This window comes from Ralstonia sp. TCR112 (genome assembly GCF_007997035.1).
GTDB lineage: Bacteria > Pseudomonadota > Gammaproteobacteria > Burkholderiales > Burkholderiaceae > Ralstonia > Ralstonia edaphi.
The window spans coordinates 56,817-112,062 of sequence record NZ_VOSS01000005.1; the positions used below are offsets into that span (position 1 = coordinate 56,817).

Genomic DNA, 55,246 nt, shown 5'->3' on the forward strand with positions numbered 1-55,246 from the left:
CGCTGGCACCCCAGTATCACGAGGTTGTGCGCGCATCCTTGAAGGATGCCGGGCTGCTCTCCTGATTGTTTCAAGGCGCTTCTCAGGCCCTTAAGCCATCGTTCTCATCTGAAGGATCGCAAGTCAATGAAACTGCACCAAACCCGTCGCGGGGCTGTGGCGACGTCCGCTCAACTGTTGCTGGCCGCGCTGTCGGTTGCCCTGATTTCCGGTTGCGATACCGTCAATGAGGTGATGCAGCCGGACCGCATCGATTACAAATCGCAGGCCAAGAAGGGCCCGACGCTCGAGATCCCGCCCGACTTGACCGGCATCCAGGCTGACCGCCGCTATGCCGCACCGGACACGGGTACGACGACGCTGTCGGCATACACGTCGACGGCGCCCAAGGTCACGACGCCGGGCTCGGGTACCGACAACGTGCTGCCTGCCGTGTCCGACATGCGCATCGAGCGTGATGGCAATCAGCGCTGGCTGGTCGTGAAGACCACGCCGGATGCCCTGTGGCCGCAATTGCGCACCTTCTGGCAGGAACTTGGCTTCCTGCTGGTGATCGACTCGCCCGAGACCGGCATCATGGAAACCGACTGGGCCGAGAACCGCGCGAAGATTCCGCAGGACATCATTCGCCGCACCGTCGGCAAGGTGTTCGACGGTCTGTACTCGACGTCTGAGCGCGACAAGTTCCGCACCCGCATCGAGAAGGGCCCGAACGGCACGGTCGAGGTCTACATCTCGCACCGCGGCGCGCAGGAACAACTGGTCGGTTCGTCCAAGGACCAAACCGTGTGGACGCCGCGTCCGGCCGATCCGGAGCTCGAAGCCGAATTCCTCTCGCGCCTGATGCAGCGCCTGGGCGCCAGCAAGGAGGCTGCACAGCAGAAGCTCGCGCAAACGCAGGCTGCGCACCCGGTGCAAGACGGCACGAAAGCCGAGCCGGCCCCGCGTACCGGCCCGTCGTTGCTGACGCAGTCGAATGGCCAGCCGGTCCTGCAGGTACCGGAGCCCTTTGATCGTGCTTGGCGTACCGTGGGTCTGGCACTGGACCGCGTGAACTTTACCGTGGATGACCGTGACCGTTCGCAGGGCGTGTACTTCGTCCGTTACGCTGATACGCGCGCCGAAGCGAACGCACCGGGCTTCTTCTCGCGCCTGTTCTCGGGCACGAAGATCGAAGATCTCAAGCGCGCCAAGCGTTACCGCGTGGTGGTGAAGGATGCCGGCACGTCGTCGACCGTGCTGGTCCAGAACGACGATGGCTCCGCGCAGACCGGCGACATCGGCAAGCGCATCCTGTCGCTGCTCGACGAGCAACTTCGGTAATCGGCATCATGCAGTACAGCTGCCTGGGTGGGCGATGACACTGAGATTCGCCAGCCTTGGCAGCGGCAGTGAAGGGAATGCGCTGCTCGTCGAATCCGCGAGCGGCGCGACATGCACGCGCATCCTGCTTGATTGCGGCTTCGGAATCCGGGAGACCGTTCGGCGGCTTGAACGCCTGGGCTGCACACCGGAATCTCTGAACGCCATCCTCGTCACGCACGAGCATAGCGATCACGTTGGCAGCGCCTATGCGGTTGCCGCCAAATTCAATATCCCCGTCTGGACCAGCCACGGCACATATCGGGCGACCGAAAACCTACGCGGCGCCGACCGTGCAGCCGTGCGTTTCTGCCGCGCCGACGATGTGTTCTCCGTCGGCGATCTGCAAATCTTGCCTTACACCGTGCCGCACGACGCGCGCGAGCCGCTGCAGTTCGTCTTCAACGACGGTGCGCGGCGCCTGGGTGTGCTGACCGATGCCGGGATGTCGACGGAATACCTTTGCACGCATCTGGCCGGCATGCACGCCCTCGTGCTCGAATGCAATCACGACCGTGAGATGCTGGCCAATTCAGCCTATCCGTGGTCATTGAAACGTCGCATCGGCGGGGATTTTGGCCACTTGGCCAACGACATAGCAGCTGCGATCCTCGCGCGTGTGCGCCACGATGGGCTGCATACGGTTGTGGCTGCGCATCTATCCAAGCAGAACAACACGCCGCAATTGGCAGCCGAGGCCATCGCCATGCCGCTGGGTGCTCGCGTAGACGACGTGCCGATCGCGGATCAGGAAGAGGGCCTGCTTTGGCGCACCGTTTGAGTGCGATAGCCTTCGCCGGAGGCTGCTTGTAAGATTCAGAAACAACTTTGAATGGCGGATGGGCGTCGTCGTTACTGTCCGGACGTTGCAGCCCACTCGCCCATGAAAAAAGCCGACCCGAAGGTCGGCTTTTTCGTCTCGCGAGAAACGCGATTACTGCTTAGCAGCCGGAGCCGATGCAGCAGCGTCCGAAGCAGCCGGAGCAGCAGCGGCGTCCGAAGCGGCCGGGGCAGCCGGAGCAGCAGCGGCGTCCGAAGCAGCCGGAGCAGCCGGAGCGGCAGCAGCCGGAGCCGAAGCTTCAGGAGCGGCGGCCGGAGCAGCAGCTTCTTCCTTCTTACCGCAAGCAGCCAGAGCCACAGCAGCCATCAGCGAGGCGATCAGGAGAGACTTTTTCATTTTTTCGATCCTTAAACTGAATATGGAAAGCGGACAACAAAAAGGGCGATGAATAATTACCGGTAATTATCGCTCAGGTACTACACCTTCTTCTCTGCTGGCAGCCAAGCCGCACGAGGGCTGCTCGACCTGCAAGCTAGCGTCGGATTATAGCGACCTTTACCTACCATGTGTAGCCGAGTCGGGGCTGACGCACGTGCGATTCACACCGTTTTGTAACGATCTGTTTCAATGCGGAATCATCGCCGCGCGGGACCAGCGAGCCTTAGCCAGCCCTCTTCGTACCAAGCGTGCAACGTATCCATCAGATCCGGCAAGCCGGCTGCGGCATCCACGGAAGCTGCGGTCGCACAACGCGCGTCGGCCAACGCGGAAAGCCACGCAAGCAGCGTTCCCGACGGTTCAAACGTATCGCCGTTGATCCAGAAGCGTTGCGCGTCATACAGCGCTTGCGTGCGCGCGTCTAGCACGATGCCTTCCTTGCGCGCACGAGCCGTGAAACGGGCAAGGGGCAGGCGGGGTTGCGTGACAAAGTCGACGTGATCCTTCGGTTCGGAAAGGTACGCGCCGAGGAACTCCCCAACAAGTTCTGGCGTCCAGCGCAACGCGTTGAGCTTCTGGGCAAGTGCCTTGACCATGGCTGCTGGCAGCTCGGCGGGGCGGCCGGTAGGTTTTTGCTCGGGGTCGGCGTAACGGCCCTCGAAGTTGGGGTCGTCTTCCAGCGTTTGGGACAGGAAGCCCAGGAAGTGACCAGCCAGTTCCCGGTACGACGGTGAGCGGAAACCAATTGAGTACGTCATGCAATCGCCTTCGGCCACGCCGTCGTGCGCGTAGTGGGGCGGCAGATACAGCATGTCGCCAGGCTCGAGCACAAATTCTTCTTCGGGCTGGAAATTGGCGAGGATTTTGAGGGGCAGATCGGGGATGAGCGTGAGGTCATCCTGTGCGGAGATGCGCCAGCGGCGCTTGCCGTGGGCCTGCAGCAGGAACACATCGTACGAATCGAAGTGCGGGCCGACGCCGCCGCCGTCGGTTGCGAAGCTGATCATCACGTCGTCGAGCCGCGCGTCCGGAATGAACCGGAAGCGCTGCATGAGCGCCTCGACCGCCGGCTCGACGAGGTTCACGCCTTGAACGAGTACCGACCAGTTGCGCGTCTTGCGCGAGGGCAACGGGCGTTCGTCGAAGGGGCCGTGGTTGAACGACCAGCGCCCGCGCGATTGCGCGATCAGGCGGGACTCGACATCGGCGCGCTCGGCCAGGGCAAGGAGCCGCTCCGGCGATAGCGGAAAGTGCAGCGCGCGCATCTCTTCGGGCGACAGCGCCTGCCGGATCAGCAAAGGTTTTTTTTGCCAGTGCGTGCGCATGAAATCGCGCGGTGACAGCCCGCCGAGGAGTTGCGCGGGGCGCTCCGCTGGAAGAGCGGGTTGGACGCCGCCATCGGCAGCGTATAATGGGACTTCGTTCATGGAGTGCGCAATTGAAAATCGCGAAGAATACGGTGGTGTCGGTGGCTTACAAACTGTCCGACGCGCAGGGCAACGTCATCGAGGAATCCGATGAGCCGATGGTGTATTTGCACGGCGGCTATGATGGCACGTTCCCCAAGATCGAGGAAGCGCTGGACGGCCAGGAGCAAGGCTTCGAGACCAAACTGCAGCTCGAACCGGACGATGCGTTCGGTGACTACGATCAGGAGCTGATCAAGATCGAGCCGCGCGATCGCTTTCCGGAACCGCTCGAAGTTGGGATGCAGTTCGAAGGCGTGCCCGAGGATGGCGACGAAGAAGACGCCATTGTCTACACGGTCACCGACGTGGCGGAAGACAAGGTGGTGCTGGACGGCAACCACCCGCTGGCCGGCATGGCGCTGCGCTTCGAGCTGAAGGTCACTGAAGTGCGTGAAGCCACGGCGGAGGAAATCGAGCACGGCCACGTGCACGGTGAGAACGGCCTTGAAGTGGTGGACGAGGACGAAGACGACGACAAGCCGCACACGCTGCACTGATCGGCACGTCCATCGAGATACGAAAACGGGAGCTTCGGCTCCCGTTTTTTATTGCGCCGACGCTGGCACGATCTCCGGCGCCGGGGCGGGCGTGTTGTCGAGGCGGCGGCTACGGATATGGAAGAGCGGCGTGCGGCCCGGCGTGACAGACACCTCCAGCCAGCGATCGAGCACCGGCGACCCATAGGTGCGCGCGCGCATGACGTGCGGATCCGGGCGGCCGTCTTCGTCCTTGAGCGGACGATCCAGCATGAAGGTCTGGCTGGCCCCGTGGATGAGGAGAACGGCACCGTCGTAATCGCGCGTGAGTGCTCGCAGCTGACGCTTGAGTGCCAGGTAGCCGTCATGCGAGCGGCGGCGCAACAAACCGTCGAGCAGGGTCGGTGCGCGGCGCCGCTCCCACCCGTCTTCAAAGAGCGGATCGGCCTGCATCATGACGACCACGCCCGCCATCCTGCGCTGGCGTGCGACGGCAAAGGCGCGGGCGAGCCATTGGCGGTTGGCTTCGAGACGGTCTTCGTATTCGCCGTTGCGCCCGCCCGCCGTCTTGTAGTTGTTGTTGTCGCCGGGCACGTTGAGCGTGACGAACAGCACGTCGTTCATCGTCCAGCGCGTGTTCTCGCGGTAGCTGCGGAACTTGGCCTGATCGGACTGGCGCATGACCGTCATGGTCCGCTGGCCGAGGGTGTTGTCGTCGGGGTAGAACAGCTCGCGCAGGCGCAACAGGCGCTCCACCGGGTCGAAGCTGCCCGCCGCGGGGCGCTGGCAATCGCTCCAGTCGTGGTCGCCCGGGATGTAGATGACGGGCGCGATCAGGCTGTCGAGCAGATCGTGGCGCGCTTCGAGCAGCGTGTCGGAGCACGACTCATCGCGGCCCTTGAGGTTGCCTAGATGAACGACGAAGGCCGGGTGTTCGGCGTCGATGGCGTCCAGCAGTGCGCGCGCCGGGGCGACATCTTCAGCGCGCTCGGGCACGTTGCCGATCACCGTGAAGGTGAACGCAGCCGGCGTGCCAGTTGCAGGCTTTGCGCCCTCGGATGCCGCCGGCACAGCCACCGGCAGCAGCATCGCCAGCGTCATGGCGATGCATTGGAGCGTGCGGGAAGCTGTGCCGGCGCGAGTCATGGAGTCAGGCGGATGGGTTCGCCAGTGCCTTGAGCCGGTACAGCGCATCGAGCGCTTCGCGCGGCGTCATGTCGTCGGGGTCGATTCCGGCGAGTGCTTCCGTCAGCGCGCTGTCGGGTGCTTCGGCGTCGGCATCGTCTTCGTCGTCGGTGGGCGAGTCTGCGGCGAGAGCGAACAGGTCAAGCTGGGGCGTGGCGCCGGTGTCTGCGGAATGCTGCTCCAGCCAGGCCAGCCGCTTGCGCGCGGCACGAATGACCGGCTGCGGCACGCCCGCCAGCTGCGCGACCTGCAGGCCGTAACTCTGGCTGGCCGGACCTTCTTGCACGGCATGCAGGAACACGATGCCATCACCGTGTTCGACGGCGGAGAGATGCACGTTGGCGGCCTGTGCAAACTCCTGTGGCAGTTGCGTCAACTCGAAATAGTGCGTGGCGAAGAGCGTGTGGCTGCGGTTGTGCGACAGCAAGTGGCGCGCAATCGCCCAGGCCAGCGCAAGGCCGTCGAACGTGCTCGTGCCGCGGCCGATTTCGTCCATCAACACCAGGCTGTTGGGTGTGGCCCGGTGCAGGATGGCAGCGGCCTCCGTCATTTCGACCATGAAGGTCGAACGACCGCCCGCCAGATCATCGGCGGCGCCGATGCGGGTGAAGATGCGGTCGATCGGCCCGATGACAGCCGCTTCCGCCGGGACAAATGCGCCGACGTAGGCAAGCAGCACGACGAGCGCGGTTTGGCGCATGAAGGTCGATTTACCACCCATGTTCGGGCCGGTGATCAGCAGCAGCTTGCGCGCTTCCTGCAGCATGCAGTCGTTGGCGACGAACTGTTCGACTTGCTGTTCGACCACGGGATGGCGTGCGCGCGTCAGCTCAATGCCCGGGGCATCGGTCAGCGTGGGGCGCGACCACGACAGCGCATGCGCGCGCTCGGCGAGCGTTGCCAGCACATCGGCCTGCGCCAGCGCGGCGGCGATGCGCTTGAACTCGGCCAGATGCGGCAGCAGTTTCTGCAGCAACTCTTCGTAGAGGACTTTCTCGCGCGACAGGGCACGGTCCTGCGCGGACAACGCTTTGTCTTCGAACGCCTTCAGCTCGGGCGTGATGTAGCGCTCGGCGTTCTTCAGCGTCTGGCGGCGGCGGTAATCGTCCGGCACCTTGGCGGCCTGGCCGTTGGTGACTTCAATGTAGAAGCCGTGCACGCGGTTGTATTCGACGCGCAGATTGGCGATGCCGGTGCGCTCGCGCTCCCGGGTTTCCAGATCGACGAGGAACTGGCCGCAGTTTTCGGAGATGTCGCGTAGCTCGTCGAGGTCGGCATCGTAGCCGCGAGCGATGACGCCGCCGTCGCGCACCATGGCTGCCGGCTCGGCCATCACGGCACGCTGCAGCAGGGCGTGAGCGTCTTCCGGCAAGCTGAGCGCGGCGTACAGCTCGGTCAGCAGCGGAGCCGCGTCACTCCGCGGCAGTCCTTCGCGAATCTCGGGCAGGCGCGCCAGCGTGTCACGCAACGACGACAGATCGCGCGGCCGCGCCGACAGCAGCGCCAGCCGCCCGGTAATGCGCTCCACATCCGACAGCGTGCGCAGCGTCGCACGCAACGTTTGCCAATCGCTGCCGAGCAGCACTTCAATCGCTTGCTGACGCGCTTGAGGCACGGCGCGATCCCGCAGCGGATGATGCAGCCAGTGGCGCAGCAGGCGGCTGCCCATGCTGGTCGCGCAGGTGTCGAGAAGCGAGAACAGCGTCGGCGATTCCTGCCCGCGCAGTGTCTCGGTCAGCTCCAGGTTGCGGCGCGTGGCGGTGTCCAGGCCGATGAATTCGCTTTCGTGCTCGACGGTCAGGCCGATCACGTGACGCAGCGATTGCCCTTGCGTGGCTGCCGCGTAGTTCAACAGTGCGCCGGCGGCCGCCAGTGCGGCCGTCAACGTTTCGGCGCCAAACGCGACGAGGCTCGCTACGCCGAGTTGTTCACGCAGGCGGCGCGTGCCGGCTTCCACGTCGAAATGCCAATCGGGCAGGCGCGTGCGGGCGACATCAAGCTGGATTGTGTTGAGCGTCGCATCGTCGGCCAGCACTTCGGCGGGGCGGATGCGTTCGAGTTCGCGGTCGAGCTGGTCGGGGCTGCATTCCATCACGCGCAATTCGCCGCCGACGAGGTTGAGCCACGCCAGGCCCATCAGCGGCGCCGTGCCGCGCTTGCCGGGCAGGTGCGCGATGGCCAGCAGATGGTTGTTGACCTTGTCGGAGAGCAGTGCTGCGTCCGTCAACGTGCCCGGCGTGACGACGCGCACGACCTTGCGCTCGACCGGTCCCTTGGTCGTCGCCGGGTCTCCGATCTGCTCGCAGATGGCGACGGATTCGCCCAGCTTGACCAGCTTGGCGAGGTATTGCTCCGCAGCGTGGAACGGGATGCCCGCCATGCGGATCGGATGCCCGTTGGAACTGCCGCGTGCGGTGAGCGTGATATCGAGCAGGCGGGAGGCTTTTTCGGCGTCTTCAAAGAAGAGCTCGTAGAAGTCGCCCATGCGATAGAAGACAAGCGTGTTTGGATGCCCAGCCTTCAAGCGAAGGTACTGTTGCATCATCGGGGTGTGCTTGCTTAAGTCCTGCTCCGCAAAGTCTTGAGTTTTCTGGCTCACAGCCTGAGAACCCTTGCTGTACATGGGTTCTTGGGCGGTGCCCGAGTTTTCTTGGATAACGTCTACACTCATCTTCGCTCGCCTACACTTGGCGTTTCAGCGTAGCTTTTTCACGTATCATGCCTCGATTCCTACGCCGACCCTTCGGGGTGGTGTAGCGGCAAAACCTACGCTAAAAAAAGCTACGCCATGTATTTCGATGCACGTGCCGCCAAGGCCTTGAAACCTGGGCAGCATCTGACTCTCGACACGCAGCCTGGGCTGCGCCTTGTCTGCAGCGCTACGCGGCGGACCTGGATCTACCGATACAAATCTCCCGTTGATGCGCGCATGCGCCAAGTAAAGATTGGCGAATGGCCGGCCATGTCTCCGGCAGCTGCGATCGTCGAATGGGAAAAGCTACGCCAGGCGCGCGATAGCGGCCGCGACATTGCAAACGAACGGCGCAATAGCCGCACAACGGCGCGGGCGGTCTCAAACGGCGAAATTGTACCGGACCATATTCCTTACACGGTCCGGCGCATGTGTGACGACTACCTGGTCGGGCACGTGGAGCGCCATCGCGCGCTCAAGGGTGCGAAAGAGATCCGGCGGATGTTCGACACGATGCTCGAGCCGATTGCCCACATGCTGCCCGAGCAGGTAACCCGGTCAGTGGCATTTGACCTGATCAATTCGTACGCCCACATCCCCACGCAGGCAAGCAGGCTCCGGACGGAGTTGGGGGCGGTGTGGACGTACGGCCATGACTCTGGACGGCTGGGCGAGCGAGTGCCCAACTGGTGGCGCGAGGTGATGCGTGGTCGCCTGCGCAGTGTCGGTCGACGTATTCAGGGCAAGACAATGGGCACGGCGAAGCGCGTGCTCACCGATGCCGAGGTGGGCGAACTGATTCGGTGGTTGCCCAATTTCCCAGCGCTGATCGACGACGTCTGCACGCTCTACCTCTGGACGTGCGCGCGGGGCGCCGAGATTGTCAGCATGGAGGCAGAGGAGATTTCGGAGGAAGCGGACGGCCTGTGGTGGACTGTGCCGCACGGCAAGACCAAGAACGTTAAGAACGAGGGTGCTACTGATCTGCGGGTGCCGCTGGTTGGTCGGGCAGAGACGGTCGTGCGGAGGCGCTTGGCTGTGGCGGGCCGAGGTTACCTCTTCCCGTCACAGTCGGGTGGCCACACAGAGCAAAAGGTGATCAGCCACGGAGTGTGGCATCGCATGTCCTACTGCAAATCACACCCGCAGCGGGAGCGTGCACGGCTGCCAGTGGAGTACTGGGCTCCCCATGATCTGCGACGGACAGGGCGGACGATGTTGGCAGCGCTCGGCTGCCCGATGGAAGTTGGCGAATCAATTCTTGGGCATATGCTCCCGGGCGTCGAAGGTGTGTACAACCGGCACACCTACGACAGGGAGCGGCGTGAGTGGCTGCTGAAGCTTTCCGCGCATTTGGAGAGGTGCGCGGCGCTGCCAAGCCGCTAGCCGCGCCGGCTGGTGTTCTTTGGGGGCAGCAGGTCGGAGACCGGGCGGCCCTCCGCCCACTCCTGCACCTCACGCAAGAGCCATCCAACGCGACGCGCGGAGATCTTGCGCGGCTTGGGAAAGGAATCTTCGCGCACCAGTTGCTGGACGCTTGTCTCGGAGAGCGATATCGCGGCCGCAACTGACTGAAGATCAAGATAGATGATGGGCCTCATAATTCGCCGCCCTCGGCTTGCACGAGGGCGGTCTGCTGCTGAACCATTTCGTCGACGTCAACAGAATGGTCGGTAACAACCGGCTCAGCGTTCGCAGTCGGGTCTTCTGCAGGGATAGGGTTGGCTTGCAGCAGGGCGGTCGCCACTCCGTCTACGCTACGCTGTGCGCGCGTGTTCCATGCAGAAATGGCCTCTGCAACCGTCTTGGCACCGGCACCACTAGCGCCGCAATCGCACTCCACGTAGTGCATTCCTGGGCCTTGCGTGAAGCCGTCGCGCGCCGGGACAAAGTTGCTCATGTCGTCGCCGCAGAATGGGCACTCCTTAAGGGTTTCACTCACTGCAATGCTCGAGGGTCTTCGTGCAAGTGCGGACGCGATCTGCAGCAATGCCGTTCGGTACCGCCCCATCGTTTGGAACGTGGCAGCAAAGCCATCATCTGCTATCAGTCCACGCAGCTTTTCGAGCTCCGTTGAGCCGGCCGGGGGATTGAGCGTGCTTTCCTTTGGGACTTCCGTGGCCGACATCACAACGCCCCCCGCTTCGGCCGAACAGCGCCGTTGATCTTCTGCATACCCATCCGCCGGCCGCCACGGCGCGTGGCCTGCATGACTTCCTGACACGAGCGGTGCGTTTTGACGGCGCCGTCGAGATCTCGTGCGCAGGGGATGCTGATGCTCTCCCACACGACAATGCCGTCGACGCGCAGGGTGTAGCTGCAATGCAGCGAGCCGGGCACGGGGCGACGTTGCACGTCGTGCTTGCCGATGCGAAGGGTGGCGGGGGTACGGTTCACTATGCGATGCATGGTTGGTCTCCGTTGCGGCTGGTCAGTCGTCGAAGTCGCCTGCAGCCAGTTTCTTGAGGTCGACCCACACGCGGCGGGTCGTTCGAATGCGCGGATGGGTGCGTGCGTGCGCGGACGCCTCGATGGCGGTGCGGATGGGGCCCGCGGCCAGGGCCTGCGCGTCGGTGCAGATGAGGCGCAGCTTGTTGCGCTCGGCGAGCACGGCCGCGTCTGTAATAGGGCGCGGAGGCATGTCAGCCCCCGAGCACCATTGCGGCTTCGGGCGCGATGGCGCCGGCGAGGCCGAACGCGAAAAGCACTACGGCGAGGCCGAGGGCAGGGTGGTGGCTGAAGTAGCCGGACGCGAGGCGGTGGAGGGTGGTGCGGCGCATCGTGTCCTCCTTATGCCTGGCGCTGGGCGACGCGCGTGGGCTCTGTCTCGGATGATTCGTCGAGATGGAGGGCGTATGCGTGGAAGGCTAGGACTAGGCAAAGGGCGGCCAAGTAGCTCAGGACGGCTGCCCATTTAATAGAGATTTTCACGCGGTGCTCCGAGGTCGTTGATGCACCGACGATAGTAAAAACTATCTACATAAACAATAGTTGAAGTGTGAAGATGTGTTGGTGGTAGGCCGGTAGCGTTTCCTTGCCCTTGGAGCGCAACGCTTGTGTACACACACCAATCGAGCGGGCCACGCGTTTTGGTTAGTGGGGGCTATTGCCAGTCTAAGTGCCTCTAGACAGGAAACCCGATTAATCGGGGAAAGCGTGGCAGGGACCAGGAAAGAAGTAGAACTTTCGGTTATGCGTCAGTCACCACCTTGCAAATCCAGACCGGGGCGGGCACATCGCTGTATTCTGGTCTCGCCGGGTATCGACATTACGGGGACTATTCGAAGCCGTTCGCGGAGACCCACTCAGTCAGTGTAGTAAAGTATCAAAATACGGGCGGCCAGATAGCGCCGAGATCGACGCAATGGTGACTACTCAGCTATGAAAATCGGGGGCTGTAACGTGTTGATGGGGGAGCGACTTTCTGATGAGTAACATATCAGTCCGAGAAGGCCACGAAATACTGTCTGAATTTGATGCGAGTAGGCATCTCTACGAAGGCTTTGGCGTCAAACTAAAAGCGCTAGTGGAAGATCTTCTAACGGCGGCGGCAGTTCCATTTCATTCGGTATCCTTCCGATGCAAAGATAGAAAGAGCTTGGAGCGGAAATTATATAAACCGGGTGCCAGATATGCCTCGTTGAATCAGATTACTGATCTTTGCGGGCTTCGGGTTATTACGTATTTCGAAGACGATGTGAGAAAGGTTTCTGATATATTCGAATCAGAATTTATCATCGACAGCGAGAATTCTGTCGACAAGGCGAGAGCGCTTGATCCGGATAGGTTTGGTTATCTTTCGGTGCACTATGTTGTGTCCAATGCAGCTAACCGCGCAACGCTTTCGGAATATAAGAAATTCCAAGGCCTAAAAGCCGAGATCCAAGTACGTTCGATTTTGCAGCACGCATGGGCAGAGATAGAGCATGATCTCGGCTACAAGACGAGCAACGCTATTCCCCGCGAAGTTCGACGCCAATTCTCGCGCTTGGCTGGCCTTTTGGAGCTGGCGGATGAAGAATTTAATACAATCCGAGGCTATCTGAAAGATTATTCCAGCACGGTCAAAGGAAAGATAGAAAGTTCTCCTGCTGAAGTTGAGTTAAATGCCGCCTCGCTCAAAGCAATTGTCGAAGGAAGTAAGGAGATAATTGATATCAATCGCGCGATATCAAGAGCGGGTAGGCGCGGTTTGGAAAACGAGATGGACATCGAGGACGCCGGGCGTGAGGTCGACAGATTGAGGTTTTTCGGTATTAATACAGCCGAAAAATTGATGAAGGCGGTACGGGAGCACGGAAAGATGGTGGAGCGGTTCGCGCAAGTTTGGCTTCACGACCGCCTTAGTCCAGAGGACGATGAATTTCAGAGTTTTTCGGTTGCTATTGGGGTCTTCTATCTTGCCTACATTCTTGCCGTATCAGATCCACGCCAGAATACATTGGATAGGTATCTCGATGAGTTCCATATCGGTGGCGGGGAGGAGTCTCCGGCGATGATTGCAAGGGATGTTCGGGCTACATATGCACTAGCGAAGTAGGGCTCAGTTAAGCAGATGCTTGCACCTTCTGCTAATTCAGTATGGGGCTCTGGTGGTTAAAAAAAATATTGGTGAGCCGGTCATAATAACTTGCGTTTAGTATTCGGCAGCCAGGGAGGGGAAAAATGCGTTGGGTATCTGCGCTAAATCTTCAGCAATGGTCTGAGACAATTCAGGCTAAGAATCGGCTTCCGGGTGTCGTGGCAGATTTAATCCGTGCAGTCGCCACGGATATCTCGGATATTCGGTTTCCAAAGGACGATAAAGGGCAAGTGCGCGGATTCGATGGCGTGCTGGATGCGGTGGGCGTGCCGCCTTACGTACCCGGGGGAAAATCGATTTGGGAGTTCGGTGCGTCCAAAGACATCGAAACTAAGGCCAATAGCGATTACGATAAACGCACGGAAGAGATCGATCCAGAGGTGCGCAAAGAAATCACTTTTGTTTTTGTTACCCCCCACACTTGGGATAAACCCAAGAAAGAGCTTTCCACATGGCTGGAGGAGAAGCGGAGCAGGAAAGAGTGGCTATCCGTTGAGCTAATAGATGGACCAAAACTGGAAGACTGGTTCGCATTGTGCCCCGCTGTGGCGGCGAGGTTTGCCAAATACGACCTTCAGCTATTGCCTGCAACTGGCGTACGCAGTACTGACGAATTCTGGGAGGAATTTGTTACTCGCTTTGAGCCTCCTCTTATTGAAGACGTCTTGCTTGCAGGAAGGGAGGGTCAAGCGAATGACCTACTCAGAGGGTTGAAGCAGCCTCGTGATCGGGTCGCATTCGCGGCAGATACACCGGATGAAGTGGTTGCTTTTGCGATCGCGGCGATTCGGAAGGCAGACTTAGAAGTCAGAAAGTTTCTCGAAGCAAAAACGCTTGTGCTTGATACCGCCGAGGCGGCGAGGGCTATGTCTGCGCGTTCAGGGCACGTGTTTTTGCCACGGGGCGAAGCAAGATCATTTGTGGGGCTATTGTCACGCAGCGGGGCGACAGTTGTCAGTGCAGGTGCTGATGAAAAACGTGGAAGTCATACCTTGCTTAATCGCCCACATAGTTCCGTGCTGGGCCATGCATTTGTGGGGATGGGCTTCTCTGAGCAAGAGGGATATGACATTGCCCGTCGTTGTGGACGCAGTCTTGCCGTGCTTGCGCGGCAAAGGCCGAGCGGCACCGCAGAGACCCCTGAATGGGTTAAGGACGCGGAAGTTCTCGTTCCCGCTCTTCTCGCCGGCGCCTGGCAGTCAACAAGAAAATTTGACAAGGAGGCACTTTGCCTGCTTGCTGACCGGGTTCCATACGAACAAGTTGAAGCACCTCTTCGTGGTCTGACCAAGCTGCGTGACTCCCCCATTGACCATGTTGGAGATATATGGTCGATGAGAGCTTCAGTGGACGCTTTCGTGTATTTGGGACACCTAATCGGCCAAGAGCACCTCGATCGCTTCACCAACGCACTGACAGCGGTCTTCTCGAAGGCTTTGTCAGCGCCAGTTGCAAGCGACGTCTATGTTTCACCTTCTGAGCGGGAAGACACGCATAGCAGGTGGCTGCGGGACGGGCTAATGAACACGCTATTGCATATGGCCGTGTTGCACGAGCAAGCTGACTTCAGCGTACAGGGCTCCACGCCGCAAGAATTCGTTGATCGGACTGTGAAAAGCTTGCTGGGGCTGACTTCCGATCATCGACTAATGGCAGCTTTGTCAGATAACTTGGCTCTCCTTGCGGAGGCGGCGCCTGTCCCTTTCCTTGATGCCCTCGAGCGTTTGCTTGAGGGCGACGCGACACTAATTCGACCGATTTTTGACGAGCGCGAAGAATTTTTTGCGCCTACCAGTCCTCACGTTGGACTGCTTTGGGCTTTGGAGACTCTCGCGTGGGATTCAAAACTCCTGCACCGGGTAGCACTGTGTTTAGCTCGCCTTGCGGTTGTAGACCCACAGGGTAGGCTTCAGAATCGGCCGCTAAGAAGCTTGAGATCTATTCTCCTTGCTTGGTCGCCGAGTACGAATGCAAGCCAGCCAGAACGGCAGGCAGTTCTTCGAGCCGTGATTTCAGAAGTCCACTCTATTGCATGGCCATTGCTTGAGGCTTTACTCCCACGAGCTTACGACACATCAGATTCAGCGGCACAGCCAAAATTTCGAGAGTTTGGCCCGCTGAAGAATGAGAGTTTGACGTACGGTGAAGTATGGGCAGACCAGACCTATGTGGTTCGGCTGGCGGTCGACTATGCAAGTGGTGCGCCCGATCGCTGGCAGATTCTGATCCGAGCGATGTCAGAGTTTCCCGCTCAGATCTTCACAGAGTTTTTTGTTGCGATTCGCACTGATTTGGGCGAGATGCAGGCGGACGCGCGTGCACAGGTTGTAGACGCTCTGCGCAAGGAGGTCAACCGACATCGGGCATATGCTGGCGCCGAATGGGCGTTGTCCGAGGAACTCCTTGCGCAGGCGGACGAGATCTGCAGGGAATTCAAGACCGACGATCCTTTAGAAGATATCACCTGGCTGTTTGACGATTGGATGCCGGATATACCCGGCAAGGGCATGGACCATGGAGACCCGATGGTCCCGGTTGAGGCTGCACGGTTAGCTGCAGTACGCGAGCTCTACGCATCTAGTGGAATTGGAGGACTAGCGCAGCTTGCAAACAGGGCGAAGATCAAGCAGTCAATAGTTGTCGCGCTAAGGTCATTAGAGCTTTCACAGCCCCCCCTTTTTCAATTGCTAGAGTCGCTCTTGGTCACGGGGTCCGAACTCGATGGCGTCGCCGGCGCCATTCTCAGCGAGGCTCTTGCGCGCTTTGGACAAGGGACGATCTTTGATTTCCAGGAGGCTGTGATTCGTCTGCAGATCCCTGCGAAACGCGTTGCCGTCCTCTTAATGCATCTCGATGACTGCCAGGCGACGTGGGCCATAGTGGATGGCTTTGGATCCGAAATAAGCGACGCCTATTGGTCGGAAAGGCATCCATTCTTCATCAAGGGAACGTTCGAAGAGTTGAATTTCGCTATCGAACGTTATGAGGCTCATGGCCGACCGTTTGAGGCAATTCAAGCATCAGGCATGCGGCTACGCGAGCTGCCGACTTCCACTCTGCATCGCCTTTTGAAGGCGACGATTGCGCAGATTAATCGCGCAGGCGCGGCAGTTGGGACGATGACAGCCCACTATATTGAGCAAGTGTTCGATGTGCTTGAGGAGCGTGACGATGTTGACCGTGGCGCACTAGCGCAACTGGAATTTGCCTATTTGCCGTTGCTTGACCATCGTGACAAGCAATTGACTCTGCATAGGATGCTCGTCGAAAGACCGGAGGTTTTTGTCGAGGTGATTTGTGCAGTGTTTAAGGGCGAAAATGAAGAGGCAAAAGAAATTAGCGAGGCGCAACAAAAGCTCGCGATGGCAGGGTATCGGTTGCTTGAGAGCCTTCGGATTCTGCCTGGGCAGCGGGAGCAGGAGATCGATAGTGATTTCTTGTTAACGTGGTGCATGCAGGTTCGCAGGCTTGGGGCAGAGGCAGGGCGTGGAGCGGTTACGGACGGGCGGATCGGCCATTTACTCGCGCATTCACCGGTCAGCCCTACCGACAACGCGTGGCCGCATGAAGCAGTTCGCCGTGCCATAGAAGCTATTTCTTCTGACCGGTTGGAGAGCGGAGTGGCAATCGCTCGATTCAACATGAGGGGCGTGTACAGCAAGGCAATCGGCGAAGGCGGGGACAGAGAGCGGGAACTTGCCCGTCAAGCCCGCGCTTGGGCAGACCGCATGCAGACGTCGCCTCGCACTGCTGGAATGTTGCGTCGCATCGGCGACGATTGGGATGCTCACGCTAGGGCAGAAGACATCAGAGCAGCGAAGGAGGCATTGAGAGAGTAGGTCTGGGTTACATGCCTGCAGATTTTGTGGGGCATACATCGCCCCCGATCCTCACGAGAGCCCGCTCGGCATCTGCCAGGAGCTTATCTCCTTCATGCAACATGTCTTCAGTGAGAGCCGCTGCATTTGCAGAAAAGTAAGCGGCTTCTTGACCCGCTGGAGGCATCCACGCTGATACCTGAGCTCTTGCGGTCCGGAAGAGTTGAATGGCGTTCACAGTATCGAGCTTCGCTTGAGGAGCCAACTGGCTCGGCTGGTGCACCAGTTCCCAAAGACAGTTTGCTACGGTTTCGATGTGCAGTTGAGTGATGGTGAGCAGAAGGGCCGTGGTTTCCGGCGACGCGCGCAGCTGCTTGCTGAACGCAAGGCGGAGCAATTGCTCGCAACGCTGATAGCGAGTGGTGGCATGGTTCCATTTTTCCTGCAGGGTAACTTGCATAGCTTGGTCTAGGGCATCTTGTTGGTGGTTTGATGAGTGCAGGGGACTGTTATGCGCGGGGGAGGGCTGTGGCTCAGAGCCCTGTTCTTTTGCTCGCAGCCTGATCGCAAGACGCAACTGCATCGCAGCGTCTGCAGCCTCGAGCAGCTTGTGCCTGTAGAGGCCCCCGACGACGAAGGCTGGCTTGTGGGATGGCAACTTCGGTTTCAGGATGAGAGCTACGCCGTCGTATGCATCGCTCTGAACGTGCTCGAGTAGTAGTGAAACTGCGCGATCAAGGTCGCGCCGATAAGCGGCAGCAAGGCGCACGTCTTGTGACCCGCTGCCGTTACACGGAGGTCTTCCAGGCGGTGTGCGCGTGGCTGGCTGAGGAAACTGAATGAGGATGCCCATTGTTGATTCGACTGACGGCCCGCGCGGGCAGTCATGTTGTTGGTGGGCGGCCAACAATAGAATAGGAATTCTCCTATTCGCGTCCGGCTAAACACGAAACAAAAAATCCCGCCGAAGCGGGATTTTCTAACTGGCGCGCTTGCGATGCGCCTTTGCCTTGGGAAGCGGCGGATAGCCGTAGTCGGCTGGCTCGGCAACCTCTGCGGGCGCATCCTCGAAGCGTCTTGATTTGCTTCCCGCCGGGTCCAATGCAAGTACTTCCGTGTCAACGAGCAGGCTGGCTGCTTCAGCCAGCAATTTCACTGCGCGGGCCTCGCGCGCACGACTCGCTGCCAACTGTTGCCGCAGTTCTGCAATAACCCGGTCACGCTCTGCAAGCTGCGTGTCACGGTCGGCCTCTCCAGCGTCGAATGTCCCGGCCGGTAGGCCGATAAGCTTCTCCATCTTCTCCACTGCTCGATCGCCGAAGGGCGCGGCGCCATTGAGCAGTTGCGAGACATAGGTCGGGTTGACGCCTTTGTGCAATCGAGCGAAGGCGGCGGGGCCGCCCGCGTCATTCACCATTTGGCGAAGCTTCTCAACTCTTCGCGCGCGCAAATCCATGGTGGTGCCCCTTTCCTAGCGATTGCAAAATTATGTGATTCTATTGTTTGACGCGATAGAAAAAGCTATCGTCATGGCCATGACACTAACCGAGTATGTCCGTGCTCGACGTGGCCGCATGACGGCACTCGCGCGCGCCATCGACATGTCGCCGATCTATTTGTCGCAAGTCGTGAACAAGGGTCTGCGGATCAACCCAGCGCGATACGTCGCAATTGAAGTCGCGACGCAGGGCGCTGTTCGACGTCCGGATCTTCGTCCCGACGACTGGCATTTGATCTGGCCCGAGCTTGTCTCTGCCCGCGTGCCATCCACACGGCTACACCAACGGCCAATGCGGCCCAAGCCTCGAATGATACCGGCTGCAGCATCTGCGGGCCGTCTTCGGCGCATTCAACGCGTGAGCCGGGCGAGCAGTGCTTGCTCGCCAACGAGGGCATTCAGACGTCAGCTTCTGGGCGCTGGACCTTGCCACTCCAACGATGAGGCAAGTGTACGCGCCCACCAAAACCGCCGGTAGTGCGACCCGCACAGCCCGCCCATGACAGCTTCTTTAGGAGAGACAACTTGAGCCACCACTATTCCGAGATCAACCAACACGACGCGCTCTACTGGGTGGCGCGTGGCTACCCGGGCGGCGTTGAAGGATTGGCCGCGCGCATGGACAAGTCCGCCGCGGTGCTGCGCAACAAGCTGCTGCCGCATGTGCAGACGAACTATGTGTCGTTTGAAGAGGTGTCGGTGATTGTGGAGCACGCGGAGGGCGCTGGCGTGCCGAACGCGAAGCTGCCGATTCAGGCGCTGTGCTGGCGTCACGGGATGGTGGCGATTCCGCTGCCCGAGGTGGCTCGCGAGGATCTGCCGAATACGGATCTGTATGAGGCGCTTTGCAACGTGCTGGCCGAGGTGGGCGATGTGAGCCGCGCGATGTCTGCGGCGCTGGCGGACAACCATCTCTCCGAGGGTGAGATGCGGAAGCTGGAGCGGGAGTTTGAAGAAGCGACCGCTTCGGTGATGGTGCTGCGTGAGCTGCTGCGCGTGCGTGCGCAGCGTGATGCGGAGCGGTTGCAGCGGGTGCGTGGCAAGGCGTGATGACTGTTTTTTGAAGCGCGAGAGCGCATAGGAGAAGTGATGCAAAGCTGTAAAGCGAATTGCGGTGGGGCGGCGAAGTTGTCGCAGGAAGAGTCCAAGCGGATCGCGAATGTTCTGTTTGGGATGGTGGAGGAAAGTCGGGTGAGCTTGACTGTGCCGTTGCCCGCGCGTCTTACGGAGGTTCGTGAAGCCATGACGCGCGAGCTGATGCTGCTAGCGGAGGTTACTGAGCCCGCACGAAAAGGTAAGCGGAATAAGCCTCGATGAACCGTTCGCAGAATTGGGCCGTCGCTTCGCCAGATTTTTCGTTCGCGTCTGGTCCATTCTGAAACAGGGTGGGCTGAGTTTTGAGGATCTTGTCGAGCAATTCTTCGGCCGCTTTGCGCGCCTCAAGGATGTCCAAGTGTGTCATGTGAAAGGTTGTGAGTGGTTTTCGTTGGGCGTGTGACCCGCGGAGCAGTGTTGCCGCCAGAGGTTGGGGGCGGCAACCAGTAGCACCGCGTTGTATCGATTTTTGACAGGGCTAGACCGCGCATGACACAAACGCAGGACAACACGCCACGCTTTTCACACGGCATGACGTGCTGCAAGGCGGGGCGTGTTGCTGTGGGTCTGTCGTGCGAGCGGGTGGACCAGATGTGTTGTGCGTGGCACCGCATTGCGGGGGCGTTCAAGCCTCGCGGGTTGCCGGTGCTGTCGAAGTTTGCGGAGCATCTTCTTGATGCTTGCGCGTGGCCGTTGGCGGATGTGTATTGGCCGTTCAATGCGGCTGGTGAGTCTTCTGCGCTGGCGTTGGCCTGCGCGTCGCGTTATCGCGCGATTTCAACTGAGGCGGAGCGCCTCGCTTTTCGATCCACTGTTGTTGCGTCGACATCGCCGGAGTTTGTGGCGGTGTTTGATGTGCTGTGTAGGGCCGCGCCTCTGCGGCTGTAAGGGCGATTCCATGGACATTCCTATCGAGGCCGTTGGCGCTGTTTGGGCCAAGGGCAGGGCGGCCGCATTGTCTGGCCGCGCGTTGGATGAGGCGAACGAGTATCCGGTTGGCAGCGCGCATCACATGGCGTGGTTGGCGGGGTATATGGGCGTGACGCGCACGCAGGGAGGCGAGGGTGTCGGCGTATCGCATCAATGATCTTGAGTTGAGCGCGCTGGCCGGGGCGGGTGCGGAGATCGCGCATCTGTACCTGGTAGCGCTGCGCCCGCGTATGGACTTCCGTACGGGCGTTGTGGGGCGCGTGGTGCGGATCTCGTATCAGGCGCTGCGTGAGTGGACGGAGCGCACTGCGCGCCGTGGCGTGCGCTACCTGGCGCATGACAAGTCGAAGCTGCAGCGGATGTTGGCGCAGCTGGAGAAGCTGGGGCTGTTGCGGCGGCTCGGCGGGCAGTACGAGCTTGTTTTTGCGTGCCCGTTGGCGGATACGGATTCCTGCGTCCAAAAGAAAGCCGGTCGAGGTTCGATACACCCGCAGGATGGCTACGAGTTCAATGCTGACGCGGGTTTTAAGGATGTGCCGGAGTCTGTGGATAACGCGAAAGCCGCCACACATCCGTATTCCGGTAACACCTATAAAACCAACCCCCCTAACCCCCCACGCCGGGGGCGTGAGAAGAAGGAGATTGAGTCCCCCACGCCTGCGGCGCGGGAGGATCGAAACGGCCCCCAACACCGTCGGGGCACGCGGCGGCACCGGCTCTCAGAGGAACGTGGTCAGAACGCGAGTGTGGTTGGGGATGGGCTTGCAGAGAGTGAGGATGGGCAGAGCGTGGCGTGGCAAGCAGACCTTGCCTGGCCGGTTGACCTGAGAGGGCCGGGGAGGGCGCGTGTCGCACGGATTGTGGCTCGTGCACCCGTGGCCATGAGGCAGGTGGTGATCGACGAATGGCGGGGCCGTATGGCGGCTGGTGGCGTGGACGATCCGTTTGCGATGTTGGCGTACCACGCGAAGCGGGCGAGCGATCCGGAATGGGTGCCGTCGTATGCGGCTGCTGTGCGGGAATCGCGAGAGCGGGCGAGGGCGCTGCGGCTTCAGCAGGAAGAGGCGTTGGCGCGGTTGCAGGCGCAGGCGGAGCAGGCGGTGGCTGGGCTGCCGTGGCATGCGGGGCGGTTGCGGTCGGCGAGCTTGCAGCGAGGTGTGGCATGACGGCGGAGGATGCGTTTAACGCGGCGGCGCTGGCGGCGTGCGGCAAAGGTGAGTGGCCGTCGCGAGCGGTGTTCTGGTCGGCGGTGCGGTTTGGGATGAAGGCCGTCGAGGCGGCGCGCTGGGCTGATGCGGAGGAGCGGTGGTCGTCGCTCTGGCGGGTGGCGGTGGTGGAGCATTTGCCGCCGATACCGGATGCGCCGTTGGTGGGGGCGCCGCCGTCTGTGGTGCAGGCAGAGCAGCAACTTGCGCGCATGCGCGAAATCGTCGGATCGAGGAGGCAGGATGTATTGCGTTAAGCCGCGTGAGGTGACGAGGCGATCTGCGTTGGTGACGAGCGAGGATCAGGCGCTCGATGATCTGCTGTTCGCGTGGTTCTGCTGGGAGGCGCAGTATTCGGGCGAGAAGTGGTATTCAAACCGGGATGCGACGTGCGGCGGGTCTGCGAGCTCGCGGCAGTGGATGTCGACGGATGACATTCACGAGGCGAGCGTGGATGCGTGGCAGATGCAGCAGGTGGCGGCGGCAATGGAGGCGATCTCTGGCGACCATGCGCTGGCGATTCGGGTGGAGTGCCGGAACAGGCGTGGGCCGGGTGTGTGGCGGAACCCGCGTGCGGGGTTGCGGCAGCCGTTGGCGTATGCAGCGGCGAAGGTGGCGATCCGGCCTTGGATTGTGAAATTCGGTGTCGAGTATTGATGGGGTGAGGGGGCGTCGCTTAAAGTTCGGTTCGTGGGGCGACGCACGCCTGTACGAAATGAAAAAGCCCGAGTGGAAATGCTCGGGCTTTTTTTTAGTCGATTGGCGACTATTCGACTTTTCATGGGCCGTTTCCTCGTGCCGCTTTGGCGTCGATCTGACGGCATTCCACAATGAGCTCCTTTATGGGGCATCCTGCTGGGCGCTCGTTCATGTCGTAGAAGTCGCGCTCAAAGAATGGAAGGACACCCGATGGCACTCCCATTACGCGGTTGAGCTCTAGGGAAAGCAAGATCACCGTTTGTACTGCTGGAACTGCCGACTGAACGATTTGAGACATTTGCTTGTCCCCAGCATCGATGACAGCTTGCAGTTGCTTCTGATCCGAAGCGTCCGTGAATCCCGGAAGTGACTTTGCGTGGACAAGCCGGTTCCGCGCGGGCACGAGGGAGCGCAGTCCATTGATGGCCGGACCGCCTAGCTCTAACGATTTGCCGCAGATTAGCCTCGGCACTACAAGCCATTTCGCAATGACGTCGAGTTTATCGAGCACTTTGGTCGCGTATTTGTCACCAAGGTGGATCGCTGCGAGATCGTAGATTCCAGCTTCACACGCCATGGCCGAAAAGACCGTGGTTTTGATCGCTTCAGCGAGAATCCGCCGTTCTTGGCGAAGGTGATCCGTAGGATCTTCGTCGAAACTTGGGGTCGGGATGGGGTTCTGCTCTTCCTTCTTGAGATCAAGGAAGGACGTCTGAGCAATATCGAAGTACAGCCTTGCTAGATTGTTGACGCGCGACCACGTCGTTTCGATTTTGAATTCGACTTTACGTGTCTTGCTCCAATTCCATCTAGCGATATCGTCGTTGAGGTCATTCATGGAAGTCACTCGGTTTGATCGCGACATTTTGCCAGCCCGCGCATCGGGGCGTCCGGCAACTGCTGGGGCCCCACGACACGCAGGGTACTGCGGGGGCGGGCACCCGCGATTCTTCGTTAGCGGCCAGTTTTCCAGCTTAGTGAAATTCACCTCCGACGAGGTGAAATGGTGAAATCATGAGTGAAACGACCCTCCTGACGCGCTCTGCGTTTGCGGCGCGCCAGAACTGGTCGCCCAGCTACGTCACCAAGCTCGGCAAAGAAGGGAAGCTGGTCACGACGCCCGACGGCAAGCTGGTCGACGTCGATGCCACGCTCGCGAAAATCAAGCGCGGCGCAGACCCAGCAAAGGAAGCCGTCCGCGCCCGCCACGAAGCCACACGCATCGACCGCGACGTCTACAGCGCCAGAGACACAACGCCCGACGCCGACCCATCCCTAGGCCACGACTTCCAAGCCGCCCGCGCCGAACGCGAGTACTACCAGGCGCAGCTAGCCCGCACCGAATACCAGTGGGTCTCCGGCCTACTGGTCAGCCGCATTGCCGTCGAAGATGCCGCGGAAAAGATCGGCGCCAACCTGCGCGATCGCATCATGGGCCTGCCGCGCCAGATCGCCCCCGAGCTCGCCTCGATGACCGACCCATGGTCCGTCGAGCGCCACCTAGAAGCCGCCTTGCGCAAGGTGCTCGACGACATGATCGCCCACGGCGCAAACGTGCTTTCTGAATCCATCAACGATCCCGACCGCGGCAAGTTGGCCGACCTGTCGCGCGCGGGGAAAGAGAGGTACGGCTCCATGGAGCCCATCGACACATCGTGAGCCATCCCGACGGAGCCGCACTGTTCGCCCGCGCCTTCCTGGCCGGCCTCAAGCCTGACCCCGAACTGTGGGTAGACCAGTGGTCCGAAGAGTTCATGGTGATTCCCGACGAGTCGGGCGCCGCCGAAACCGGACCGTACCGCTCCGCGCGCACGCCATACGCCGTCGAGCCCATGCAATGCCTGTCGCCCGCTCATCCGTGCTTGCGCGTGGTCGCCATGGTCGCATCGCAGTTGTTCAAAACGCAGATCGCGTTGAACTGGATCTCGGCGACGATCCATCGCGCCCCGGCCAACTTCCTCGCGCTGGAACCAACGCTCAGCCTCACGCGCCGGTTCTCCGCCCGTGTGGCAAAGACGCTCGATGCCGTGCCGGTCCTGCGCGAACGCGTTGCCTCCGCCCGCTCGCGCGATGCCGCCAACACCGCCGAGCGCAAAGACTTCCGCAAGGGCACGCTGTTCATCAACACAGCCGGCTCCGCGGCCAACCTGGCCGAGGTCTCCGCGCGCTACGTGTACGGCGACGAAATCGACCGCTGGGTGCGCGACCTCAACAACGAAGGCGATCCCATCGGCATCGCCGAAAAGCGCGCCAGCACCTTCGGGCGCAACGCCAAGTTTTACTACTCGAGTTCGCCCACCATCGACGGCGCCTCGCGCATCGCCGAGCTCTACGCCCAGAGCGACCAGCGCCGCTACTACGTGTCCTGCCCGCACTGCGGCCACGAGCACATCCTCGAGTTCGAGCAACTGCGCGCCAGTGACGATCTGAGCGACGTCTACTGCGAGTGCCCCGCGTGCTTCTACAAGATCCGCGAGCACGAAAAGCCTGCCCTCTACAAGACCGGCCGCTGGATCGCGCACGGGCAGGGCGATGGGGAAACGGTGGGCTTCCACCTGTCGACGATGTACGCGCCGCTTGGCTGGGTGTCCTGGCGTGCCCTCGTCAAAGAGCACCGCGAGGCGAAACTCGCGATGGAGAAGGGCGATCCCGGCCTGATGCAGGTGTTCTACAACACGCGCCTCGCGCGCCTGTGGGACAACGCCCAGCAGCGCACCAGCGCCGACGAGCTGCGCGACCGCGCCGAGGACTACCGCCTGCGCACCGTGCCCGCCGGCGCGTTGCTGCTGACCGCCGCCGTCGACACACAGGACGACCGCCTCGAACTGCTCATCATGGGTTGGGGCGAGGGCATGGAGCGTTGGACGATCGATCACCAGGTGTTCATGGGCGATCCGTCCGACGCCACGCTGTGGGCCACGCTGGACGAAGCCCTGCAGGCCACGTTCCTGCACGCCTCCGGCAAAGAGATGCAGATCCGCGCCGTAGCCATCGACTCCGGCGGCAGCCACACGCAAGACGTGTATCACTTCACGCGCCTGCGGCAGTGGCGCCACGTGCTGGCAGTGAAGGGCGCCAGCAAGCCCAACCGGCCGGTGATCGCGCAGCGCCCGTCGCGCGTCGACGTCACATGGCAAGGCACCACCGAAGTCGATGGCGCCGAACTGTGGATCGTCGGCACCGACACCGCCAAGGACTGGATCTACAACCGCTTCAAGCTGACCAGCGGCCCCGGCGCGCTGCACTTTTCGAACGATCTCCCCATGGAGTTCTACAAGCAGCTCACCGCCGAGAAGCAGATCGTGCGCTACGTGAAAGGCTTCCCGCGCACCGAGTGGGTGAAGGCGCGCGGAGACCGTAACGAGATCCTCGACCTGAACGTCTACAACCTCGCCGCCGCGTATTACCTCGGCGTGCACAAGTATCAGGAACCCGACTGGCGCCGGCTGCGGCTGCACTTTGATCAAGGCAGCCTGTTTGCCGCGGCGCCCGCCAACGACGAAACGCCAGCAGCGCCCATCGCACCACCGGCCATCGAGCCACCGCGCACCGCGCACACACGCCGCCGCGTGGCCGCATCGCGCTACCTCAAACGACGATAGAGAACCGCATGGCTTACACACAGCAAGATCTCCAGCGCATCGAGCGTGCGCTGGTGAAGGGCGAGCTCGAGGTTCAGTTTCAGGACCGGCGCGCCCGCTACCGCTCGGTGGACGAAATGCTGCGCATCCGCAGCGAGATCGTCCGCAACCTCGAAGACGCCGCACCGGCATCGCGCGTGATCCGGCTGCGCTCGGCGGGCAAGGGGGTCACATGACCCGTTTCCCTGCGCTGGGCCAGCTTGGTTTCGTCTTGCCGGCGGAGCGGGCGGTTCGGGCGCAGGCGTACGAGGCCGGCGGCACCACCGGCAGCCGCGGTCGCGCGTGGCGCAGCTCGAGCGCCGGGCCAAACGCCTCGGTCACGCAAAACCTCGGCACCATCCGCACCCGCGCCCGTGGCGCCGTCCGCAATGACCCGTGGGCAAAGAAGGCGATTGCAAGCTTGGTGACCAATGCTATTGGGACTGGCATCGTGCCGCATCCCGAGCATCCCGACCCCGACATGTGCGGCGCGCTCAAAGAGCTCTGGAGGGACTGGGTACCGGAAGCCGACGCCGATGGTCTGCTCGACTTCTACGGCCTGCAGACGCTGGCTGCGCGCTCTCTGTTCACTGATGGGGAGGTTCTGAACCGCACCCGGCCGCGACGCCCCGAACGTGGTTTGTGCGTGCCGCTGCAGGTGCAGCTTTTCGAAGCCGACCACCTGCCGGCCAACCTGAACCAGATGCTGCCCAACGGCGGCGAGATCGTCTCTGGTATCGAGTTCGACCGCGATGGCGACCGCGTTGCCTACCACCTGCACCGCCGGCACCCGGGCGAGGCAGGGCGGGCGACCACGCAGGCGGGAACGGTGCGCGTGCCGGCCGCCGAGATCCAGCACGTATTCGAGCCGGTGCGGCCGGGTGCCGTGCGGGGCTGCTCGGCCCTGGCGACGGTGCTCTTGCGCTTGCACACGCTCGACAGCTTCGACGACGCAGTGCTCGTCCGGCAGGAGGTGGCGAATCTCTTCGCAGGGTTCATCACCCGGCCAGCGCCCACCAGCGTGAAGCTGGATATGGTGACGGGCCATCCGGCCCAGTTCGACGGCGACGGCACAGTGCTCACATCGATGGAGCCCGGCTCCCTGCAGGAGCTGCTCCCCGGCGAGGAAGTGCAGTTTGCCGAACCGCCCGGCGCCGGCACCGACTACGGCCCCTTCATGCGCCAGCAGCTCATGGCCGCCGCCGCATCGGTCGGCCTGCCGTACGAAGTGCTCACCGGCGATCTGCGCGACGTCAGCGACCGCGCCCTGCGCGTGATCCTCGGCGAATTCCGGCGCCAGCTCGAGCAGCTGCAGTGGAACGTCTTCATCCACCAGTACTGCCGCCCCGTATGGGCCGCCTGGACGGATGCAGTCGCGCTGTCGGGCGTGCTGCCCATGCCCAACTACTACCGGGACCGGCGCCTCTATTTGCGCGTGCGCTGGGTGCCGCAAGGCTGGCCGTACATCAACCCGCTGCAAGACGTGCAGGCGCAGCGCATTGCGATCCGCGCGGGGCTGGCCAGCCGCTCGGCCACGATCCTCGCGCAGGGCGAAGACCCGGAAACCACCGACGCCGAGTACGCGGCCGACTTCGAACGCGCAGACCGGCTCGGCCTCGTTTTCGACTCTGATCCGCGCATGCGTGATAGCGCCGGCAACGTGACCGACACACAGGAACACACCAACGATGAAAGCTAAACAGAGGAAGTGGTACGACCTCAAGGCCGCGCGCAACGCCGCCGGCAAGACGGTCGCTGAACTGCGCATCTACGACGACATCGGCTTTTGGGGCACCACCGCCAAGGCGTTTGTCAACGAGCTGGACGCGGTAGCGAAAGACGCCGACGAGATCCTCGTCGCCGTCAATTCCGGCGGCGGCGATGTGTTCGACGGCTTCGCCATCTACAACGCACTGCGCCGCTACAGCGGCAAGGTCACGGCGCGCGTGGATGGCATTGCCGCCTCCGCCGCCTCGCTCGTCGTCATGGCCGGCGACACCATCGTCATGCCGGAAAACGCCATGATGATGATCCACAACGCCTGGACCATCGCCGCCGGCGACGCCGCGCAAATGCGCAAGACCGCCGATCTGCTCGACAAGACACGCGACGGTATCGTCGCCGCCTACCGCAATAAGTGCGGCCTGACCGACGACGAAATCGTCGCCATGATGGACGCCGAGACTTGGATGACCGCCAGCGAGGCGAAGGAACGCGGCTTCGCCGATCAGATCGAGGCACCCGTCAAGCTGCAGGCGTCTGTCCGCACCGAAGAGCTGCTCGCGCGGTTCGACCACACGCCTGAAGCGTTGCTCAAAGCGCTCGAGGCCCCGCCGGCGGAGCCCCCGAAAGCCGCGGCACCTGCAACGCCAGTCGCAGCACCGGTCGCCACCACGCCGCCGCCCGATCCTGGCGCGCTCGCGCAACACGCCTTCGCAGCGTGCCGCACCGCCGGCCTGCCACAACTGGCCGAGGCCGTCGTAGCGTCCAGCGCGCTTGCCAGCGCCGACGCCATCGATGCCGTTGTCGCCCGCGCCAAAGACATCGCCGGCCTCTGCACGGCAGCACACCTGCCCGAACTGGCCGCGCAATTCGTCGCTGACGGCCTGAACGCCGATCAGGTCCGCGCCCGGCTGTACGACCGCGTCATGGCCAGCAGCACGCCGGGCCTCTCCAACCGCCAGCCGGTGGCAGGGCAGGAAACCATCGAGCGCAAGACCGGCCCCCACGGCCCGAGCATCTACAGCGCCCGCCGCAAGAAAACCGCTTCGGCGTTCGCCTGAAGCCACCCATTGGAGTTACCCAGATGCAGATCCAGACACAAGGCGTGCAAACCGCCGAATTCCTGCTGACCGAAGCGCCGGGCAGTCTTTCGCGCGAGCAGATCGCCGTCGCCGCCGGCGATGCGCTGCCCGCAGGCCAACTGCTCGAGCAGGCAGCCGATGGCACCGGCTACGTCCCGTACGGCACCGCCGAAGACGGCAAGGCCGCCGCCATCCTCTACGCACCGCTGCGCGCCTCGGAAGCCGTCCGCCGCGCCACCGCCATCGTGCGCCTGGCCGAAGTGGCCGAAGCCCGCTTGACCGGCCTTGACGCCAAAGCCCGCACGGACCTGCTCGCGGCCTTCATCGCCGTTCGATAAGCACTCACCCGAATTCAGGAGAACCCCATGGCTGATATGGCCCTGTTCAATGACGACGCCTTTTCCATGACGTCGCTCACCGCCAGCATCAACGAGCTGGAAACCACGCCCTCGCGGCTGGCCGCCCTCGGCCTGTTCGAAGAAGAGGGCATGACCGTCACCACCGCGCAGATCGAGCGCGACGGTGAACAGCTGCAGCTCGTCGCCTCGGCAGAGCGCGGCTCGCCCGGGCAGGTTGTGGTCGGCAGCAAGCGTCAGGTGATTCCGTTCAACGCCGTGCACCTGCCGGAAATCGCCACCATCAAGGCGGATGAAGTGCAGAACCTGCGCGCCTTCGGCGAAGAAACCGAACTGGAAGCGCTGCAGAGCGTGGTCAGCAAGCGCCTGCAGAAAATGCGCCGCCAGCTCGATGCCACGCACGAGTTCCACCGCATCGGCGCCATCAAGGGCCAGATCCTCGACTCGGATGGCAAGTCCGTCCTGGTCGACCTGTTCGAGCGCTTCGGGCTGAAGCAACAGCAGCTGCCCATCCTCATCGGCGACGTGCGTTCCTCCACGCTGGAGCTGCTCGACATGATCGAGGATTCGCTCGGCGCCACGCCGCACACGGGCGTGCGCGCCTTATGCGGGCGCAACTTCTGGCGCCAGCTGATGACGTCCAAGGACATCCGGGAGACGTACCTCAACACTCAGATGGCCGCCGCACTGCGTGGCGACCCGCGCGACACGTTCGACTTCGGCGGCGTCACGTGGGAGCGCTATCGCGGCCGCGTCGGCAACATCGGCTACATCGGCGACGACGAAGCCTATGCCGTGCCCGAAGGCGTGCCCGAACTGTTCATCACCCGCTTCGCGCCGGCGGACTACATGGAAGCCGTCAACACCAACGGCCTGCCGTACTACGCCAAGCAGGAAGCCGGCAAGTTCGGCAAGGCCGTGGAACTGGAAGCGCAGTCCAACCCGCTGCACCTGTGCACGCGCCCGCGCGCCGTCATCAAGCTGTCGGCCTCGACAGGCAAGGCCGCCTGATATGCCGTTCCGGGACAACGTTGCTGACCTGGACGAGGCCGTGTTCGAGACGCTCTCGGACGCGGTCCAGATCGACGGGCGCCCCGATCCGGTGATGGGCATGTTCTATTCGCCGTGGTTGGACGTGGAAGCCATGCGCGGCCAGCGCACGGGCCTGCGTGAGCCGTTCGTGATCCTGCGCGATGCCGACGCGGCGGGCATCCGCCAGCGTGCGCGCTTGCAGGCATTGGGCGAGCACTTCAGCGTTGTCGACGTGCAGCCCGACGGCTCCGGCACCACGAAACTCGTACTGAGGCCCGAACCATGTCCGTCACGTTAAAGGCAGAGTTGGACATTGCCGCAGCGCTGGCCCCGCTCGCAAGCCTTGGCAAAGATGCCATGCGCAACGCCTGGCGCCGCGCCTTGAAGAAGAGCGCCAACTGGGTGAAAGGCCAGACCGCAAAGCACGTCTCGGCCGAGATGCACATCGCGCAGAAACTGGTTCGCCAGCGCTTGTACTTCTTCCTGCGCAGCGCCGACAAAGGCAAGGTCTGGCTCGGCCTCAACGCCGTCGAAGCACACCGGCTCGGCAACCCGCGTCAAACGCGGCGCGGCGTGTCCGTTGGCCGGCATCGGTTCGACAACGCGTGGATCTACCGAAGCAAGCGCGGCAGCAAGAACGACGGCAAGGTCTTCCGCCGCGTCGGCAAGGCCCGCATGCCCATCGAGGGCGTCAAGCTCGACTGGGCAGACAAAGGCGAAGCCGCCTTCCGCAAAGCCGCGGCTGAGATCGAAGCGCGCCTCATGGTCATTCTGGAGCAGGAAGTGAAATACGAAATCCTTAAGGCAACCGGCCATGCTCGCTGATCTGCAGCAACTGTTCGACGCCGTGGAATCGCAGCTCAAAGCGCAATTTCCCGACGTCCCCCTCATCGGCTGGGCACCGGAAATCGAAAACAGCATGCCGCTGCCCGCCATCCTGCTGTATGTCGGCGCGCTGCGCCCGGGTACCGACACCGGCACGGGCCAACCGCCCATCAACATCGTGATCGAGCTGCGCGTCGTTGGCGACCCGACCGAGCCCAACGCCGAGGCCGCCATGTGGGCGCTCGCCGCACGGCTCATCAAGGTTCTGCACCACCAGACGTGGGGCCTGCCCGTCACTATGGCCGAGCTGGAAAGCGATGGCTTCCACCCAGACGGCATGCGGCCGGATCTCGACGGGTACAGCGTCATCGCCGCTGAATGGAAACACGAGTTTGACCTCGGCCCGCCCGAATGGGCGTTTGAAGACACCAGCGGCACGACGATCGATTTCGACATCCAGCCGCGCCACACCAATGCCGACCATGAGCTACGAAGCGGGTGAAACCGACCGGCGCCTCGCCTGCATCGTGCAGGCCGGCGTCATCGCAGCGGTGGACGTCGCTGCCGCCCGCTGCACCGTCACCGTCGCTGACTGGACGTCTGACTGGTTGCCGTGGTGGTCACGTGCCGCCGGCGCCGTGCGCGAATGGCGCCCGCCGTCGCCAGGTGAACAAGCGTTGCTCGTCTCTCCGTCGGGCTGCCTGGAGGGCGGCTTTGTGCTGGCCGGCTTCTACACAGACCAGCACGGCGGAGCGAACGGCGATTCGGCAGACGTTACCGCCTCCGACTACCCGGACGGCGCCCGCGAGCACTACGACCACGCCGCGCACGAATACCGGCTCTCGGTACCGGCCGGCGGCCAAATCGTCCTGCAGGTCGGCGATACATCGCTCACGCTGCGCAGCGACGGCGCAGAGTTGAAAGCGCCGCAACTGCTGGCCGATGTGCCAGCGTCCACCTTCACGGGGAATGCCTTGGTGGAGAAGGCGCTGGCGTTCCTCGGCGGGCTGACCGGGCAGGGCGCCGCCGGCGGCACGGCTGTCGCCATTCAAGGCGGCATTCAGGCCACCGACGATGTCGTTGCCGGCGATATATCGCTGCGCGGTCACTCGCACATGGAGCAGGGCGACGGCGCCCCGGTGGGCGAGCCGTTCTAGGTTTCCCAATCATCAATCCCAAGGCGGCCATGTGCCGCCTTTTTTCGTTGGAGGCACTGTGGCCATCGTCGGCATGAACAGACGCACGGGCGCGCTGCTCTCGGGCATGGACCACCTGCTGCAAAGCCTGACCGACATCCTCAGCACACGCCGCGGCACGCGCCGCGAGCGGCCTGACTACGGCAGCGATCTGCCCGACCGGGTCGACCTGCCCATCACGCGCGGCTGGGTGGCCGCTGCGCAGGCAGAAGCCGCCCGCGCCATCACGCGTTGGGAGCCGCGTCTGCGTCTCTCCCGTGTGCGCGTGGAGGGCATCGAAGAGGGCAAAGTGGCTTGGCGTGTTGTAGGGCTCTACAACGAGCGGGCCGTCGATCTGAAGGTATTGTCATGAGCGTAATCGACCTTTCCGCACTGCCACCGCCCGACGTCGTTGAGCCACTCGACTTCGAGGCGGCCTACCAGCGGCACCTTGCGACCTTCAGGGCGCTGTGTCCGGAGTGGTCCGCCACCATGGAATCTGACCCCGTGGTCAAGCTGATCGAGCTGCTCGCGTACGTCGACGTCCAACAGCGCGCGCACGTGAACGACTCCGCACGGTCGACCATGCTCGGCTTTGCCGTCGGTGCGGATCTCGAACACCTCGCCGCCGGGCTGGACACTAAACGGCTTGTTGCCGTGCCGGGCGACCCGGAAGCGTTCCCGCCGGTCGCGCCCATCATGGAATCGGAAGCCAGCTTGCGCACACGTGCGCAGGGTGCATTCGAACGCCTGTCCGTCGCCGGCCCGCGCGCCGCGTATGAGTTACACGCACGCGCCGCAGACGGCCGCGTGGCAGACGCGCGCGCCATCTCACCGGCGCCGGCGGAAGTCATCGTTTCCGTGCTTAGCAACGAAGGCGACGGCACCGCGTCGGACGAGCTCATCGAGCGCGTGCGGCAGGCGCTGAGCGATGAAGACGTCCGCCCGCTGGCCGACCGGCTGACCGTGCAGGCGGCGCGCATCATCCGATACCCCCTGCGCGTCGTGCTGTACCACTACCCAGGCCCCGAGGCTGAGCCCATGGTGGCCGCCGCATGGGAGCGGCTCCAAGCCTACGCGCAAGAGCAGCGACGTATCGGCCGGGACGTCCGCCGCTCCGCCATCTTTGCAGCGGCGCACGTAGCAGGCGTACAGCGCGTGGAAGTGACCGAGCCAGCGGAAGACATCATTGTCGATCTGACAGAGGCGTCTTACTGCACCGGCATCGACGTCGTTGTCGGGGGCGCGGATGAGTGACAAAACGCTGCTGCCCGCAAACGCCACACCGCTCGAGCGGGCAGTGGCGCAAACCATCCTGACGCTGCTCGATACCCCCGTCCCGCTCAATCAGCTTTGGGATGTGGACACGTGCCCCGTGCCGCTGCTGCCCTACCTGGCAAGCGCCCGCTCGGTCGACCGCTGGAATGCCAACTGGCCCGAAGAGGTTAAGCGCCGCGTCGTGCGAGACGCGTTTGCCGTGCACCAGCGCAAGGGCACGGCAGGCGCGCTGCGTCGCGCGCTCGAGCCGCTGGGCTACCGGCTGACCGTTCGGGAGTGGTGGCAAACGCAGCCACCCGGCACGCGCGGCACGTTCTCACTCGACGTCGGCATCGAGACCACGGGCGCGACGGAAGCCACCTACGACGAGATCGAGCAGATCGTCGACGACGTGCGGCCGCTATCAAGACACCTGACAGGGCTCACGCTCAGCGCAGAGATCGCCGGTTACGCCGGCACCCACGCCGCCTGCCTGGAGGGTGACACAGTAACCGTATACCCGTACATGCCCGAGGCAATTGCCACAGAAGGCGCCACGCGCAGCGCGGTCGCCGCCCATGTTGTTGAAATCACTACGGTATCGAATGGCTAAGTACTATGCGACTTTGACGGAGACGGGCGAGGCCAAGATGGCCCGCACGCTCGTTTCTAACACGATGGTCCCGCTCACCGAAATGGCCGTGGGCGATGGCGGTATCGACGGCGGCGCAGATGTGGATGTGATGCCGAGCGCCGCCCAACGCGCACTCGTGCGCGAACGCCACCGCCGGCCGCTGAATCGCCTTGTGCGTGACGAGAAGAACCCCAGCATCGTCATTGCGGAGGTCTATCTGCCCGAAGAGGTGGGCGGATGGTGGTCTCGCGAGTTGGGCCTGTACGACCAAGACGGCGAGCTGTTCGCGGTCGCCAACGTGCCGCCCAGCTACAAACCAGTGCTTGCGGAGGGCTCCGGTCGTGGTCAGTTCTTCCGCATGATGCTGATCCACAAGGCGGCGGGCAATATCGTTCTGAAGATCGACCCGGCCGTGGTCGTGGCAACGCGCGAGTATGTCGACGACGAGGTGCAGGAACTGCGCCTGGCGCTCGAGGAAAAGGCGGACAAGGCGACCACCCTCGCGGGCTACGGCATCACGGACGCTGTGACGGTGGCGCAAGGCAGGGCGGCGGGCATCGGCGCAGACCTGAGCCTGACCAACGGGATTGTCGGCGATCTGAACGCGGTGACAGAGCCCGGCGAGTACTACTACAACGCGACGAACACCAATGGGCCGTCCGTCTACGGCCTGCTGAAGGTATGGCGCGAGCACGGGACCACCGTCTATCAGCTCGCGCATGCAGACACCAATGACGTCTACACCCGCCGCCTGCTGAACGGGGCGTGGGTGCCCTGGCGCAAGCTTGCCGCAACCGACAGCCCCGAGTTCACCGGTATACCGCGTGTGCCGACACCTGCCATTGGCGATAACAGCTTGCAGGTGGCAAACACTGCCTTTGTGCGCGCCTACGTGGCGTCTGCCGTCACCGGCAACGAAGTGGGGCGCATCTTCTTTGAGGTACGCACGCTGCCTCGCGCGGGCTGTTTGCGGCTGAACGGAGCTTTGCTCATGCGAGCCGACTACCCAGAGCTATTCGCCTATGCGCAAGGCACCGGTGCCATGGTGACCGAGGCCGAATGGTCTGCCAACGCGTGGGGATGCTTCTCCATTGGAGACGGGCAGTCCACCTTCCGGCTGCCGGAGTTCCGCGGCGAAGGTTTGCGGTGCTGGGACGACGGGCGTGGCATCGATGGCAAGCGCGGCGTCGGCACATGGCAAGACAGCCAGAACCGGCAGCACACGCACACTGGCGCCAGCGCTGCGGCGGGCGAACACGCGCACTTGGCGTGGACCGACGCCCAAGGATGGCACGCTCACACCGGCTCCACGTCGGTGGGCGGTGCACATGCTCACGGTATCGGGGGTGGCACACCCGTCGCCCCGGTGGGCGCCTGGTCATACCGCGATGCAGGCGGCACTTGGTCGGTCACCAGTACCACGGACGGCAACCACAGCCACACCGTGAGCCTGGACGGCAACGGTTCGCACGGCCACAACGTCGGCATCGGCGCCAACGGCTCGCACAGTCACGTCATCACCATCAACGCGGACGGCGGCACGGAGGCGCGCATGCGCAATGTCGCCTTGCTCGCCATGATCCGCGCATTTTGAGGGTTCACATGCTGATTCACCATTACGACAACCAGACAGGCCAGTACTGCGGCAGCCAGTTGGCCGATGCAGATCCGCGCTCCCCGGGGCGCTGGCTGTTGCCGGCTTTCGCTACAGATCAGGTGCTACCAGAGCGCACCGCCGAATCGTGGCCGTTCTTTCGCGACGGCGAATGGGTGCTGCTGCCAGACTTTCGAGGCAAGGTGCTGTATCGAACCGACACGGGCGAGCGGGCGGAAATTGTCGCACCCGGAATCCGCCCGCAAGACATTGGGCTGACAGTTGACCCGCGGCCTTCCAATGACCACGTCTGGAAGGACGGCGCGTGGCAGTTGTCCGCCGAGCAGGTTGCCAAGCGTGCGCGCGATGAAGCGATGACCGCCTTCAATGAAAAGATGGAAATCGCAAGACAGGCCAACGCCGGCAAAGCCGATGCTTACGCCGCAGGACTGCTGTCCGACGTGGAGGTGGCAATTTTCAAGGCGTGGGCCGCGTATCAGATGGATCTCGTGCGCGTCCTGTCTGAGCCGACCTTCCCGGAGCGCATCGATTGGCCTGATGAGCCCGATGTAGAAGCCGTGACTGCCAAGGTATTCGCCGAAAAGGCGGCGGCAGAGCAGCTTGAGAAAGAGCGCGCTGAGGAGGCTGCAGCCGCCGAAGCGGCCCAGACGCCGGTGGATGCCGACAACACCGAGACCCAGACCGCCGACACATGACGCAAGCCCCATAGGAAACCGACGCACCGCTCCCTACCGTAACGAGAGTCACTGGCGCGCAGCCATGACGATCCATTCACGCTAAACAGTTGAGGAGCAATCATGACCAAAGTCGTCGTCAAGCTTATTGGGCACAACAAAGAGAATCTGGTCGGCCCGGCCGTCACGGTGGGCTCGAAGCGGTGGGGCCACAACGGAGTCGATTTCGGCAAGGAACAAGAGGTCACACCCGGCACGCATACCGTCACGGTGTACAGCGCAGGAAACGTCGTGCGTACGCTCCACGCCGAAGTGCCCAACGACGAGCACTTTGCGATTGACATCGATATCGACTAGATCGACGTCAGCCGCCCGCCTGCCGCAACGCATCAGCAAGCCCCGCCACCGAGCGGGGCTTTTTCATCTCCACTTCCCAGCGAGGAGCCGCATGGCATCTTCTTTCTTCCACGGCATCACCACCACGATTGTCGACACCGGCCCGCGCCCGATCGCCGTGCCGTCGTCGTCCATCATCGGGTTGGTGGACACCTACACCCCTGGCGCGGATCTCGTGCAACCCGATGTGCCGGTGCAGATCACCAACCCGCGCGAGGCGGCGCAGGCCTTCGGTCAAAACAGCGCCATCACGCGCGCCATCAACGCCATCTATGCGCGCACCTCGGCCGTCATCGTGGCGACCGGCGTGGCGGAGTCGGAAGACGCCAACGCGCTCACGTCCGACATCATCGGCGGCGTCACGGCGGGCGGCGTACGCACAGGCCTGCAGTCGATGCTCGACGCCAAATCGCGCTTCAACGTGCAGCCGCGCTTGCTGATCGCGCCCGGCTTCTCCGCGCGCCAGCCGGTGGCAACAGCAATGGATGGGCTTGCCGCCAAGCTGCGCGCCGTGAGCATCATCGACGGGCCGAACACCACCGACGAGGCCGCACTCGCGTACGCACGCAACTTCGGCTCCAAGCGCCTCTACATGGTCGACCCGGGCGTGCGCACGTGGGACACCGCGGCCAATGTGGAAGTCGATGCACCGGCATCCGCCTACGTGGCCGGCCTGTTTGCCTACACCGATGCGGAATACGGCTACTGGGCGTCTCCGTCCAACAAGGAATTCGTGGGCATCACTGGCACCGGCCGGCCCATCGAGTTTCTCGACAACGATCCGACCTGCCGCGCCAACCTGCTCAACGAGGCTCGCATCGCCACCATCATTCGTGACGGTGGCTATCGCCTGTGGGGCAACCGCACGTTGTCCGCCGATCCGAAATGGTCGTTCGTCACGCGCGTGCGCACGCTGGACATCCTCATGGATGCCGCGCAGGCCGGCCACAAATGGGCCGTCGACCGTGGCATCACAAAAACCTACGTCCACGACGTCACCGAAGGCCTGCAGGCATTCATGCGCGACCAGCGCAACGCAGGTGCCCTGATCAATTTCGAGGTCTATGCAGACCCGGTGCTGAACACCGCCAGCCAGATCGAGCAGGGCCGCGTCGTGTGGAACGTGCGCTTTACCGATGTCATCCCGGCAGAAAACCCGATCTTCCGCTTCGAGGTCACCAACGAGTGGCTGACCGAAGTGCTCGACACCAAATAACGGAGGTGCATGTTGGTACCCGAGACACTCTACAACTTCAACCTGTTCGTGGATGGCACGAACCTCGCAGGGCAGGCGTCGGAACTGACGCCGCCCAAGCTCAAGATCAAGACCGAGGACTACCGCGCCGGCGGCATGGATGCGCCCGTCAAGCTGGACATGGGCATGGAGGCGATGGAAGCGTCGTTCTCGCTCGTCACGCTGTCGACCGCCGTGCTCAAGCTGTTTGGTCTGGCCGACCAGAACGCCTTTAACGGCACCTTCCGTGGCGCCTTGCGCACCAAAGACGGCAAGACCCGCAGCGTCGTGCTCGTGCTGCGCGGGATGCTCTATGAGGTCGATCCGGGCTCGTGGAAACCCGGCGAGAAGTCCGAATCCAAATACTCCGTCAGCGCCGATTACTACAAGCTCGAAATCGACGGCCGCGTCTGGCACGAGATCGACGTGCTCGGCTGCAAGCGCGTCATTGACGGCGTCGACCAGCTCGCCGAAGTCCGCGTTGCCATCGGCCTGTAAGCCACCACAAGAGACCCACCACGATGCAAACCACCACCATCAAGCTGAAATTTCCCGCCGTCGTCAACGGCGTTAAGGTCGATGCGCTCACGCTGCGCCAGCCCACGGTGCGCGACATGCGCGTCGCCGGCCAGCAGGCGGGCGGCGATGAAGAGCTGCGCGAGATCCTGCTCTTCGCGTCGCTCGCCACCGCCGGGCAGAACGACATCGAGGGCCTGACCTACGTCGACTACCAGCGCGTGCAGCGCGGCTACTTTCGGCTGCTGGCCGACCGCGAGGCTACCGATGCCGGACATCAAGCGGCTGACCAAGCGCCTGCTGTCGATGGGCGTCAGCCCGCGTGACATTGACGCCATGACGGTCGACGACATGGTCTGGTGGTTGACCGACTGACGCGGCAACGCAGCGCCACACAGCAGGAGCACGGATGGCAACAAAAGACATAGCGCTTGGCATCCTCATCGGTGGCGCGGTCAGCTCAACCCTGGGCCGTGCCGTCAACGAGGTCGGCACCAAGCTGGATGCACTCAAAAAACGCGCCGGCGAGGCGCGCGTCTGGCAGAACACGATTGGCGAAACCCAGCGCCTGCAGCGCGAGTTTCGCGATCTGCACGCCGCTGGCGATCGCGCCGCCGACAAGGTGCGCGTCAAGATCGAGCGCAACACCCGCGCGCTGCGCGAAGCGGGCTTCGAGGTCGACCGGCTAGACCGTTCCTACCAACGCCTCGGCCGCACCGCACGCGGGCCCGAACTGCGCGCCCGTGGTACCGCGCTCGTGGCCGACGGCAGAGACGGCTTGCGCAACACCATCGGCGACACCACCAAGTTTGTCGCCGCCGCAGCGGTGCCGACCGCCATCTCCGCCGGCTACGAAGCCATCATCCGCGATATCGCCATCAAGGCCGGTGCCGCGCGCACCGACAAAGAGCGTGAGATGAGCAGCGGCATTGCCGCCTCCGCGCAGCAAAGCGGCATCGGCCGCAACGTGCTGGCGGACGCCGTCAATCAGATGGTGTCGGCCGGCATGGATCTCGACCGCGCACTGTCGTTCGCGCCGCTGGTGGGCAAGTTCTCCGTCAGCCAGGGCGCAGACCCGAAGGAAACCGCGCGGATGATCCAGGCGCTCGAGCAGAACGCCAAGATTGCGGACCCCGCCAAGATGGCGCAAGCGCTGGAAACCATCGCGTTTCAGGGCAAGGAAGGCTCGTTCGAATCCAGCGACATGGCGCGCTGGTTCCCGGTGCTGCTGGCCGACATGCAGAAGCTCGGCATCGTCGGTAACAGCTCCGTCGAGCAGCTCGGCGCGCTGCTGCAAGTGCAGATGAAAACCGCCGGCAGCGCCGACGAAGCCGCCAACAACACCAAGAACTGGTTCTCCAAGATCGGCAGCGGAGAAACAGCCGGCAACTACGCCAAGGCCGGCATCGACTACGAAGCCAAGATGCGCGAGGCCATCGGCAAGGGCTGGAGCACGATGGAAGCATCGTTCGTGCTAGCCCGCGCCTACATCGAGCAGGCCGATCCGGAAAAAGCCAAGCAGCTTGCCGCCGCCGCGCAGCAGTTCAACAGCGAATCCGACCCCGCCAAGCGTGAAGCGCAGATGCGCGCGTTTGCCGAAACGATGAAGACGGGCGACCTCTTCAACGACATGCAGGTCAAGGCCGCATTGACGGCCTACATGCAGAACGCCGATCTGTATCAACGCTTAAAGAGCGAGGGCGCCAAGGCCACCGGCGAGATTGAGAAAGACCTGGCCGACCGCCGCGATAGCTCCAAACAGAAATGGGCCGAAGTGGGGCAGGCGTGGGATGAGGCGATGCGCCGCATTGGCGATGCGCTGAAGCCCGTGACGGATTCGGTGGCGGATCTCGCTGCCAGTGCCGGCACCTCCGTCGGCAAGCTGGCCGCCGAGTCGCCCAAAGCCACGGTCGCCATCGGCGGTGTGCTGGCGTCGATTCTGGCGTTCAGGACCGGGCGCGCAGTATGGAAGATCGGCAAGGGCGTGTCCGACATCGCGCGCGGCACTGCTGTCGCCGCAGGCGTTGGCCGCACGGCGGAGGCGGCAGCAACCGCCGCCAAGGTCGCACCGGCCGCCGCCAAGCCGTCGGGCGTGCTGAGCGCTTCCGGCCGCTTCCTGAAAGGTGCAGCGCCCAAGCTGGGCAAGATCGGCGCTGTCGCGGGCGTTCTGGCGCTGGTGGGCACGGCCGGCATGGCAAGCGCAGAAGCGGCAGAACGCCCCGGCAACAAGGCCGACAAGGCCAAAGCCATCGCCGGTATCGGTGCAGGGCTGGCCGGCGAGCTTGCCGGCGGCGCTGCAGGCCGTGCCATCGGCGCCGTCGCCGGCACCGCCATCGCGGGGCCCATCGGCACCGTTGTTGGCGGGCTGCTCGGCGGCATGCTCGGTTCGTACCTGGGCGGCAAGGCCAGCACTGCGCTGGCCGACCGTGCCCTCAGTGACAAGAAGCCCGAGGCCGCACCTCAGGCAGGCGCGCCCGTCCTGCCCGCCGGCGCACAAGAAGCGCTCGGCACGGCGCAAGCAGCCGCCAATGCGCCGCCAGCACCGCAACTGCAGTTCGACCAGCGGTTCGAGTTCGCGCCGCAAATCGCCGTGACAGTGCAGGGCGACGTCAAAGACCCGCGCCAGCTCGCAGAAGCATTGATGCCGCACCTGCGCCGTCAGTTCGACGAATACGCCGCGCAGCAACGCCGGGCCGCCATGTCGGACGGCTCGCACGTGTAACGGAACAGATCATGGATTTTCAGAAGTTCGCATCCGCAGCCGCAACGCATGCGGCGCGTGCTGCCGAGCATGTCCGGCAGATGGAGCGGTTGCTCGACAAGCCTGATGGCACAGGCGATGCAAATGCACGCCGCCGTGAGGCGCAGGCCTTGGGCGACCTAGGCAGCGCTGGCAGCGCCCTTGCCGCCGCCGACGAGGCCATCGGCGGTACCGGCCGCATGACGGCGGTAAGAGGCGCGGCACAGCGTGCCCTCAACCTGACAGACGCGGCGCTGGGCGCCATCCAACGTACCGTCGCCGGCGAGCGCTTCGCCTCCGTCCTGCGCGCCGCGCAAACCACGGGCGACGCATTGGCAACCGTGCGCCGCCGCCTCGATGCCGTGCTGCCCGCCGTCACGTCCAGCGTGCGAAGCCTGGTGCCGAGCTACGCGCTAGGCCCGGACAGACTCCTCGGCACCGGCCAATCCGCAGGCGCCACCGAACGCCTGCTCGTCCTGTCCACCGATGAGGGCGAGCAATTCCAGTTCGGCCTATCCACCGCCGCATACGACCGCCTGCGCCGAGAGACCCGGTACAACATCGCCGCACAAGAACGCATCCAGCGGCAAGAGGCCTTGCAGGCCGTGGGCGCGGGCGGCGACACCATCACCGTGTCCGGCGCCATCTTCACCGCCGGCGGCGCGGGGGCAGGGCAGCTTGACCGCCTGCGCGCGATTGGTGCGGCGCTCAAGCCCGTGCAGCTCACAACCGGCTCGGGCGACGTGCTTGGCCGCTACTTCCTGGACCGCGTGGGCGAAGAGCAAGACGGCCTGCTGGCCGACGGCACACCGCGCAAACAGGGTTTCGATTTGGAGTTCCGACGCTATGGCGATGACTATCAGAACATCTGACGGCGATGTGCTGGACGTGCTCTGCTACCGCGCATACGGCACGCTGGCCGGCACGGTGGAGGCTGTGCTCGATGCCAACCCGGGCCTCGCCGCGCGGCGCCAACCGTACGCCGCCGGGGTCGAAATCTTCCTGCCCGACCTCACGCCCGCGCGGGATGAACCCATCCAGCTTTGGACGTAGCACATGGAAGCCGAATTCGAAGTCCTGGCAGACGGCCAAGACATCACCGCGCTGCTGCGCGATCGCGTGCTGGAAATCCGCCTGACCGACAAGCCCGGCATGGAAGCCGACCGCTGCGAGATCCGCCTGGATGACCGCGACGGCAAAATCGCCTTCCCGCCCAAGGGTGCCACGCTGCGTATCTCGTTCGGCTGGGCAGGCAAGGGCCTATCCACGCGCGGCACGTACGCCGTTGACGAGATCGAGCTGAGCGGCCCACCGGCCACCATCGTCATACGCGGCAAGCCGGCGGATATGCGCGCCACCGCCAAGGCGCAGCGCAACGCCAGCTACACCGGCACCACGCTGGCCGCCATCGTGGCGAGCGTGGCCGCCCGGCACGGCTGGAAGCCCGCTTGCACGATCGAGGCGAACATCGACCGCGCCGACCAGTTTGGCGAGAGCGATCTGCATTTCATCACCCGGCTTGCGCGCCAGTACGGCGGCACCGCAACGGTCAAGGGTGGCAGGCTCATCGTCGCCCCGCGCGGCGGCGGCAAAAGCGCAGACGGCAAACCGCTCGCGCCCATCGTGCTGCGGCCGACCGACCTCATGCGGTACCGCCTGACGTTGCCAGACCGCAGCAGCGTCGGCGGCGTCAGAACCCGCGCGCACGACGTCAAGACCGGCCGCAAGATCGATCTGTATATCCCCAACCCGGAAGCGCCCAACGGCCCACCGGCGCAGGCCACGCACACCGACCGGCACGTGCACGCCAGCCCGCACGCTGCAAAAGCCGCCGCCAAAGCCAAGCTGCAAGACATGAACCGCAGCACCGCTGAAGGCGAGCTGGAGATGATGGGCCGCGGCGATATCAGCGCCGAGAAAACGCTCCGCCTGGAAGGCTTCAAAGCGCAGGCAGACGGCGACTACCTGGCCGAAACCGTCACGCACATCTACGCCAACAAAAGCTGGCTAGTGAACGTGAGCCTGAACGGCGGCAACAGCGGCAAGGCCAAAGCCGGGCAGGGCAAGGCCAAGAAGGCGGCCAAGGTGACCAACCTGGTCATTCCGGCGCCGCCGAAGTGATGTAACACCCTGCGCGTCCGCAACCAAGAAACCACCCAAACAGCCCGCCACCCGGCGGGCTTTTTCATTTCCAAGCCATGAACAAACAATCCTTCAGCAAGGCTGCAGCCTTGCCGCCGGCGCTCGCCGATCGCTGGTGGCCGCACATCGAGGCCACGTGCAAGCGCTTCGGCATCTCCACACCCGCGCAGCAGGCGGCCTTTATCGCGCAGATCGGGCATGAGTCCGCAGGCTTCACGCGTGTCACGGAATCGTTCAACTACGCCGTGGCGGCGCTGCCCGCCATGTTCTCGCGCGTCACGCCCGCACTGGCCGCCACGCTCGGCCGACAACCGGGCGAGCGCGCAGTGCCGCTTGAGCGGCAGCAGCGCATCGCCAACATCGCCTACGCCAACCGCTACGGCAATGGCGACGCTGCTAGCGGCGACGGCTGGCGGTACCGGGGCCGCGGCCTCAAGCAAATCACCTTCCGCGCCAACTACCGCGAGTGCGGCCATGCACTGGATCTCGATCTCGTTGCGTGCCCCGAGCTGCTCGAGCGGGACGACACCGCCGCGCTCTCCGCCGGCTGGTACTGGTGGGCCTTCGGGCTGGGCAAGCTGGCCGACGCCGGCAAGTTCGACGAAATCACGCGCCGCATCAACGGCCCCGCCATGGAAGGCGCAGAGCCCCGCCGCGCGCGCTGGGCGGTCGCCAAACAAGCATTGGGAGCATAGATGGCACAGCCAACAGGTTGGGGCGCGCTGCTGCGCGTGTTGGACACGATTCTGCCGAGCGCAGCCGGAGCGCTGGTGTCGTTGCGGTTCATCCCGGGCACGCCTGTGCAGCGTGTGGCTTCGCTGCTGCTGGGCGTTGTGTGCGCGCATTACCTCGGCAACGGCGTCATTGGCTTGTGGCAAGTGCCGGCGGGGCTGGTGTCGGATGCCGTCAAGTTTATCGCCGGCGTGTTTGGGCTGACCATCGTCGGCTACGCATACGGCGAGCTTCCGGCGCTGCGGCGCCTGGTGCACGACTGGCTGCAACAAGCGGCCCAACGCTGGACAGGAGGCCGCAAGGAATGACGCTCACCCAAAACGACGTGCTGACCGCCATCGACATCGTGGCGCTCGTGGCCATCTGCGCGGGCGCGGCGTGGTCTGCGCTCACGCAGGCCATTCCGCACGGGCTGCGCGGGGCGCTGCTGCTGTGCGCCGTGGCCCTGTGCGCGCTTGGCAGCGCCGCCGCCTCGCTCCACGCCCATCGGGACATCGCCACCGTGCAACTGCACTGCGTGCTGGCGGTGGCGGGGCTGTGGGTCACGTACATCATCCGACAAGGCAACGCCAATGAACTTCGCAATCGTCCGGCTCCTGGCAGTGGCAGCGGTGGCTGCAGCAGCCGCGTGGGGCTGGCAGGCCAACCGGTACGAAACCGCCATCGCGCAGATCCAACGCGACCACGCCATCGAGCGCCAGACCGCCGTCGATACCGTCGTGACGGCGCTGCAGGCTGCGCTGGCAAAGCACCGGCAGCTTACCGACCAGCTCGACGCGCTCGACCGTACCCATTTCTCGGAGATGCAACGTGCCACCGCTGAAAACACGCGCCTGCAGCGCGCTCTTGCTGCTGGTGATGTACGGATGTCAGTGCGCGCCCGTTGCCAGCCCGACGCCGGCGCCGGCGCAGGTGAAGATCAGCCCGGCGCGGCCTGGGCGATGGAGCCGCCGGCCGATGTGAGCTATCTGGAGACGATGCGGCGGATCTTGTCGATCTCTTCGCAGGAGCGGAGCGGGATGCGGAGAAACTGAGGTATTTGCAGGGGAGGGAGCGGGCCAGAGTCACATGCTGCGCTACTGCTGAACATTGATATCGACATCGGTGACAGCGCTTTCGACGTAGTTGCCCAACTGTGCGACCAGGGAGTTATAAATGGACGTGCGGCCTGGGTAATCGCTGGGTGCGGTCAGCGATAGAACAAATGCGACGTTGCTCGGCGGTACTTCCGCGTTGCCGGAGTATCCGAACTGGTAGAGGTCGCGAGGAAAGATTCGCGCGCACACACGCAAAGTGCTCCCGCTAAAAGCTAATCCGTTTCGGACGTGCTTCACGTGATGGCGGATAGGGTTCCACTTACCCAACGACGCTCGTGCCTCTGTTTCGGCTGCGCGGTCCTCTCGCATACTTCCGGCGAGACTTCCAACCTTGCCGTCCGGTTTTCGATACTGGAGGGCAACTTGTACGCGCGTGGCAAAATAGTTAGCCATACCGAGTTCCGACACCAACGGGTCCAAGATGGCGGTCAACGCAACACGGCCTCGGAGTTTGCCCTCATGCACAAACTCGGGAGGAATAGGAATGTCGTCCCAGTAGTGCCAGAAGCCCGCTGCAAGACTAGCAGTCCACGCCAAGGTCACGCTTCCCTCGGCACATACCCATGGCAGGCGGTCGTTCTGATACGGGGTACCCCATCCAAGTCTGTGGTGGAATGTCTCGCGCTCGGATGCGTTGATTAAAAGAGCTCGAACGAGATCAGGTGTGGGCTCTCTAAGATTGTGGAACGTATGGGCTGCAAGCGCCGAGGTGATTGCAGTGGCATAACTGGATCCTGTCAGAGTTTCACCCCCAAGGCCTCTCAGGGGTGAAAACCATGACACCTCTGGCTTGAATAGTCCTTCCGGCCCTGGGCCGGGCAAACTAACTGTGCATTCCGATCCCGGCTCGCCGTTCGGGCTAGGTTGCCGTCCGGCGACGGTTAATGCTGCTTCGCAATCTGCGGGCGGACACAGCCTTACGGAATTCTCCGGGGCGTGATTGCCGATTGCGACGACTGGCAACACTCCGAACTCACGCGCAATCTTGTGAAGGCCATGTCCCAACCGGCTCATGAACAAGGGGCGGTCGCCCTTAACTGGTTCGCTGAACGACATGTTCCAAACCTTTGTGTCACCGCTATGGCGTCCAATGACCGCCCGCAAATAGCTCTCTAGCTCAACTGATGTCGCTCCCGTGCTGTCCTCATTGGCGATGGACTGCGCGATGCCAACCCGACAAACGAGATCGGGGATCGCAAGATGAGTGTTCCATGCGGCCCCTTGTACGACGAGCGATGTAACTTGATTGCCATGCTTGCGATTTGCTGCAACGTCAGCGACTAGCGACGGTGCGCGCCATGCAACCATTGGTTCATAGCTTCTCGCGAATAGGCCTCCGTCGACGATCCCGACGATTGGCTGCCATTGCTCGTCTGGGATCGGCCGATCTGGGTCGGGCGCCCGCGGCGTTACCGCAGCAGCGACCGGGCCGACCGGATCGATGCGGAAGACTGCGCCAGCAGCAATCAGGTCCCGAAGTACCTGAACGTCATCAGCGACAAATTCGAACTGCGTGAACGGCGCTTGTCGGTATGCGCGTGTCGCCCTAGCGACGCTCAAAGAGGCGGGTGCAGTTTGAACTTGCAGTTGGTCCGTGTCGGACCCCGGCTCGCGTGTGATTCCGATGAGATTAGACAGCGATTGAATCCGCTGACGACTGTGCAGGTCGTTAACGAACGTCGTCACACTCGTGCGTGCCGCAGCGTCGAAGAACGGGGCCAGCCAAGCGGTGAAAATTCGTGAATTGCCATCGCGTACCGCAGCGGCGTTCCACAGCGCGTCGAAGTCCTGCCCGCCTGCAAGAGGCGAAGTGAACATCGTCTCTACCCGCTCGATTCTCGAAATTATCGCTCGCGCTTCTATGCGGGTTGTGGACTCGATGTAGGACGCCAAGGCTTCGCATGCGTCCCGGCGGATCTGAACCAAATAGCCTTTGGGGACGGGGGCAATAAGCTTTGAACGGTCCCCATCGTTGAAAATGACAGAAGGAGTGTAGCTGGGAGCTAGGGAGTCCTCGAACATTCCGACGACGACAAGCAGGAATCCAGCGTTAAGCGTATGGGGAGCAGTTGCTATTTCTCGGAGTTGGTCCGCTATGCGTACGCGTTGTTGCTCAAGGCGTTCCGTCCGAATGTCAGTCTCATTAAGTCCGCCTCCCGTGACCGAGCGTGGGCGGGGGTCAGTCTTTAACGTCAGAACAGGATTTAGAACCGGCCGAGCGTTAGTTGCCATCTTCTGTGGGCTTTAGATAAGGTGAAATGGCTTGGCGAGTAACGCCAAGGAACCTCGCAATCTCGGCCTTCGGAACACCATGCTCTTGGGCGAGTACTTCGATTAACCGTCGCTTGTCACTAACAGATACGTCACCGTTGGTCACAGTGCCTAGCGGCCGGCGCATGACCGAGCACGCGAGATTCCACATATTAATGCTCTCATCCTTATGTGCCGCTGACCGACGAGCTGCGAGCGCCAGTTGCTGAATATCCGCACCGTTGAGTCCTTCCGATAACAGCGCAAGCATTCGCGAAGCGACCTCATAAGAAGAGTCATCTCCGAGAAAGTGGAACCATAATGCCTCTCGCAGTTGGCAATCCGGCATGCCAAAGGAGATTTTGTAAGGAAAACGCCTCCAGATAGCTGTGTCAAGCATTTGTGCGTGATTTGTTGCTGCAATCACCACGCTACTCGGTTCCAGTGAGTCGATTCCTTGAATGACTGTATTGACGACCCGTTTCAATTCACCCAATTCGTTACGGTCGTCACGCATCTTTGCAATGGCATCTAATTCGTCGAGGAATAAGACGACGTTCTTGCCGGCGACGAAATCAAAAATACCTCGGATGTTTTTGGCGGTGTCACCAAGCAGTGACGAGATGACCGAATCCAAGCGGACCACATACAGTTTCCGTCCGAGATGAGCCGCTATGTGACCAGCTAAAAGCGTCTTGCCAGTCCCTGGAGGGCCGGAGAGCATCAAGGCAAGACGCGAGGCGATTCCGCGTGCGACCAGCTTGTCGAAGTTTGTTGCGTCGGCCAAGAAGGCGTCAAAGGCTGCCTTTCCTTGTTCGTCCAAAAAAATGGGGGCGTCCGGCAACTCATGCGCTTCCAGCAATGGAAGGCGGGATTTGTTATCCACGGGCAGTGCTTCCGTGTATCCCGCCGCACGGAGGGGTACACCCTTGCGGCCAATCGCTTGCTTCAACAGCCTTGCCGCTTCGGCGTCCTGAGTTGCCAATTCTTTACACAGCCGCTGTCCGACCTGGCGGATGCGATCGTAGTCGGCGGACATGGCGGCCTCAGCAAAGGCGATGAGGTCGGCGGTAGAGGAAAGCATAAGATTAGGCAACGGTGATGGGGCTGTCTGTCAATCATGACAGACAGATTGTCAAGCAGGGTTCTGGTTTTGGCAAGTAAATCTGCCAAGATGTAAAGCTACCGTGTGATCTGCACTCGGCTCCGGGCCGGTCGGCGCGGTGCACTGTCTTGTGTCAGCCGCGGCATGCAGTGGATGCGTCCGTCTTGTTCTTTTGGGTGAAGTAGCATTACCCCAACAACCCGCACCGCCGCCACTCGCCCAGCGATGCGAGCCCCATCCCACCCCCTACACCCCCGCCTCAATCAAATCCGAAATCTGCACCGACGCGCGCGCAAAGTCAGTCAGCGCGCGGGCGCGCTTGTGCCGATAGCTGCCGGCGGAGATGACGACGGGTTCTTTGGCTTCGTCGTCCTGCAGGACGATGAGCATGCCGGTGTAGCGGTCTGCCTGGTAGATGTGTTTGTTGAGTAGTTGCAGCGCGCGCTCGACGTCGGCGGGGTAGAGGCTGGCGAGGTCGGCGGGTGTGCGGGCGGCGGCGGGGGCATCGTCGATGCACGGTTGTGCCGTGAACTGGCCGGTCTTGCGGATGGCGGGCAGGACGATGGACGTGACCCACTTGCGGAAGCGGTGCGGCACGGTGCCGGGCTTCACGGCGTCTCGGCAGCGCAGGACGAGGGTGTACATGCCGGATTCGCTGATGACGTTGGCCTGATCGTTTCCCCGGGATAAGCCCTGAATTGAAGTTAGGGCTTTCTCGTCAGCATCGAGGGAAAGAAGCGCCTTGGTCGGATTCGTGAGTTGCAGCGCGCGGCAGACGTCGGCTGCAACGAACCACGGCTCGTCGTCACGCATGACAACGCGGACCGCATGGGATTCGAAATTGAAGGTGTTGGGGGTAGGGGCGAGCGCGGACGCGCCAACAGACGTACCAGTCATGGCATGACTCCGAAGTAGCGGTGTGCGAACCGCCAACCCGACGCCAATCGGGTGGGCGGAACTGTGCAGGTTGGCGTACCGGTACTTCGGAACCGGCAGGGCCGAAGCCCTCCCGCACAGCCCGCCCGAAGGAGAACCATGCTGCGCAAACAAAAAGCCGCGACCAATGTGCAGGCGCGGCTCGTATGCGCCGAAGTATACCGGGACGCCAATCCCGTGTGCCGGTGTTTCCGGCAACATCTTGAGTATAAGACGTGGCGGGCTGAATGGGCAAACCGGTGGAGTGTCGCCGATCCCGGACGTGATCAGAATCGGTGTCGGCCTTGCTTACAGAATCCGGCCTGCCTTTTTGAGGTCAATGACGTTGGCCAACAACTGGGCGAGGCATTCGCCCATGCTGTTGCCGTCAATACGGACTACGCCAGCTCGAATGTGGGAGGCGCTGAAAACGGTTGTGTACCTCTTCGACGTGCGTTCGCCATCGAACTTCAGAATCAAATATGCCTTGTTCGCTGCAGCAGCTTCTTCGAGTGCGCGGATTGCTCTATCCAGCGCGGGGCCTGCCTCATCGTGCAGACCGTACAGGGAAGCGAGTTCGTTGATGGTGGAGTCATTCATTTCCAGTAAATTCTTGACTACGCTGCGGTGCAGACATCACACGTTATGGTCACAGGGCAACGTCGAGCGAAAGCCCTGGCAGCCCCAAAGGCATCGGCAATTCGGCCTACTGTACGTTATGAAGCCGACAAGGCGCCCGACACCACATCGGCCAGCGGTTGCAGGAACGCTGGCTCGTTTGCAATCAGCCACTCGGTAATCTGCACGGAATGGGTCGTCTTGCGGTATTGCTCGGGCTGTTCAGGAAGGGCCGCGAAAAGGTCCTTCAGCAGCTTCGGCGCGTGCACTCGCGTCAACCAAACGCTCGAAGAAAGGAGATCAGCTTCGTCCGGAATGTCGGTCGTCGACGATAGATAGCTCTGTTGGCGCCCGTTTTCTTCGATCCAATTTTTGATGGCGTCGGCGCCGAATGTTTGCTTCGTTGAGCTCGATAGCGTCTCCGCAATCGCTTGCGGGTGGAGAATAAAGTTCTCAAAACAAAGGCGGGGAAGGAAATGTACCAGTCCGTTAGATGCGGCGGACAAGCTCGATATCTCGTGGCTCGGTCTTCCTTCGCTGTCAAAAATGAATCCGACGGCCGGGGGCAATAGTGCGCCTGCCTTGCTTAGGTTGGTGTACACATCAAAGATCATGCGCGGGCGCGTTTTCCTAGATTCAAAATCACCAGTCGAGTTGACTTTCAAAATGGAAATGCCAATTGTTTTGATCTTCGCTATTTCGGAAGCAAGGCGGGGAAAAGTTAGTTCTTCCGTTTCGCCCTCCACCCACAGAATCTGATCGGCACCATAAACGTCAGAAAGTTTAGCCCCAATGTTTGCAAGTCCTTTCTGGATGTCATCAAGATTGCTGGGGTCGAGTGAAAGTGCCTTTGATACGCCGAGCTCATTGACCACATTTGTAATGGTGCTTGCTTCCGCAGAGCGAATGACCTCGGGTGAGTGTGTTGTGATGATGTACTGATGCTTCGTCTCCAAGTCATTCAGTATCTGGAGGAGGGTCCGTACTGCCTTGGGGTGCAGGAAGCTGTTGGGCTCATCTATGGCAATCGTCAATGGCATCGGCGCACTCATCGCAACATAAAGAATGGCGAGAACTTGTCCAATGCCTGTGCCGCATTGCGAGAGAGGAATGGAGATGTCGGGGCGCCTCGTCTTTGTTGGGACTAACCATACGCGAATCTCCAACTGCGTCTGGCCCTGAACCGGCGTGGCCTGCACACGATATACGTTCGGAAAGACGCGCGTCACATATTCGTTGTATTCGTCAAAAAGATCGGGGTTGTGCGATTGGAAATAATTTAGGCATTCCGGCAGGTTCCCTGCATCTGACCTAAGATGGCCGGATGCGCCGAAACCGTGGCGATCAACATTCAGTCTTTCGGCTTTAAATCTGTATAGTTTGTCTAAGAGAAAATTGCACTGTGCATGCAGTGCCTCGAATAGTTGGCTTCGATTTGAAATTTGGCCTTCTTCGATGTTTGTGCTTGTGGAGATGTAGTATGGGTGTATGTTCGGGTTAACCTGTGTCGGGCCGTAATTTCGGCCGTTTATAATTGATTGGAAAGCAATCGATAGGCTGTTAAATTGCGCGTTCGTTGTTATGAGAAAATCTAACTCTGAGGCGGATCTAAGGAATGTGGGGAAATCGTTGTAGATATCAGGTTGATCAGATGGCGGGAGAATATAAAATTGATCGCCAAGATAACGCCTAACCTCTTCTTTTTTCAAAGAAAAAGTAAGCTTTATTGTGGATTCCGGTGATGGGGAATCCGCGGTGTGAGGCTTGGTTTCTTCGGAAAGATGAGGGCTTGCTTTAATTTCTCGGGGAAGAACTGCGTCGAGAATTGCGCTCTTTCCTGAATTATTCTCGCCGAGAATTAAGTTCATCCCGGGGGCAAGTAAAATTTCTGTTTCCTCGTGAAAGCTCTTGTAGTTTGCGATGCTGATCTTCGTGATGTGCATTTCTTGTTCCTTTGACTTCTCTACGAAGGATTAAACTTGATGTCCATAAGATAGACCCCCAGCCCGCTGACCTTCTCGGTGACGCTGATCGTGCCGCGCTCGGGGACGGGGTGGAGGCCCCACAGCGAAGCGCACGTCCGGATTGCGCCGGCCCGCCCAGGATCATCAAATTCGATGGCGTAGCGGCAGCTTTTGAACCCCGGCACTCTCACATACGACGCCTGCGATGTGAGTACGCGGTTAGATGTAATCCTCGGCAGCGCGGTGGCCCACATCCACGCAGCCAAGAACCCAACCAACCCGAAGCAGACGAACTGCTCCACGGGCATTCTCTTTTTCGCTGGAGATGGTTTTTGCCCCTGAAGCTCGATCAGGGTGAACACCATTCCTACAACGATCCCTCCGGCCAAGGCGATGTAGAACCGCGGGAACAGCGATGCGACATAGCAATAGGCTGAGAGGTAGATGCCGAAGCCTGTGAGGAACAGCAGAACTAGAAAGGCGGCTGCAGTCAGAGCTGCATTGTGTCGTGCGAGCATGCTTTGAGTCGTTGTGCTCTAGGGCTTCTATTAGCCGAAAAGCCAAGCATACGCCGCTTGTTCGCGGGCCAACAGTGTGTGGTTGCCCTTGGGGTGGCAGTTGCAGCTCTTGGCCGATAGCGTGCCCGTTACCATACCGCCAATGAGCGAGAATCATCGTTTTGCAACGACCGGTGCGCCTCAATGGATCTCGAGTACCAATGCAGCTGCTGTGACTACTTCACCGTGGGCGTGAGGGGGGAGTGGGAAATCTGTCCTGTGTCCCGCGAGCAACACGCCTCGCCAACGCAATATCAAAATTGCGATTACAGAAACGAGGTGCGGGCGTTACAGCGATGCTACCGATTCGCCGGGGACCAAACCATTGATAACGTCTTCGCCGAACTTGAGCACGCCCCGTCTTGCGGTGCCGACGTTCCCCCACGCGGTGGGAGTCATCCGAAAGACGCGCGAGTGTTCACTTCCAGGCGGATGACCTGCGCGGCAGATCACTACAGATGCGTTGAAAGTACGTTCGAGACGCGTGCGTGGCCAGGACGGAACCGTCTCAGTCCGGTACACCAATGGATACAGATCGAACCCTTTGTACGTGGCAGACGGGCTTGTAATCATGACTGGCTTCTACCGGTGGCGTTCGTCATCAATGCCCGGCTAGGCATCGATTTTGACTGCTAGCAGTACCTGCTCACGGCCGCGGCGGTCATGCGTCCGCTAGTTGATCTACGGTGATCACGAGCAACCCATCTCCATGGTCCGCTTGGGCATGCAGGCCCAACTGCGACCGCAGAACTCGGTCAAGCATGCACTGCAGCTGACAGAGGTCTTGCCGATCTGCGTGCATCAATTGATTCATGACTTCGTGAGTGAATGCGATCGTCAGCGTTCTCCCACGCCAGATACGGCTGTCGAACTCAGGTACTTGCCAGTTTGCACCGAGCACACACGGCGCGGAGTGCCAGGTCCGCAGATCCTGGCCGGTTATTTCATCCAGTATCGGTTTTGTAAACGCGACAAGGTCGAGCATCACGGGTCTCCATGACTTACATCGCCAGTCGGAGCATCAACGGGCAAGAGACCGTGTGCGGAACGGGAGGATGGTGTCCCACTGTACTCCCATATATGCATGGCTGCGTGTCGGGTGCGAGCAAAAAAAACCCGCATCGCGGGGTTCTTCCTGGCAGGGTGATCGATCACATCCCTTCGATCTTATTGTCCGAGGAATGCACGCCGGGAATGTCCGGCACCGTGACGCTATAGACGCTTCCCTTGTCTTTGTGAATCGCGGTGGGGAATTGCACGGCCTTTCTTCCTAGTTTGTTACGCGACGGGTTTTGCACCTCTGCGAAAAACCGCCGGCCTCACTTCAGGCGGCACCACTAATCGTGCCGCTGTGCAATTCAGCGAATGGCGACTGCGTTCCTGCCCGCCCGTTTGGCATCGTAGAGTGCCATATCGGCCCTAGCGAACACTTCTGCTGTTGCGCGCGCGGACATTCCGTCGTAGGTGTGGTCCGCGATTTCGTGCTGCGCTGGAATATCGGTCGCCACCCCGACACTTACTGTAACAACACCGCCCATCGTTGGCGCAGGCAAGGCGGCCGCCTCGACGTCGCGGCGTACTCGCTCAGCAACCTGCTGTGCGCCGAGGCGTCCGGTGTTTGGAAGGAGGACGATGAACTCTTCGCCGCCATAGCGGGCAACGAAGTCCGTCCCCCGCCGAGCTGCGATTTGCGAAAGGACACTCGCAACGGCTATCAGATATGCATCTCCACGACCATGGCCAAAGGTATCGTTGATCTGCTTGAAATGGTCGATGTCGATCATGAGAATCGAGAGCGGTGTTCCCTCCCGCTCTGCTCGTCGCCACTCTGTGTCCCATCGATTGGCGAAAGCCTGTCGATTCGCAATCTGGGTCAAACCATCCAATGACGCCTGCTGTTCGAGTCTTCTGTTTGCGGCAATCAGAGCACCGTACAGCCGCGTGATTTCAGCAATCAGCATAGCTAGCACAACCGCCGACGACACCACGCTCAGCACCCGTGCCGCATACCAGCCCAATGTGAATCGTGCTCCGCCGTGCAGCGTGAGTACCGAATCTGCAAGGCTGACGACCAGTGCAACAGCCACCCATACGTCCACCGAACGGCGTAGCCTGGTCAGCGACAGGTATCCAACAAGCGCAGCGACATTCGCGCCGATAACTGGCACACCTAAGATGTGGACCAGGTTGGCGTAAGTTCCACCCTGAATGAGTTGTGGAAGAACGCTCGTGCCCCAGATGCAAAGCGGCACAATGACTGCGGCAGCCACAGGACCGGTCCAACGGAGAGCCCTAAGAATGGCTGAGACAGGCTGATGCGGTTGTGCGCGCTCGTGGAAATGTCGGCTCAGCCCCGCCAGCAACGCCAAAAGCGGATATCCGGAGTGCCAGAACGTCCAAAGCCATACAGCCGTTTGCGGGCCGGTGCCTAAAAGGCCGGTCTCCGATAAGAGACCAGGAAAGGCAGGCAGTTGAGCTGCCGCTACCGAGGCAGTAAAGATGTAAGCGCCGGCAAGAACTCCGTAGAAGGGCGCACCAGCTAGGCGCGCACGCTGCAGCAGGAGATAGCCCGTCAAGCCCTCAAACAGGACCACCATTGTCAGGAAGATGGGCAGGAATGCCCTGACCTCTGGCAATTGGATACGTGCACCGATGAAAGAGACGATTGCCAAGGCAATAATGGTCGCCGACACGACTGCAGCAGCATGGAGCTCGTGGCGGGAAGGGGAGGCGCCTTCCACTTGAAGGGTTTCGGTCA

63 protein-coding genes (2 of these 63 only partly in view) are annotated in these 55,246 nt (G+C 62.0%); 40 read left to right on the forward strand and 23 right to left on the reverse strand.

The window, feature by feature from the left end; all coding sequences use genetic code 11:
- The 3 genes from dapA to FUT88_RS02200 all read left to right on the forward strand — a co-directional run.
- Window positions 1-65 carry the end of a 4-hydroxy-tetrahydrodipicolinate synthase gene (dapA, locus tag FUT88_RS02190; protein WP_147213623.1) on the forward strand. 820 nt of this gene lie to the left of the window's left edge, so the window shows 65 of its 885 coding nt (coding positions 821-885); the start codon falls outside the window, past its left edge; the stop codon is at window positions 63-65.
- A 61-nt stretch (window positions 66-126) separates the two neighbouring features.
- Window positions 127-1,323, forward strand: a complete 1,197-nt coding sequence (gene bamC, locus FUT88_RS02195; protein WP_147213624.1) for an outer membrane protein assembly factor BamC — start codon at window positions 127-129, stop codon at window positions 1,321-1,323.
- Between the two features lie 34 nt (window positions 1,324-1,357).
- Complete coding sequence (locus FUT88_RS02200; RefSeq protein WP_147213625.1) at window positions 1,358-2,143, forward strand: MBL fold metallo-hydrolase; 786 nt, start codon at window positions 1,358-1,360, stop codon at window positions 2,141-2,143.
- A gap of 153 nt (window positions 2,144-2,296) precedes the next feature.
- Here FUT88_RS02200 and FUT88_RS02205 read toward each other — a convergent pair whose 3' ends face one another.
- Together FUT88_RS02205 and FUT88_RS02210 are read right to left on the reverse strand one after the other, a co-directional pair.
- Complete coding sequence (locus FUT88_RS02205) at window positions 2,297-2,539, reverse strand: hypothetical protein (RefSeq protein ID WP_037043393.1); 243 nt, start codon at window positions 2,537-2,539, stop codon at window positions 2,297-2,299.
- A gap of 239 nt (window positions 2,540-2,778) precedes the next feature.
- Window positions 2,779-4,008 carry a cupin domain-containing protein gene (locus tag FUT88_RS02210; RefSeq protein ID WP_147213626.1) on the reverse strand — a complete coding sequence of 410 codons (1,230 nt, stop codon included), beginning with the start codon at window positions 4,006-4,008 and terminating at the stop codon, window positions 2,779-2,781.
- 11 nt (window positions 4,009-4,019) lie between these two features.
- Here FUT88_RS02210 and FUT88_RS02215 point away from each other — a divergent pair, with 11 nt between their 5' ends.
- The gene (locus FUT88_RS02215; RefSeq protein WP_147213627.1) at window positions 4,020-4,547 is read left to right on the forward strand and encodes a peptidylprolyl isomerase; all 528 of its coding nucleotides are present in this window, start codon (window positions 4,020-4,022) and stop codon (window positions 4,545-4,547) included.
- A gap of 48 nt (window positions 4,548-4,595) precedes the next feature.
- Here the strand turns inward: FUT88_RS02215 and FUT88_RS02220 are convergent, their stop codons facing one another.
- On the reverse strand, window positions 4,596-5,672 hold the full coding sequence (locus FUT88_RS02220) for a metallophosphoesterase (protein ID WP_147213628.1): 1,077 nt from the start codon (window positions 5,670-5,672) through the stop codon (window positions 4,596-4,598).
- A 4-nt stretch (window positions 5,673-5,676) separates the two neighbouring features.
- Entirely contained in the window at window positions 5,677-8,256 is a 2,580-nt protein-coding gene (gene mutS / locus FUT88_RS02225) for a DNA mismatch repair protein MutS (protein ID WP_261796885.1), read from the reverse strand.
- Window positions 8,257-8,499: 243 nt separating this feature from the next.
- On the opposite strand from mutS, the gene FUT88_RS02230 reads away from it, so the two are divergent.
- Window positions 8,500-9,789 carry a tyrosine-type recombinase/integrase gene (locus FUT88_RS02230; RefSeq protein WP_147213629.1) on the forward strand — a complete coding sequence of 430 codons (1,290 nt, stop codon included), beginning with the start codon at window positions 8,500-8,502 and terminating at the stop codon, window positions 9,787-9,789.
- Here the strand turns inward: FUT88_RS02230 and FUT88_RS02235 are convergent.
- Genes FUT88_RS02235 through FUT88_RS26060 form a run of 5 tightly spaced genes read right to left on the reverse strand, consistent with a single transcriptional unit; the run spans window position 9,786 to window position 11,183 of the window.
- Complete coding sequence (locus FUT88_RS02235; RefSeq protein ID WP_147213630.1) at window positions 9,786-10,004, reverse strand: helix-turn-helix transcriptional regulator; 219 nt, start codon at window positions 10,002-10,004, stop codon at window positions 9,786-9,788. The two genes, FUT88_RS02230 and FUT88_RS02235, sit on opposite strands and share 4 nt — an antisense overlap.
- Entirely contained in the window at window positions 10,001-10,531 is a 531-nt protein-coding gene (locus FUT88_RS02240; protein ID WP_147213631.1) for a Lar family restriction alleviation protein, read from the reverse strand. Before FUT88_RS02240 ends, FUT88_RS02235 begins: the two co-directional genes overlap by 4 nt.
- Window positions 10,531-10,812, reverse strand: coding sequence for a hypothetical protein (locus tag FUT88_RS02245; protein WP_147213632.1), 282 nt, complete (start codon window positions 10,810-10,812; stop codon window positions 10,531-10,533). Before FUT88_RS02245 ends, FUT88_RS02240 begins: the two co-directional genes overlap by 1 nt.
- Before the next feature lie 22 nt (window positions 10,813-10,834).
- Window positions 10,835-11,044, reverse strand: a complete 210-nt coding sequence (locus FUT88_RS02250) for a hypothetical protein (RefSeq protein WP_147213633.1) — start codon at window positions 11,042-11,044, stop codon at window positions 10,835-10,837.
- 1 nt (window position 11,045) lies between these two features.
- On the reverse strand, window positions 11,046-11,183 hold the full coding sequence (locus FUT88_RS26060; RefSeq protein WP_186829216.1) for a hypothetical protein: 138 nt from the start codon (window positions 11,181-11,183) through the stop codon (window positions 11,046-11,048).
- 647 nt (window positions 11,184-11,830) lie between these two features.
- Here FUT88_RS26060 and FUT88_RS02255 point away from each other — a divergent pair.
- Both FUT88_RS02255 and FUT88_RS26065 read left to right on the forward strand, forming a co-directional pair.
- Window positions 11,831-12,943, forward strand: a complete 1,113-nt coding sequence (locus FUT88_RS02255) for a GTP pyrophosphokinase family protein (RefSeq protein ID WP_147213634.1) — start codon at window positions 11,831-11,833, stop codon at window positions 12,941-12,943.
- A 125-nt stretch (window positions 12,944-13,068) separates the two neighbouring features.
- Window positions 13,069-16,824 (forward strand): hypothetical protein, encoded by a 3,756-nt coding sequence (locus tag FUT88_RS26065; RefSeq protein ID WP_186829217.1) that lies wholly within the window; start codon window positions 13,069-13,071, stop codon window positions 16,822-16,824.
- Window positions 16,825-16,831: 7 nt separating this feature from the next.
- Here FUT88_RS26065 and FUT88_RS02265 read toward each other — a convergent pair whose 3' ends face one another.
- The gene (locus tag FUT88_RS02265) at window positions 16,832-17,263 is read right to left on the reverse strand and encodes a hypothetical protein (RefSeq protein WP_147213635.1); all 432 of its coding nucleotides are present in this window, start codon (window positions 17,261-17,263) and stop codon (window positions 16,832-16,834) included.
- Between the two features lie 519 nt (window positions 17,264-17,782).
- The gene (locus FUT88_RS02270; RefSeq protein ID WP_147213636.1) at window positions 17,783-18,259 is read right to left on the reverse strand and encodes a hypothetical protein; all 477 of its coding nucleotides are present in this window, start codon (window positions 18,257-18,259) and stop codon (window positions 17,783-17,785) included.
- Between the two features lie 118 nt (window positions 18,260-18,377).
- On the opposite strand from FUT88_RS02270, the gene FUT88_RS02275 reads away from it, so the two are divergent.
- Entirely contained in the window at window positions 18,378-18,779 is a 402-nt protein-coding gene (locus FUT88_RS02275; RefSeq protein WP_261796908.1) for a transcriptional regulator, read from the forward strand.
- Between the two features lie 47 nt (window positions 18,780-18,826).
- Entirely contained in the window at window positions 18,827-19,351 is a 525-nt protein-coding gene (locus FUT88_RS02280; protein ID WP_186829218.1) for a phage regulatory CII family protein, read from the forward strand.
- Between the two features lie 223 nt (window positions 19,352-19,574).
- On the opposite strand, the gene FUT88_RS02285 is transcribed toward FUT88_RS02280, so the two are convergent.
- Window positions 19,575-19,763, reverse strand: coding sequence for a hypothetical protein (locus tag FUT88_RS02285; RefSeq protein ID WP_222614243.1), 189 nt, complete (start codon window positions 19,761-19,763; stop codon window positions 19,575-19,577).
- Window positions 19,764-20,041: 278 nt separating this feature from the next.
- Here FUT88_RS02285 and FUT88_RS02290 point away from each other — a divergent pair, with 278 nt between their 5' ends.
- The 4 genes from FUT88_RS02290 to FUT88_RS02305 all read left to right on the forward strand — a co-directional run bounded on the left by FUT88_RS02290 (window position 20,042) and on the right by FUT88_RS02305 (window position 22,188).
- Entirely contained in the window at window positions 20,042-20,284 is a 243-nt protein-coding gene (locus FUT88_RS02290) for a hypothetical protein (protein ID WP_261796889.1), read from the forward strand.
- Window positions 20,285-20,460: 176 nt separating this feature from the next.
- The gene (locus FUT88_RS02295; RefSeq protein ID WP_147213638.1) at window positions 20,461-21,492 is read left to right on the forward strand and encodes a hypothetical protein; all 1,032 of its coding nucleotides are present in this window, start codon (window positions 20,461-20,463) and stop codon (window positions 21,490-21,492) included.
- Entirely contained in the window at window positions 21,489-21,788 is a 300-nt protein-coding gene (locus FUT88_RS02300) for a hypothetical protein (RefSeq protein WP_147213639.1), read from the forward strand. The genes FUT88_RS02295 and FUT88_RS02300 overlap by 4 nt, the downstream gene beginning before the upstream one ends.
- 31 nt (window positions 21,789-21,819) lie before the next feature.
- Window positions 21,820-22,188 carry a hypothetical protein gene (locus FUT88_RS02305; RefSeq protein WP_232042578.1) on the forward strand — a complete coding sequence of 123 codons (369 nt, stop codon included), beginning with the start codon at window positions 21,820-21,822 and terminating at the stop codon, window positions 22,186-22,188.
- Between the two features lie 121 nt (window positions 22,189-22,309).
- Here the strand turns inward: FUT88_RS02305 and FUT88_RS02310 are convergent, their stop codons facing one another.
- Window positions 22,310-23,068 (reverse strand): hypothetical protein, encoded by a 759-nt coding sequence (locus FUT88_RS02310; protein ID WP_147213640.1) that lies wholly within the window; start codon window positions 23,066-23,068, stop codon window positions 22,310-22,312.
- A 176-nt stretch (window positions 23,069-23,244) separates the two neighbouring features.
- Between FUT88_RS02310 and FUT88_RS02315 the strand changes: the two genes are divergently transcribed.
- The 27 genes from FUT88_RS02315 to FUT88_RS02445 all read left to right on the forward strand — a co-directional run bounded on the left by FUT88_RS02315 (window position 23,245) and on the right by FUT88_RS02445 (window position 45,016).
- Window positions 23,245-23,889: a hypothetical protein gene (locus tag FUT88_RS02315; RefSeq protein WP_222614244.1), complete on the forward strand. Its 645-nt coding sequence runs from the start codon at window positions 23,245-23,247 to the stop codon at window positions 23,887-23,889.
- Window positions 23,886-25,832, forward strand: coding sequence for a phage terminase large subunit family protein (locus FUT88_RS02320; RefSeq protein ID WP_147213641.1), 1,947 nt, complete (start codon window positions 23,886-23,888; stop codon window positions 25,830-25,832). Before FUT88_RS02315 ends, FUT88_RS02320 begins: the two co-directional genes overlap by 4 nt.
- An 8-nt stretch (window positions 25,833-25,840) precedes the next feature.
- On the forward strand, window positions 25,841-26,047 hold the full coding sequence (locus tag FUT88_RS02325; RefSeq protein ID WP_147213642.1) for a phage head-tail joining protein: 207 nt from the start codon (window positions 25,841-25,843) through the stop codon (window positions 26,045-26,047).
- Window positions 26,044-27,549, forward strand: coding sequence for a phage portal protein (locus FUT88_RS02330; protein WP_147213643.1), 1,506 nt, complete (start codon window positions 26,044-26,046; stop codon window positions 27,547-27,549). Before FUT88_RS02325 ends, FUT88_RS02330 begins: the two co-directional genes overlap by 4 nt.
- Window positions 27,539-28,633: a head maturation protease, ClpP-related gene (locus tag FUT88_RS02335; RefSeq protein ID WP_147213644.1), complete on the forward strand. Its 1,095-nt coding sequence runs from the start codon at window positions 27,539-27,541 to the stop codon at window positions 28,631-28,633. Before FUT88_RS02330 ends, FUT88_RS02335 begins: the two co-directional genes overlap by 11 nt.
- Before the next feature lie 23 nt (window positions 28,634-28,656).
- Window positions 28,657-28,992: a head decoration protein gene (locus FUT88_RS02340; protein WP_147213645.1), complete on the forward strand. Its 336-nt coding sequence runs from the start codon at window positions 28,657-28,659 to the stop codon at window positions 28,990-28,992.
- A 27-nt stretch (window positions 28,993-29,019) separates the two neighbouring features.
- Entirely contained in the window at window positions 29,020-30,021 is a 1,002-nt protein-coding gene (locus tag FUT88_RS02345) for a major capsid protein (RefSeq protein ID WP_147213646.1), read from the forward strand.
- 1 nt (window position 30,022) lies between these two features.
- Window positions 30,023-30,340, forward strand: a complete 318-nt coding sequence (locus FUT88_RS02350; RefSeq protein WP_147213647.1) for a hypothetical protein — start codon at window positions 30,023-30,025, stop codon at window positions 30,338-30,340.
- Window positions 30,325-30,867 carry a phage tail protein gene (locus tag FUT88_RS02355; RefSeq protein WP_147213648.1) on the forward strand — a complete coding sequence of 181 codons (543 nt, stop codon included), beginning with the start codon at window positions 30,325-30,327 and terminating at the stop codon, window positions 30,865-30,867. The genes FUT88_RS02350 and FUT88_RS02355 overlap by 16 nt, the downstream gene beginning before the upstream one ends.
- Window positions 30,857-31,369 carry a hypothetical protein gene (locus FUT88_RS02360; protein WP_147213649.1) on the forward strand — a complete coding sequence of 171 codons (513 nt, stop codon included), beginning with the start codon at window positions 30,857-30,859 and terminating at the stop codon, window positions 31,367-31,369. The genes FUT88_RS02355 and FUT88_RS02360 overlap by 11 nt, the downstream gene beginning before the upstream one ends.
- On the forward strand, window positions 31,341-32,024 hold the full coding sequence (locus FUT88_RS02365; RefSeq protein WP_147213650.1) for a phage baseplate assembly protein V: 684 nt from the start codon (window positions 31,341-31,343) through the stop codon (window positions 32,022-32,024). The genes FUT88_RS02360 and FUT88_RS02365 overlap by 29 nt, the downstream gene beginning before the upstream one ends.
- 73 nt (window positions 32,025-32,097) lie before the next feature.
- The gene (locus FUT88_RS02370; protein ID WP_147213651.1) at window positions 32,098-32,415 is read left to right on the forward strand and encodes a GPW/gp25 family protein; all 318 of its coding nucleotides are present in this window, start codon (window positions 32,098-32,100) and stop codon (window positions 32,413-32,415) included.
- Complete coding sequence (locus FUT88_RS02375; protein WP_147213652.1) at window positions 32,412-33,299, forward strand: baseplate J/gp47 family protein; 888 nt, start codon at window positions 32,412-32,414, stop codon at window positions 33,297-33,299. The genes FUT88_RS02370 and FUT88_RS02375 overlap by 4 nt, the downstream gene beginning before the upstream one ends.
- Window positions 33,292-33,912: a phage tail protein I gene (locus FUT88_RS02380; protein ID WP_147213653.1), complete on the forward strand. Its 621-nt coding sequence runs from the start codon at window positions 33,292-33,294 to the stop codon at window positions 33,910-33,912. The genes FUT88_RS02375 and FUT88_RS02380 overlap by 8 nt, the downstream gene beginning before the upstream one ends.
- Window positions 33,905-35,527, forward strand: coding sequence for a phage tail protein (locus FUT88_RS02385; RefSeq protein WP_186829219.1), 1,623 nt, complete (start codon window positions 33,905-33,907; stop codon window positions 35,525-35,527). Before FUT88_RS02380 ends, FUT88_RS02385 begins: the two co-directional genes overlap by 8 nt.
- Window positions 35,528-35,586: 59 nt before the next feature.
- The gene (locus FUT88_RS02390; RefSeq protein ID WP_261796893.1) at window positions 35,587-36,243 is read left to right on the forward strand and encodes a tail fiber assembly protein; all 657 of its coding nucleotides are present in this window, start codon (window positions 35,587-35,589) and stop codon (window positions 36,241-36,243) included.
- Between the two features lie 102 nt (window positions 36,244-36,345).
- Entirely contained in the window at window positions 36,346-36,579 is a 234-nt protein-coding gene (locus tag FUT88_RS02395) for a hypothetical protein (RefSeq protein WP_147213656.1), read from the forward strand.
- Window positions 36,580-36,670: 91 nt separating this feature from the next.
- Window positions 36,671-37,834, forward strand: a complete 1,164-nt coding sequence (locus FUT88_RS02400; RefSeq protein ID WP_147213657.1) for a phage tail sheath family protein — start codon at window positions 36,671-36,673, stop codon at window positions 37,832-37,834.
- Between the two features lie 12 nt (window positions 37,835-37,846).
- Window positions 37,847-38,350: a phage major tail tube protein gene (locus FUT88_RS02405; RefSeq protein ID WP_147213697.1), complete on the forward strand. Its 504-nt coding sequence runs from the start codon at window positions 37,847-37,849 to the stop codon at window positions 38,348-38,350.
- Between the two features lie 23 nt (window positions 38,351-38,373).
- Window positions 38,374-38,694, forward strand: a complete 321-nt coding sequence (locus tag FUT88_RS02410) for a phage tail assembly protein (protein WP_147213658.1) — start codon at window positions 38,374-38,376, stop codon at window positions 38,692-38,694.
- Window positions 38,695-38,777: 83 nt separating this feature from the next.
- Complete coding sequence (locus tag FUT88_RS02415) at window positions 38,778-41,090, forward strand: phage tail tape measure protein (protein ID WP_147213659.1); 2,313 nt, start codon at window positions 38,778-38,780, stop codon at window positions 41,088-41,090.
- Window positions 41,091-41,101: 11 nt separating this feature from the next.
- Window positions 41,102-41,980 carry a phage tail protein gene (locus FUT88_RS02420; protein WP_147213660.1) on the forward strand — a complete coding sequence of 293 codons (879 nt, stop codon included), beginning with the start codon at window positions 41,102-41,104 and terminating at the stop codon, window positions 41,978-41,980.
- Window positions 41,955-42,161, forward strand: a complete 207-nt coding sequence (locus FUT88_RS02425; protein ID WP_102079707.1) for a tail protein X — start codon at window positions 41,955-41,957, stop codon at window positions 42,159-42,161. Before FUT88_RS02420 ends, FUT88_RS02425 begins: the two co-directional genes overlap by 26 nt.
- Window positions 42,162-42,164: 3 nt before the next feature.
- Complete coding sequence (locus FUT88_RS02430; RefSeq protein ID WP_147213661.1) at window positions 42,165-43,229, forward strand: phage late control D family protein; 1,065 nt, start codon at window positions 42,165-42,167, stop codon at window positions 43,227-43,229.
- Window positions 43,230-43,306: 77 nt separating this feature from the next.
- Window positions 43,307-43,945 carry a glycoside hydrolase family 19 protein gene (locus tag FUT88_RS02435; RefSeq protein ID WP_147213662.1) on the forward strand — a complete coding sequence of 213 codons (639 nt, stop codon included), beginning with the start codon at window positions 43,307-43,309 and terminating at the stop codon, window positions 43,943-43,945.
- Entirely contained in the window at window positions 43,946-44,290 is a 345-nt protein-coding gene (locus tag FUT88_RS02440) for a hypothetical protein (protein WP_147213663.1), read from the forward strand.
- Window positions 44,291-44,554: 264 nt separating this feature from the next.
- Window positions 44,555-45,016, forward strand: coding sequence for a lysis system i-spanin subunit Rz (locus tag FUT88_RS02445; protein ID WP_147213664.1), 462 nt, complete (start codon window positions 44,555-44,557; stop codon window positions 45,014-45,016).
- Between the two features lie 42 nt (window positions 45,017-45,058).
- On the opposite strand, the gene FUT88_RS02450 is transcribed toward FUT88_RS02445, so the two are convergent.
- From FUT88_RS02450 to FUT88_RS02500, 10 genes are all read right to left on the reverse strand, one after another.
- A complete protein-coding gene (locus FUT88_RS02450; protein WP_261796897.1) occupies window positions 45,059-46,897 on the reverse strand; it encodes a S8 family peptidase in 1,839 nt (612 codons plus the stop codon).
- 403 nt (window positions 46,898-47,300) lie between these two features.
- Window positions 47,301-48,368, reverse strand: a complete 1,068-nt coding sequence (locus FUT88_RS02455) for an AAA family ATPase (RefSeq protein ID WP_147213666.1) — start codon at window positions 48,366-48,368, stop codon at window positions 47,301-47,303.
- A 312-nt stretch (window positions 48,369-48,680) separates the two neighbouring features.
- Window positions 48,681-49,331, reverse strand: a complete 651-nt coding sequence (locus FUT88_RS26510; RefSeq protein ID WP_261796898.1) for a Bro-N domain-containing protein — start codon at window positions 49,329-49,331, stop codon at window positions 48,681-48,683.
- A gap of 327 nt (window positions 49,332-49,658) precedes the next feature.
- The gene (locus FUT88_RS02470) at window positions 49,659-49,949 is read right to left on the reverse strand and encodes a hypothetical protein (RefSeq protein WP_147213667.1); all 291 of its coding nucleotides are present in this window, start codon (window positions 49,947-49,949) and stop codon (window positions 49,659-49,661) included.
- A gap of 116 nt (window positions 49,950-50,065) precedes the next feature.
- On the reverse strand, window positions 50,066-51,910 hold the full coding sequence (locus FUT88_RS02475; RefSeq protein WP_147213668.1) for an ATP-dependent nuclease: 1,845 nt from the start codon (window positions 51,908-51,910) through the stop codon (window positions 50,066-50,068).
- Window positions 51,911-51,930: 20 nt separating this feature from the next.
- The gene (locus FUT88_RS02480; protein ID WP_147213669.1) at window positions 51,931-52,449 is read right to left on the reverse strand and encodes a hypothetical protein; all 519 of its coding nucleotides are present in this window, start codon (window positions 52,447-52,449) and stop codon (window positions 51,931-51,933) included.
- A gap of 327 nt (window positions 52,450-52,776) precedes the next feature.
- A complete protein-coding gene (locus tag FUT88_RS26515) occupies window positions 52,777-53,061 on the reverse strand; it encodes a hypothetical protein (RefSeq protein ID WP_147213670.1) in 285 nt (94 codons plus the stop codon).
- A gap of 88 nt (window positions 53,062-53,149) precedes the next feature.
- Window positions 53,150-53,473 carry a hypothetical protein gene (locus tag FUT88_RS02490; RefSeq protein ID WP_147213671.1) on the reverse strand — a complete coding sequence of 108 codons (324 nt, stop codon included), beginning with the start codon at window positions 53,471-53,473 and terminating at the stop codon, window positions 53,150-53,152.
- A 166-nt stretch (window positions 53,474-53,639) separates the two neighbouring features.
- Complete coding sequence (locus FUT88_RS02495; protein WP_261796899.1) at window positions 53,640-53,747, reverse strand: type II toxin-antitoxin system HicB family antitoxin; 108 nt, start codon at window positions 53,745-53,747, stop codon at window positions 53,640-53,642.
- A gap of 99 nt (window positions 53,748-53,846) precedes the next feature.
- Window positions 53,847-55,246 carry the 3' portion of a GGDEF domain-containing protein gene (locus FUT88_RS02500; RefSeq protein ID WP_147213672.1) on the reverse strand. 1 nt of this gene lie beyond the right edge of the window, so only the last 1,400 of its 1,401 coding nucleotides appear in the window; the start codon is cut by the window's right edge — 2 of its three bases fall inside, at window positions 55,245-55,246; its stop codon occupies window positions 53,847-53,849.

Coding starts and splice junctions, on each gene's coding strand:
- FUT88_RS02380 (WP_147213653.1), top strand. CDS start 33,292: ATGAGTGACAAAACGCTGCTGCCCGCAAACGCCACACCGCTCGAGCGG.
- FUT88_RS02350 (WP_147213647.1), top strand. CDS start 30,023: ATGCCGTTCCGGGACAACGTTGCTGACCTGGACGAGGCCGTGTTCGAG.
- FUT88_RS02220 (WP_147213628.1), bottom strand. CDS start 5,672: ATGACTCGCGCCGGCACAGCTTCCCGCACGCTCCAATGCATCGCCATG.
- FUT88_RS02345 (WP_147213646.1), top strand. CDS start 29,020: ATGGCTGATATGGCCCTGTTCAATGACGACGCCTTTTCCATGACGTCG.
- FUT88_RS02265 (WP_147213635.1), bottom strand. CDS start 17,263: ATGCAAGTTACCCTGCAGGAAAAATGGAACCATGCCACCACTCGCTAT.
- FUT88_RS02210 (WP_147213626.1), bottom strand. CDS start 4,008: ATGAACGAAGTCCCATTATACGCTGCCGATGGCGGCGTCCAACCCGCT.
- FUT88_RS02200 (WP_147213625.1), top strand. CDS start 1,358: ATGACACTGAGATTCGCCAGCCTTGGCAGCGGCAGTGAAGGGAATGCG.
- FUT88_RS02440 (WP_147213663.1), top strand. CDS start 43,946: ATGGCACAGCCAACAGGTTGGGGCGCGCTGCTGCGCGTGTTGGACACG.
- FUT88_RS02365 (WP_147213650.1), top strand. CDS start 31,341: ATGCCGACCATGAGCTACGAAGCGGGTGAAACCGACCGGCGCCTCGCC.
- FUT88_RS26060 (WP_186829216.1), bottom strand. CDS start 11,183: ATGCGCCGCACCACCCTCCACCGCCTCGCGTCCGGCTACTTCAGCCAC.
- FUT88_RS02470 (WP_147213667.1), bottom strand. CDS start 49,949: ATGAATGACTCCACCATCAACGAACTCGCTTCCCTGTACGGTCTGCAC.
- FUT88_RS02445 (WP_147213664.1), top strand. CDS start 44,555: ATGAACTTCGCAATCGTCCGGCTCCTGGCAGTGGCAGCGGTGGCTGCA.
- bamC (WP_147213624.1), top strand. CDS start 127: ATGAAACTGCACCAAACCCGTCGCGGGGCTGTGGCGACGTCCGCTCAA.
- FUT88_RS02315 (WP_222614244.1), top strand. CDS start 23,245: ATGAGTGAAACGACCCTCCTGACGCGCTCTGCGTTTGCGGCGCGCCAG.
- FUT88_RS02385 (WP_186829219.1), top strand. CDS start 33,905: ATGGCTAAGTACTATGCGACTTTGACGGAGACGGGCGAGGCCAAGATG.
- mutS (WP_261796885.1), bottom strand. CDS start 8,256: ATGATGCAACAGTACCTTCGCTTGAAGGCTGGGCATCCAAACACGCTT.
- FUT88_RS02230 (WP_147213629.1), top strand. CDS start 8,500: ATGTATTTCGATGCACGTGCCGCCAAGGCCTTGAAACCTGGGCAGCAT.
- FUT88_RS02235 (WP_147213630.1), bottom strand. CDS start 10,004: ATGAGGCCCATCATCTATCTTGATCTTCAGTCAGTTGCGGCCGCGATA.
- FUT88_RS02330 (WP_147213643.1), top strand. CDS start 26,044: ATGACCCGTTTCCCTGCGCTGGGCCAGCTTGGTTTCGTCTTGCCGGCG.
- FUT88_RS02480 (WP_147213669.1), bottom strand. CDS start 52,449: ATGCTCGCACGACACAATGCAGCTCTGACTGCAGCCGCCTTTCTAGTT.
- FUT88_RS02255 (WP_147213634.1), top strand. CDS start 11,831: ATGAGTAACATATCAGTCCGAGAAGGCCACGAAATACTGTCTGAATTT.
- FUT88_RS26065 (WP_186829217.1), top strand. CDS start 13,069: ATGCGTTGGGTATCTGCGCTAAATCTTCAGCAATGGTCTGAGACAATT.
- FUT88_RS02415 (WP_147213659.1), top strand. CDS start 38,778: ATGGCAACAAAAGACATAGCGCTTGGCATCCTCATCGGTGGCGCGGTC.
- FUT88_RS02400 (WP_147213657.1), top strand. CDS start 36,671: ATGGCATCTTCTTTCTTCCACGGCATCACCACCACGATTGTCGACACC.
- FUT88_RS02420 (WP_147213660.1), top strand. CDS start 41,102: ATGGATTTTCAGAAGTTCGCATCCGCAGCCGCAACGCATGCGGCGCGT.
- FUT88_RS02370 (WP_147213651.1), top strand. CDS start 32,098: ATGAACAGACGCACGGGCGCGCTGCTCTCGGGCATGGACCACCTGCTG.
- FUT88_RS02475 (WP_147213668.1), bottom strand. CDS start 51,910: ATGCACATCACGAAGATCAGCATCGCAAACTACAAGAGCTTTCACGAG.
- FUT88_RS02410 (WP_147213658.1), top strand. CDS start 38,374: ATGCAAACCACCACCATCAAGCTGAAATTTCCCGCCGTCGTCAACGGC.
- FUT88_RS02285 (WP_222614243.1), bottom strand. CDS start 19,763: ATGACACACTTGGACATCCTTGAGGCGCGCAAAGCGGCCGAAGAATTG.
- FUT88_RS02430 (WP_147213661.1), top strand. CDS start 42,165: ATGGAAGCCGAATTCGAAGTCCTGGCAGACGGCCAAGACATCACCGCG.
- FUT88_RS02490 (WP_147213671.1), bottom strand. CDS start 53,473: ATGCTCGACCTTGTCGCGTTTACAAAACCGATACTGGATGAAATAACC.
- FUT88_RS02360 (WP_147213649.1), top strand. CDS start 30,857: ATGCTCGCTGATCTGCAGCAACTGTTCGACGCCGTGGAATCGCAGCTC.
- FUT88_RS02245 (WP_147213632.1), bottom strand. CDS start 10,812: ATGCATCGCATAGTGAACCGTACCCCCGCCACCCTTCGCATCGGCAAG.
- FUT88_RS02375 (WP_147213652.1), top strand. CDS start 32,412: ATGAGCGTAATCGACCTTTCCGCACTGCCACCGCCCGACGTCGTTGAG.
- FUT88_RS02335 (WP_147213644.1), top strand. CDS start 27,539: ATGAAAGCTAAACAGAGGAAGTGGTACGACCTCAAGGCCGCGCGCAAC.
- FUT88_RS02300 (WP_147213639.1), top strand. CDS start 21,489: ATGACGGCGGAGGATGCGTTTAACGCGGCGGCGCTGGCGGCGTGCGGC.
- FUT88_RS02325 (WP_147213642.1), top strand. CDS start 25,841: ATGGCTTACACACAGCAAGATCTCCAGCGCATCGAGCGTGCGCTGGTG.
- FUT88_RS02270 (WP_147213636.1), bottom strand. CDS start 18,259: ATGGATTTGCGCGCGCGAAGAGTTGAGAAGCTTCGCCAAATGGTGAAT.
- FUT88_RS02275 (WP_261796908.1), top strand. CDS start 18,378: ATGACGGCACTCGCGCGCGCCATCGACATGTCGCCGATCTATTTGTCG.
- FUT88_RS02395 (WP_147213656.1), top strand. CDS start 36,346: ATGACCAAAGTCGTCGTCAAGCTTATTGGGCACAACAAAGAGAATCTG.
- FUT88_RS02205 (WP_037043393.1), bottom strand. CDS start 2,539: ATGAAAAAGTCTCTCCTGATCGCCTCGCTGATGGCTGCTGTGGCTCTG.
- FUT88_RS02355 (WP_147213648.1), top strand. CDS start 30,325: ATGTCCGTCACGTTAAAGGCAGAGTTGGACATTGCCGCAGCGCTGGCC.
- FUT88_RS02310 (WP_147213640.1), bottom strand. CDS start 23,068: ATGAATGACCTCAACGACGATATCGCTAGATGGAATTGGAGCAAGACA.
- FUT88_RS02240 (WP_147213631.1), bottom strand. CDS start 10,531: ATGTCGGCCACGGAAGTCCCAAAGGAAAGCACGCTCAATCCCCCGGCC.
- FUT88_RS02425 (WP_102079707.1), top strand. CDS start 41,955: ATGGCGATGACTATCAGAACATCTGACGGCGATGTGCTGGACGTGCTC.
- FUT88_RS02435 (WP_147213662.1), top strand. CDS start 43,307: ATGAACAAACAATCCTTCAGCAAGGCTGCAGCCTTGCCGCCGGCGCTC.
- FUT88_RS02450 (WP_261796897.1), bottom strand. CDS start 46,897: ATGTTCACTTCGCCTCTTGCAGGCGGGCAGGACTTCGACGCGCTGTGG.
- FUT88_RS02455 (WP_147213666.1), bottom strand. CDS start 48,368: ATGTCCGCCGACTACGATCGCATCCGCCAGGTCGGACAGCGGCTGTGT.
- FUT88_RS02250 (WP_147213633.1), bottom strand. CDS start 11,044: ATGCCTCCGCGCCCTATTACAGACGCGGCCGTGCTCGCCGAGCGCAAC.
- FUT88_RS26515 (WP_147213670.1), bottom strand. CDS start 53,061: ATGATTACAAGCCCGTCTGCCACGTACAAAGGGTTCGATCTGTATCCA.
- FUT88_RS02340 (WP_147213645.1), top strand. CDS start 28,657: ATGCAGATCCAGACACAAGGCGTGCAAACCGCCGAATTCCTGCTGACC.
- FUT88_RS26510 (WP_261796898.1), bottom strand. CDS start 49,331: ATGACTGGTACGTCTGTTGGCGCGTCCGCGCTCGCCCCTACCCCCAAC.